The organism is Nocardia amikacinitolerans (genome assembly GCF_900215415.1).
GTDB lineage: Bacteria > Actinomycetota > Actinomycetes > Mycobacteriales > Mycobacteriaceae > Nocardia > Nocardia amikacinitolerans.
In genome coordinates, this window is record NZ_OBEG01000003.1 from 797171 (window position 1) to 854841 (window position 57671).

Sequence of the window (57671 nt, forward strand, 5' to 3'; positions counted from 1 at the left end):
AAGGCGGTAGCTTGCGTGGCCACGGAGGGCGTCCGGGCATGGGCGAAAGGACAGAGCCATGAGTGAACAGGAGCGAGACGACGTGAGTCGCCCGGATGAGGGGACCGAGCTGTCGAAAGGGCCGGTGAACACCCCCGCCGACCCGACCGAAGACGAACTGGACGCGATGTCGCGCGACGAGCTGGTCAAGCTCGGCACCGAGCGCGACGGCGTCGACGTCGCCTACCGGCGCGAGCGCTTCCCGATCCCGGGCACCCGGGCCGAGAAGCGCGCCGAGCGCGAGGTCACCTTCTGGTTCGCCATCTCCGGTCTCGCGGCGGCCGCGCTGGTCGGTGTCTTCCTGTTCTGGCCCTGGGAGTTCAAGGGCACGAACGAGGAAGGCCACAACGCCTACTCGCTGTTCACGCCGCTGGTCGGCCTGACCTTCGGCATCTCGGTGCTGGTCATCGGCATCGCCGTGGTGTTGATCCGCAAGAAGTTCATCCCGGCCGAGATCTCCATCCAGGACCGTCACGACGGTCCGTCGCCGGAGGTCGAGCGGCGCACCCTGGTGGCCGAGCTGTCGGACGCGCTCGACACCTCCACGCTCGGTCGTCGCAAGATGATCACCCGCACCGCGGGCGCCGGCGTCGGCATCCTCGGCATCGGCACGCTGCTGGTCTTCGTCGGCGGCATGATCAAGAACCCGTGGGCCAAGGGCGACAAGTCGCCGCTGTGGGTCTCGGGCTGGACGCCGGACTTCCCCGGCGAGACCATCTACCTGCGCCGCGACACCGGCCGTCCGGAGGACATCGTGCTCGTCCGTCCGGAGGACCTGGACGCGGGCAGCATGGAGACGGTCTTCCCGTGGAAGGAGAAGTGGCGCGGCGACTCGCACGAGATGCTGCAGTCGCTGCGCGGCATCCGCAACGCGGTCATGCTGATCCGTCTGCGCACCGAGGACGCCGAGAGTGCCATCAAGCGCAAGGGCCAGGAGAGCTTCAACTTCGGCGACTACTTCGCCTACTCGAAGATCTGCACCCACCTCGGCTGCCCGACCTCGCTGTACGAGCAGCAGACCAACCGGATCCTCTGCCCCTGCCACCAGTCGCAGTTCTCGGCGACCGAATGGGGTAAGCCGATCTTCGGTCCCGCCGCTCGCGCACTGCCGCAGCTGCCGATCACCGTCAACTCCGAGGGCTTCCTCGTCGCCAACGGCGACTTCATCGAACCGCTCGGACCGGCCTACTGGGAGCGTCGTTCATGAGTCCCTCTGTGGCAGCACAAGCCAACGAAATGGACGAGCGGTATCGCGCCGCCGCGTTCGTGAAGCGGTCGATCAACAAGGTCTTCCCGACCCACTGGTCGTTCCTGCTCGGTGAGATCGCGCTCTACAGCTTCATCATCCTGCTGCTGTCGGGTATCTATCTGACCCTGTACTTCGACCCGTCGATGGCGCACGTCACCTACGACGGCGCCTACCAGCCGCTGCGCGGCGTCGGCATGTCGCGGGCGTACGAGACCGCGCTGAACATCTCCTTCGAGGTGCGCGGCGGTCTGTTCGTGCGCCAGGTGCATCACTGGGCGGCGCTGCTGTTCGCGGCCTCGATCATCGTGCACCTGTTCCGCATCTTCTTCACCGGCGCGTTCCGCAAGCCACGCGAGGCGAACTGGGTGATCGGCTCGCTGCTGCTGATCCTGGCGATGTTCGAGGGCTTCTTCGGCTACTCGCTGCCCGACGACCTGCTGTCGGGCACCGGACTGCGCGCCGCGTTCTCCGGCATCACCATCTCCATTCCGGTCATCGGCACCTGGATGCACTGGCTGATGTTCGGCGGCGACTTCCCCGGCGACATCATCATCCCGCGCCTCTACATCGCGCACGTGCTGCTCTTCCCCGGCATCATCCTGGCGCTGATCGCGGCGCACGTCGCGCTGGTGTGGTACCAGAAGCACACCCAGTTCCCCGGCCCCGGCCGTACCGAGAACAACGTGGTGGGCGCGCGCATCGTCCCGGTGTTCGCCGCGGACCAGGGCGCGTTCTTCGCCTTCACCCTCGGCATCGTCGGCATCATGGGCGGCGTCCTGCAGATCAACCCGATCTGGAACCTCGGCCCGTACAACCCGGCCCAGGTCTCGGCGGGTTCGCAGCCGGACTTCTACATGATGTGGACCGACGGCATGGCACGTCTGATGCCGCCGTGGGAGCTCTACATCGGCAACTACACGGTTCCTGCCGTGTTCTGGGTCGCGCTGATCATGGGTCTGGTGTTCACGCTGCTGATCGCCTACCCGTGGATCGAGAAGCGCCTCACCGGCGACGACGCGCACCACAACCTGCTGCAGCGTCCGCGCGACGTGCCGGTCCGTACCGCGATCGGCGCCATGGCGATCGCCTTCTACGTGGTGCTGACGCTGTCCTGCGTCAACGACATCATCGCGCTGAAGTTCGACATCTCGCTGAACGCGACCACCTGGATCGGTCGTATCGGTCTGCTCGTGGCCCCGCCGTTGGCGTACTTCCTCACCTACCGGTTCTGCATCGGCCTGCAGCGCAGCGACCGGGCGGTGCTGGAGCACGGCATCGAGACCGGTGTGATCAAGCGTCTGCCGCACGGTGAGTACATCGAGGTGCACCAGCCGCTCGGCCCGGTCGACGACCACGGCCACCCGATCCCGCTGGAGTACCAGGGCGCCCCGGTGCCCAAAAAGATGAACAAGCTGGGTTCGGCGGGCAAGCCGGGCACCGGTAGCTTCCTGCGCCCCGACCCCCGCGAGGAGTCGGAGCGGAACTTCGAACTCGAGCACGCCGAGGAACACCGGCAGCTCGCGGTGCTGCAGAAGGCACAGGAGAAGGCCAAGGGCGGCGGCAAGCACAGCCACTGACCCCGGTCGGCGCGAAGGCCCCGAGTCGAGTACGACTCGGGGCCTTCGTCATTTCGTCGAAAGGCGCGCTGCGCCGTGGTCAGCGTCTGCGCGCAGCTTCGATGGCCTCGAACTTGGCGTAGTTGTGGCGGGCGTCGGCGAGCGCGTCGTGCGCGTCCGGCGGGACGGGCGGCAGCGCGGGGCGGCCGTGCGCCTCCCAGTGCTGGCGCAGTTCGTTGGTGTAGCGGGGGAGGGCGGTGGGCAGGTCCACCATCGAACCCCAGAGCTGGCACAGCGCCACGTGGTCGTAGGCGCCGACCCAAGCCCACAGCTCGGGCTGGACGGAAGGACGCGGAATCAGGAACTTGTAGAGGTCGTCGCGGATCTGTTCCCGGCTGCGCCAGCGCGGCGAGGCGGGCGGCGGCAGCTGCGGCAGCACGTACTTGCGCACCCACGGCCCCGCGCGCTCGGCGTCGAATTCGGTGGACACCGCGTAGTATTCGCGGCCGTCCTCGCAGACGACACCGATGGACACCAGGTCGATGACGACCCCGTCCTCGATGAACTCGCAATCATAGAAGTACCTCAGCGAGATCGACCTCTCCTCGATCGGGCGGCGGTGGCATGTGCCGGTCGATGTCACCCTATGCGGCGATGTGGGCGGCGTCTGCGAGGGGCTACTCCGGGTGGGGATCGCTCACACCTCCGGTGAGCGATATCCACCCCCACCTCCGCTGTCTGCACGACCGCGCGGTCCGTATTCTGAACTCGTGAACTGGACCGTCGACGTACCCATCGATCGCCTGCCGGAACTGCCACCGCTGCCCGCCGAGCTGCGCCGCAGACTCGACGAGGCGCTGGGTCGACCCGCGCTACAGCAGCCGTCGTGGGACCCCGAACAGGCGGCGATGATGCGCACGGTGCTGGAGAGCGTGCCGCCGATCTGCGTGCCCGCCGAGGTGGAGGAGCTGCGCGGTCAGCTCGCCGAGGTCGCGCGGGGCGAGGCGTTCCTGATGCAGGGCGGCGACTGCGCGGAGACGTTCGCCGACAACACCGAACCGCACATCCGCGGCAACATCCGCACGCTGTTGCAGATGGCCGTGGTGCTGACCTACGGCGCAAGCCTTCCCGTGGTGAAGGTGGCGCGCATCGCGGGCCAGTACGCGAAGCCGCGCTCCTCCGACACCGACGCGCTCGGCCTGAAGTCCTACCGGGGCGACATGGTCAACTCGCTGGTCGCCGACGAGAAGATGCGCGAGCACGACCCGTCCCGGCTGGTGCGCGCCTACGCCAACGCCAGCGCGGCGATGAACCTGGTCCGCGCGCTGACCAGCGCGGGCATGGCCGACCTGCACAAGGTGCACGACTGGAACCGCGACTTCGTCGCGCAGTCGCCCGCGGGCGCGCGGTACGAGGCGCTGGCCGAGGAGATCGACCGCGGCCTCGCGTTCATGACCGCCTGCCGGGTGAACGACCCCAGCTTGCAGTCGGCCCGCATCTACGCCAGCCACGAGGCGCTCGTTCTCGATTACGAGCGCGCGATGCTGCGTCTGAGCGAGCACCCGGTCTCGGGTGAGCCGGTGCTGTACGACCTGTCGGCGCACTTCCTGTGGATCGGCGAGCGCACCCGTCAGCTCGACGGCGCGCACATCGCGCTCGCGGAACTGCTCGCCAACCCGATCGGCCTGAAGATCGGCCCGAGCACCACGCCGGACCAGGCCGTGGAGTACGTCGAGCGGCTGGACCCGAACAACGAGCCTGGCCGCCTGACCATCGTCTCCCGCATGGGCAACACCAAGGTGCGCGACGTGCTGCCGCCCATCATCGAGAAGGTGCAGGCGACCGGCCACCAGGTGATCTGGCAGTGCGACCCGATGCACGGCAACACCCACGAGGCCTCCACCGGTTTCAAGACCCGCCACTTCGACCGCATCGTCGACGAGGTGCAGGGCTTCTTCGAGGTGCACCGCGCGCTCGGCACCCACCCCGGTGGCCTGCACATCGAGCTGACCGGTGAGGACGTCACCGAATGCCTCGGCGGCGCGCAGGACATCTCCGATCTGGACCTGTCCGGCCGCTACGAGACGGCGTGCGACCCGCGCCTGAACACCCAGCAGTCGCTGGAGTTGGCGTTCCTGGTCGCCGAAATGCTGCGCTGAGCTCCAACCCCTGCGCTCAGCTCGAAGTCGCTGTGCCCGAGCGCGAGACACCGCACAGGTAGGGCGAGTTCGATACATATAGATCCGCACCGTCATGCAGGCGGTGCGGATCTCTTTGTTGCGCTGCTCGTTTCGACACATTCAGACCGATTCGCCTGAAGCGCGGGAACTTTCAGCCCCGCGTCGCGTCGAACCGCCCGCGCAACTGCTCCGAATCGTTCAACTCGCCGAGGATCTCGTGGAGCAGTTCGCGCCGCTCCGTGGGCAGGTCGGCGAACATCTCCTGGTCCACCTCGCGCAGGGCGGTCTGGATGCCCGCGAGCGTTTCGGCGCCCTTGTCGGTGAGGATGACCAGGTAGCGCCTGCGGTCGCCGGGATCGCGTTGCCGTTCGGCGTAGCCGTGCCGCTCCAGGTCGTCGAGGGTGGACACCATGGTGGCCGCGTCGATGCGCAGATAGCTGCCGAGTTCGGCCTGCGCCATGCCGCCGCGGTCGGCGAGCGCTTGGAGCACGCTGTAGTGCCGCACCCGCAGGCCGAGACCGAGCAGACGTTCCTCGGCCAGCCGGAAGGCGACCTGTCCCATCTTCTGTAGCAGGCACACCGTGTGCGCCGCGATGGTCCCAGGAACCAGCGCCGAATCTTCGGACATCGTTCACCTCCCGTCACATCATGCCCAGCGTGCGGGGCGCTTGACAAACCGTTGCGTATATAAAATGGTAGTAGTGCAAACGATTTGTTGATCCAATTATATGCTGCGCTCAACACCCCGGCGTCGGGCGCACCGACCGGCCCTGCGAAGGGGCGGCCGGCGCCGAAACCGAAAGGCACCTCATGACTGCACAGACACTGTCCGGCCGCACCCTGGTGATGTCCGGCGGCAGCCGGGGCATCGGCCTGGCCATCGCCCTTGCGGCCGCTCGGCGCGGCGCGAATATCGTGCTGCTGGCCAAAACCGATGTCCCGCATCCGAAGTTGGACGGCACCGTGCACACCGCGGCGGCGGAGATCGAGGCCGCGGGCGGATCGGCGCTGGCCGTGGTCGGCGACGTGCGCGACGAAGACTCGGTGCAGACCGCCGTCGACCAGGCCATCGACCGCTTCGGCGGCATCGACATCGTGGTCAACAACGCCAGCGCCATCGACCTGCAAGGCACCGAGACGTTGCCGGCGAAGAAGTTCGACTTGATGCAGCAGATCCAGCTGCGCGGCACGTTCCTGCTCACCCGAGCCGCGCTGCCGCACCTGCGCAAGTCGGCGAACCCGCACGTGCTGTCGCTCTCGCCGCCGCTGAACCTGGACCCGAAGTGGCTCGGCGCCCACCCGCCCTACATGCTGGCCAAGTACGGCATGACCCTGCTGACGCTCGGCGTGGCCGCCGAACACCGCGGCTCGGGCATCGCCGCGAACTGCCTGTGGCCGGAGACCCTCATCGCCACCGCCGCGGTGCGCAACCTGCTCGGCGGCGAGCAGGTGGCCGCTACCGCGCGCACCCCGGAGATCGTCGCCGACGCCGCGGTGCTGATCCTGGAGAGCCCGGCCGCGACCACCACCGGCAACACCTACCTGGACGTGGAAGTCCTTGCCGCGCACGGCATCACGGATCTGTCCGGCTACGGCCCGAGCGGCGAGCTCGGCTACGACATCTTCGTCGACCCGCCCGCCTGACCCGATACACACCGGGCCACCCTCCAGCGGCGGCCCGGCGGATGTCTCAGGGCAGCGCGGTCAGCGTGACCGTGCTGCCCGGCTGGACCTTGGCCGACGCGCCGGGGCTCTGGCCGATGACCACGGAGTTGTCCGACGGGGTCAGCTGCTGGACCTGGACACGCAGGCCGAGGGCCTCCAGCTTCTGGCGGGCCTCGCCGACGCTGTCGCCGACCAGCAGGGGCAATTTGACCGCGTTGGAGACGATCAGCGCGACGCCCTCGCCCGAGTTCACCGTGCTGCCCGCGGCCGGGTCGGTGCCGATGACCTCGTCGGCCGCGATGGCCTTGTCGTACTCGGTGCGGGTTTCGCGGACCTGGATGCCCGCCGCGCTGAGCGCCGCGACGGCTTCCTCGGTGGTCTTGCCGCGCACGTCCGGCACCTTCACCGGCTGCGCGCCGTTGCTGCGGAAGACCTTGACCTGCCCGCCCATCGGCAGCACCGTACCCGGCGCGGGCTCGACCTTCGCCAGGGAGCCCTTGGGCGCCTGACTGCCGACCTCGCCCGCGTCGACGGGCTGGAGTCCGGCGTCCTTGATCAGCTGGTTCACCTTGCGCACGTCGTCGCCGGGCTTGATGTCGGGCACCCGTGGCTTGCCGCTGGAGACCAGCACCGACACCGTGGAGCCCTTGGTGATCTTGGATCCGGCCGACGGATCGCTGCCGACCACGCCGCCCACGGGGATGGTGTCCGAGGCTTTCTGCCTGATCTCGGTCTCGAAGCCCGCCTCCTGGAGCTTCGCGGTGGCCTGCTCGCTGCTCAGCCCCGCGATCGGCGGCACCGGCTCGTAGCGGCCAGCGCCGAACCACCAGCCGCCGATACCGACGACCAGCGTGAGGATCGCGACGATCGCCACCCACAGCAGCGTGGTCCGCCGCGACTTCAGCCGATCGGCGTCGTACGGCTGATACGGCGGCTGACGCAGGCCGGTGGTCTGCGGGTCGTAGTCCGAAGGCGGCCCGTACTCCCCTGAGGGTCCGTAGTCGGAAACCCGCGGTCGCGCCGCGGTGACCACCTTGGTGTGCTGCGGTGCGTGCGGGTCCGGCGCGGGTGCGGGACGCGACGGCGCGGGTCGGCCGCCGTGATCGGGCGTCGCGCGGAAGCTCGCGCTCAGGTGCTCGGCCGACTCGCGCGGCGCGGGCACCCGGTACGGCGGCAGGCTCAGTTCCGCGGCGATCGAGCGCAGCTGCGCGGCCATCTCGTTGGCGTCGGCGAAGCGGTGCGCGGGCTCCCGGTTGGTCGCGCGGGCGACCAGCTCGTCGAACTCCGGCGGGACGCCCGAGATGAACTGGCTCGGGCTCGGCACGTCGTTCTCGATCCGCTGATACGCCACCGACAGCGAGGTGTCGCCGGTGAACGGGACGCGGCCGGTGAGCATCTCGAAGATCAATATGCCGAACGAGTACACGTCGCTGCGCGAGTCGGCGGTGCCGCTGGTGACCTGCTCGGGGGAGAGGTAGGCGGCGGTGCCGAGGATGACGCTCGCCGAGGTGGTCGTCGCGGCGGCCACCGCGCGCACCAGACCGAAGTCGGCGATCTTCACCTCGCCGGAATCGGAGATGAGCACGTTCTCCGGCTTGACGTCGCGGTGCACCAAGCCCGCGGAGTGCGCGACGCCGATGGCGGCGAGCACCGGTTCGGCGACGGCGCGCACGGCGTGCGGCGGCATCGGTCCGCGTTCGCGCAGCAGCTCGCGCAGGGTGCCGCCCTCGACCAGTTCCATGATCAGGAACGGGTGGTCGCCGTCCACGCCCTGGTCGTACACGGCCACCAGCGAGGGATGCTTGAGCTTGGCGACGGCGCGGGCCTCGAACTCGAACCGGGAGAGGAACTGCGGGTCAGCGGCGAACTTGGGGTCCATCACCTTGATCGCGACGGGTCGATCCAGGCGAGTGTCCTCGCCGCGGAAGACCATCGACATCCCGCCCCGAGCGATCGGCGCGTCAATCCGGTAGCGCCCTTCCAGCATCTGCCCGATCAAGTGATGTCCTCCGACTTTCACAAAAGTGCTCACCCCTCGCTCGTCACGCGAACAGCGACAGACCGCCCCGTGCGGCCCCCACGATCGTAACCGTGCCGAGCGGCCGAACCGGACTGTCGCCCGGGTGTCACACGACGCGCGCCGCCATACCGTCTACCGTTGTGCGGGTGAGTGCATTTCCCTGCAGCGAGGATGTCCTTCCGGAGTCCGTGGCCGTGCTGCCGCTGCCCGAGGTGGCCGACCGCCTCGGGATCGTGGTGACGCGGGTGCACCAGATGCTGCGTGACCATCAGCTCCTCGCCTTGCGACGCAATGGAGTGGCGAGCGTTCCGGAGGTCTTCTTCGACGACACCGGCGCGGTCGTCAAGCCCCTACCCGGGCTGATCACCGTCATGAAGGACGCCAAGTACACCGACGAGGAGATCCTCGAGTGGATCTTCACCGACGACGCGAGCCTCCCGGGCAAGCCCATCGACGCACTGCACGGCCCGCTCGCCCGCGAGGTGCTCCGCCGCGCCGCCGCCGACCCCTTCTGAACCTCGCAGAGCGCTCGCACGCTTCGCAGGGGGTGGAGACGCTGCGAAGCGTGTGGAAGGGGTGCGAGGGCCCCACGACCGGTGGGTGATCGCCGGTCAACGCCGGGTGAGTAGGCCCGCTACCAGTTCGGTGCTCGCGACAAGCAGGCGTCGGCGGGTCGGTACCACGGCGCGAGCCTGGAACACCGCGTACCCGGAATCCTCGATGCGGTCCAGGATCCCGGCGTACAGCGCGCTCGCCGCGCGGATGGCGGGGCGGACCCGCGGGTTCAGCAGCTCGATGCCCGGATCAGCGGTGCGGTAGACGTCGCGGTTGATCGCGATCAGATGGGCCAGCGCGCGGCGGACCCGCGGATCGGTGCGGCCGGTACGGCGGCACTGGCCCAGCAGGTCGTCGTCCACGCCGAAGGCGGCCAGGTGGTCGGCGGGCAGGTAGACGCGTCCGCGGTCCAGGTCCTCGCCGATATCGCGCAGGAAGTTGGTGAGCTGGAACGCCTCGCCGAGCGCTGCGGCCGCGGGTTCGGCCTCGGCCACCGGCGCGACGGTGCCGAGCACCGGAAGCAGCTGCAAGCCGATGGCGGTCGCCGAACCGCGCATGTACTCGCGCAGCTCGGCCATCGTGGCGTAGCGGTCACGGAAGTGTGGCGTGCCGGGGACGTCCATGCGCATGGAGTCCAGGAAGGTCCAGAAGTGCGCGGGATCGATGGCGTAGCGGTCGACGGTGTCGGCGAGCGCGGCGAGTACCTGGGCGCGCTGCGGCGGGACCGGTTCGGTGAACGTGCTCTTCTCGAGGGCGACGCGCAGCTGTTTCTCGATCAGGTCGAGTTCGTCGGCGGGACCGTGGTCGGGAGTGTGCCGCTGTGCGTCGGCTTGGCTCCGCTGCGGTGTCCGCTCCCAACTCGACGATCCCGCGGAGTTCGGCAGGTGTCCGGGATTCGCGTCCACGTGGTCGACGATGTCGTCCACCATCCGCGCGAACGCGTAGAGCGCGTGCACTGCGGGTCTTCGCGGAGCCGACAGCAGCCTGGTCGCGAGGAAGTATGTGCGACCGTGCTCAGCGGCGATCGCCCGGCACGCGCGGTAGGCGTCGGCCAGGCGCGCGTCCGACTCCGCGTCGGAGACTCCGGCCGGATCGCCGAGGGGCCTTGCGGCTCGGGTCGCGCGCGGCCCATCGAGCGGACCGCGGCCGACACCGGCTAGGTCCCAGTCCTCCCCACCAGATCCAACGGCTCTCATGGTCGCGAAGCGGTGGCCGCGACTTCGCTCCGCGCGGTCTCCGCCTGCGGCGTGGAACGCAGCCGCAGCGGGTCCACCGTGCGCAGCGAGAGCGCGGCGACGACCGCGGCGAAGGTCGCCGCGGCCACGTGCCAGAAGTTGTAGAGACCGATCGATCCGTCCGGCTGGAACACCAGCATCAGCCAGGTGCACAGGCCGACGAGCACCATGAGCGTCGTGGTGGACAGCGCGAACGCGGCGGCCAGCGCCAGCGGCCACGAGTAGTACCAGGGCAGCGCGGCGGGGGAGAGGATGACGATGCCGACGAACGCGATGAGGATGCCGAACACCGCCTCGCGCTCGCTGTGCCGGAACCGCCACCAGGTCCACACCAGCACCGCGACCAGCGCGAGCGCGCACAGCGCGCGGGTCACGGTGAGCACCGATTCCATGCGCAGCGGGGTGATCCAGGTGGTGGTGTGCGCCATGATCGTCGGCAGCGACAGCCAGTTGATGATCTTCTTCGAGCCCGACAGCGCGGTCAGCCAGCCGATGCCGACGCCCGCGATGGCCGAGGCCGCGACGAAGACCGCCGCGAACACGCTGAGTCCCAGCCCAGCGATCTTGGCGAACGTCATGGCCGGGTGCGGCATGTCCGGTCCCGCCTTCGCGGCGTCCGGGGCGCCGTTGGCCGACGTGGAGTTCGGATCGGCCGGTGCGTTCGGGTCGGCGGCCGCGCGTTCGGCGGCGCGACGCTCCCGCTCGTGCAACATCCAGATCCAGACGAGGAACGGCAGCGCGATGCCTGCGGTGGCCTTGATCGCCACGCCGATCGCGACGACGACGATGCCCGCCACGTGGTGGCGCTCCAGCACCAGCGCGATGCCCGCGCACATCAGGCCGACCATCAGCATCTCGTTGTGCACGCCGCCGATGAGGTGGATGAGCACAAGCGGGTTGAGCACCGCGAGCCACAGCGCCACCGTCGGCTTGCCGCCGAGATGTTTGGTCAGGTACGGGACCGCCCACATCATCAGCGCGAGGCCGGGCAGCATCACGAAGCGCAGCGCGATGGTGCCCGCGACCACGTTGTCACCGGTGATCGCGGTGATCGCGCGTCCGAGCAGCAGGAACACCGGGCCGTACGGCGCGGTGGTGGTGGTCCAGACGGGGCTCACATTGTCCAGCAGCACACCGGGATTCGCGACGGGACCCACCTGGTAGGGATCGAAACCGTCGCGCAGCAGCGCGCCCTGGGCGAGGTAGGAGTAGGCGTCGCGGCTGAACATCGGCACCGCGAAGAGCAGCGGGAAGATCCAGATGCCGACGATCGCGCGCAGTTCGTTCAGCGTGACCGCCGCGCCCGCCCGGTTGCCGAGCCCGAGCGTGGTGCGGCCCAACCGAACCCACGCGGTGATCATCAGCAGCACGCCGATCCAGATGAGCATGCTCGACAGCGCGTAACCGTGCCCGAACCGCAGCCAGGACAGGTTCATCGCCTCGAGCAGCGGATCGCGCTGGCGCACGCTGCCCGCGCCGAGCCCGCCGAAGGTGATCAGCACGGCGCCGAAGAAGCCGAGCAGCGCGGCGTGGCCCTCGGGGCTGCGCGCGAAATCGGCGTAGGTCTGCATCCGGTCCCGGAAGCTGTTCCGGTCGGCGCCGTCGCCGAGGGATCGCGGTGTGCTTGATCCGGTGGTGCTCGAGGTGCCGCGACTCGACGCGCGGTGCGCGATGTCGGTCGGCGTTGCGGCTGCGGCGCTCGTCTCGGGGGGATGCATGTCGTGTCGGTCCCCCCGGCAAGGTCGGCGGTCGCAACCGCGAGTGAATAGGTCGGCGATCAGTTTAATGGTTCGCGCGGAACACTATCCCGCTGGTACGCGCGGTTCATCCCGGGTATCGGCCGCGGCGCCGGTGATCCGGTTTGCCGCCAGTTTCCCGGAGAGCAGCGCGGTCGGCACTCCGACGCCCGGCGTGGTGCCGCAACCGGCGATAACCACGTTGTCGCTGAAACTCGGGAAATTCCGCGGCCGGAACGGACCGGTCTGCCGGAACAGGTGCGCGACGGAGAACGGCGTGCCCGCGATCATGCCCTGCGCCAGCCACGTCTTCGGGGTGTCCAGGTGATCGACCGTGAAGTGTTCTGCGATTCCGCGGTAGCCGCGCGTCTCCAGCACCTCGAGCAGTTCGCGCAGGTACGGCCTTGCCAGCCGGTCCCAGTCGAGCGGTGCGCTCGCCAGGTTGGGGCAGGGTGCGAGCAGCGAGAACGGTTCGTGCCTGCCGTCGGGACGGTCGATGTAGAGCCCGGGATCGGTCAGCGCGGGGCGGGTCAGCAGCAGCGACGGGTCGCGCATCAGTCGTCCGCGCGCGGTGAGCCTGCCGCCGCGGCGCGGCGCGACGGCGATCTCGTCGAAGGTGGTGTCCCACGCCGCGCCGAAATCGATGGTGTGGTGCGCCTGCACCGGCCAGTTAGCGGCGACGTCGGCCGGAATCGTGCCGTGCGCGACCACCGCCGACGGCGCGGCCCGTAGTCCGCGCCTGCGGCGCACGCCGAAGCGTTCGATCGAGCCGAGGTCGGCCGTGAGGACCACCGCGTCGCAGTCGATCGTGCGTCCGTCGGCGGTGCGCACCCGGCGGGCGCGTCGTTCTTCGTACTCGATCCCGTCGACCTCGGTGTTCAGGTGCAGCGTCCCGCCCGCGGCGGTGAACGCCTCGGCCATGGTGGCGGCGATGGCGCGCATGCCGCCCTCGGGGAAGTAGACGCCGAGCGAGGTGTCCATGTGCGGGATCGCGCCGTAGACGGCGAGCGCGTCGGCGGGCGCCATGCCCGCGTAGAGCGCCTGGAAGGTGAACAGCCGGGCCAGTCGCCGGTCGGTGAGTATCCGGCCGACGCGCGGTCCTAGCCTGCCGAACCCGCCGAGCCGCACCAGCTCGAGCAGCGCGGCGCGTTTGCGCGGGGAGCGCACCATGTCCAGCGGCGAGTCGAAGTTGGTGTCCATGAACTCGGTGAACTCGGCGCGGTAGATGCGCGCCAGCCAGTCCCGGAGCTGTCGATAGCGGCGCGCCTCGTCCTGGCCGCAGGTGCGGGCGACCTCCTCGGCCATGGCCTCCGGGTCCGCGAACACCCGGATGGTGGAGTCGTCGGCGAAGCGCGCGTGATAACTCGGCGCGAGTCGGTGGATGCGCAGCGGTGTCGAGCCGGACTCGGGTGTCCGGCCGACCGCGGCGAGCGCGTCGGTGATCAGTTCCGGCAGCGTGAGCACCGTCGCGCCGTTGTCGATCTCGTAGTCCGGCCCTCGGTACCTGCCGACCCGGCCGCCGGGATGATCGGCCCTTTCCAACAGCGTGACCGAACGCCCCGCCCCGGTGAGATACAGCGCGGCGGCGAGCCCGGACAGGCCCGCGCCCACGACGACCACCCGATCGGTCGGTCCCGCAACGGTTTTCATCTGACTTCTCCTCGACCGCCGGGCACGGCGGTACTGCGACACGACACTTTGCACGACACTTTGCCTCGGCCCGCGCCGCGTCCGCTCCGGCGGAACGCGGCGGTTCGCACGTCGCGGCGGACCGGTGTGACGTGCGTTTCGCGCGCCGCGGCGACTCTCGTGCCTGCCGGTCGGTAGGCGGATCGCCACGCGGTGCGCTACGCCGGTCGCCTCGCGACATCCGGCGCCGAAGGTGTGGGGACTCAGTCCTCGGCCGACTCGGTGTCCCGCGGCGCCGAGCACGCCCGGGGGACACGGACACCGCGCCGGGTCGGCAGGGCGGCGCCGAGAATCAGTCTCCGTTCGGTCAGCGCTGCGGTGGACTTCCCGCGGCGCTTTCCGGTGCTGCGCGGGGCCGGTCCTGCGCCGACGGCGATGACGCGATCGGCTGGTCCCACAACGGCTTTCATGCGGTCCTCCTGGTTGCGGCCAGAGCCATGCCGCGTAGTTGCTCTTTGGCGGCGGGGGTGGCCGAGCTGGAATCGATGGCGGCGAGGCCGCGGTCGGTGAGGTCGGCGATGCGCTGTTCCACATCGTCGACGGCGCCGAGCTCGGTGAGCACGGCGCGCAGGCGCGTAACGTCCTCGGCGCCGAGATCGGTGCCGATGCTGGTGCGCAGCAGGTGCGCGGCGGACGGATCGGTGGCGTCGGCGCGGCGCAGCGCCTCGGCGAGCAGTACGGTGCGCTTGCCCTCGCGCAGGTCGTCGCCGGAGGGTTTGCCGGTGACCTCCGGATCGCCGAACACGCCGAGCAGGTCGTCGCGCAGCTGGAAGGCGATCCCGATGTCGGTGCCGAAGGTGCGGTAGGCGGCGATCAGGGCCGGGTCGGCGTCGGCGATCGCGGCGCCGAGGTGCAGCGGACGCTCCACGGTGTAGGCGGCGGTCTTGTAGCGGTTGATGCGCAACGCGGCCTCCACCGATTCGTCGCCGACCGCTTCGCCGTTGATGTCGAGCAGCTGCCCGCCGAGCACCTCGGTGCGCATCATCGCCCAGACCGCCGCGAACCGCGCGAGCGCCGCGGAATCGAGCCCTGCGGCGTGCACCAAGTCGTCGGCCCAGGCCAGAGCGAGATCGCCGATCAGGATCGCGACGCTGGCACCGAAGTGCGCGGAGTCGCCCGGCAAGCCGCGCTCGCGGTGGCGCTGCTCGAAATCAACGTGCACCGTGGGGAAACGGCGGCGGGTGCGGGAGGAGTCGATGATGTCGTCGTGGATCAGCGCGCACGCCTGCACCAGTTCGAGCGCCGAGCAGGCGGCGAGCACCGCGTCCGCGTCCGCGCCGTCCGGGTCGCCACCCGCGCCGAGCCAGCCGGTCCAGGCGAACGCGGGCCTGGTGCGCTTGCCGCCGCGAAGCACGAACATCTCCAGCGCGTCGGCGGCGTCGACGAAGACCGGTCCGAGCGGCTCGACGATCGGCCGCCGGGTGGCGAAGAACTCGCTGAGCCGGTCCTGCACGGCGGCGACGAAATCGGACGTGCCGGTGCTCGGCGTCCGTGGCGCGTCGGCCGCGGGCGTTGCCGGGGTTCTTGTCGGAGTACCGGGTCCGGCGGACAGAGGAACCTCCAGGGTCACGGGTGTGGTCGCGCCGGTCGAGCGCGACTGTTCGTTGTGTGGGCGAGCGCGCGTCACCGCCGCCCGGGTCGGCGCGATCGCGGCGCACGTCCGGTCCGGCCGCAGCGATAGTGGTGCCGTATCAGAGAATACGCGGCCATCCGACCGTGGCGTCGACCAACCTCCGCCCCGGGAAATCCCGTGCCGACACGGCCGTACGGCCGTCCCACTACACTGAACCGGTGACTTTCGATTCCGTGCGGGGACGTTCGACCCCAGGACGCCCGTCCCCGACGCCACCGATCGTCTCGGGAACACCTTCGGTCGTGCAGAGCTTGCAGGTGCATTCCGGCCGGATGGTGCCGTTCTCCGTCGAGTTCAACCCGCCGCGCGACGCAGCGGGCGAGGCGCGGCTCTGGCGCGCGGTCCGCGAGTTCGAGCGCATGCATCCGGCGTTCGTATCGATGACCTACGGTGCGGGCGGTTCCACCAAGGATCGCACCGTGCGGGTGACCGGTGAACTCGCGCAGGAGACCACCTTGCTGCCGGTGGCGCACCTGACCGCCGTCGGGCACAGCGTGGCCGAGCTGCGCTCGCTGGTCGGCGCGTACGCCGATTCCGGCATCCGCAACATCCTGGTGCTGCGCGGCGACCCGCCCGGCGACCCGCTCGGCGAGTGGCACAAGCACCCCGACGGCGTGGAGTACGCCGAGGAGCTCGTCCGCATCGTGCGCGATCTCGGCGATTTCCACGTCGGCGTCGCCTCGTTCCCGCAGGGCCACCACCGCTCGCCGGACCTGGAGACCGACACCGCCTTCCTCGCCGCGAAACTGCGTGCGGGCGCGGAGTATTCGATCACCCAGATGTTCTTCGAGGTCGACCACTACCTGCGGCTGCGGGATCGGGTCGTCGCGATGGATCCGGTCGAGGGCGCCAAGCCGATCATCCCGGAGCTGATGCCGATCACCTCGCTGCGCACCGTGACGAGGGCCGAGGAGCTGTGCGGTCGCGAGCTGCCCGCCTCGGTGCTGGAGCGGCTGCGCAAGGCAGCGGGCGACGGTCCGGAGGAGGACCGCGCCGCGGTGCGCGAGGTCGGCATCGAGATCGCCACCGAGATGGCGCAGCGGCTGATCGACGAGGGCGCGCCGTGCCTGCACTTCATCACGCTGAACTTCGCCAAGGCGACGAGTGAGGTGCTGACCAACCTCGGGTACGGCGTCACCGCCGCGCCCATGAGTGCCTGAACTCACGAAGCAGGAATGCCCCGCCGGTCGCCGACCAGCGGGGCATTCGCATGTCAAGCAGCCCGCGCCGCCCGCGCTCCCCACGCCTCGGCCAGCAGCCGATGGGACTCCAGCCGGTCCGCGTGATCGTGCGTGACGCTGGTGACCAGCAGTTCGTCCGCGCCGGTCACCCGTTGTAGCGCGGCGAGCCGTTGCACCACCGTGTCCGGCGACCCGACGAACTGGGTGGCCAGCCGATCGTCGACCAGCCGCAGCTGGTCGGGGGTGAGCGGACCCGCCGCCTCCGGCGCGAGGAATTCGGTCGCCCCCGTCCCGGCGCGGATGCCGTACACCCAGTGCCCGTAGCCCGCGGCCAGTCGCTTGGCTTTCGCGTCGTCGGCGGCGACCACTACGTCGGCCGAGACCACCACGTACGGTTCGGCCAGGTACTCGGACGGACGGAACGCCGCGCGGTAGGCGTCGACGGCGTCCAGCGCGGTTCCCGGCGCCACGTGGTAGGCCGCGGCGAACGGCAGCCCGAGGCGACCGGCGAGTTCGGCGCTCTCGCCGCCGGAGCTGCCGAACAACCACAGCTGCACCCGCGCGTTCTCGCCGGGCACCGCGTGCAGCGGGATACCGTCCGCGCTGGTGTAGGTGCCCGCGAGCAGGGCGCGGACCTCATCGATCTGGTCGGCGAACTCCGGCGCCTGCGCGCCGGGCTGCTGCAACGCCCGCAGCCCTGCCAGGTAGCGGGAGCGGTCGACGATGCGACCGGGATCGAACGGCGGCGGGACCACCACGCCGTCCCGGATCTCGGTGCGTCCGGTCGCGGTGTCGACGCGCGGGTGTCCGCCCTTGGGATGTGCCGGCTCCGAACCGAATTGGGCCCGCCGATGCCCCGAACGCCCGAGCCCGAGGTCCAGCCGTCCGGGGTAGAGGGCGTCGATGGTGCCGAACGCCTCCACGATCGACGCCGAGGTGTGATGGCCGACCTGCACCGCCGCCGAACCCACCCGAATCCGCGAGGTGTTGGCCGCGACCAGCCCGATCAGGGTGATCGAGCTGGAACTGGCCACCGCGACGAAGTGATGTTCGGCCAGCCAATACCGGTGGTAGCCCCACTGTTCGGCGCGCTTGGCCAGTTCGACGGTGTTGCGCAGCGCCTGCTGCGCGGTGGAACCGGCGCTGATCGGGGCAAGGTCGAGGATGGAAAGGGGGACCGTCACGCCGGCCCCCTTCCGAGCCGCGGATCCTGCTCGCCCGCCTCGATGGCCACCCGCAGCCGGTTCTGCGCGGGCGCCACCGGGCAGGTCGCGAAATCGGTGAAGGCGCAGGGCAGATTGGCCGCCCGGTTGAAGTCGAGCAGCACCGCGCCGTCGACGTCGGGCGCGGCGATACTCAGCGACCTGGCCGCGGGGTACGTGGTGACGCCGCTGGTGGCGTCGGTGAACAGGATGCGCAGTCCGGCACCGGCCTGGAACGCGACGACGCGCTCGGTGACCGCGCCGAGGGTGAATTCGATGGTGCCCGTTGCGGTGTGGTGATGTTCGAGCCCGTCGACAACGGCCGCCGTGACGACGTCCCTCGGCTCGGCGAACGCCTCGAAGCGGCCGGGCACGATCCAGCTCGGGTCCGGCTGGTACGCGGGAATCCCGGCGAACGCGGCCAGCGACGGGGCGGCGGGGTCGTGGACACGCACCGCGTGGCGCCCGGTGCGCCGGATGACCTCGAGCACGCGCTGTTCGTGGCGCACCTCGAGTCCCGGCGCGCCTTCGACGGGGGTGAGGATCTGTACGCCCGCGATGCCGGTGCCGTCGAAGACGAGGCGGTCGGCCGGTCGCGCGGTGATGAACACCTTGTCGTCGGTGACCCACCAGGTGCCGGGCAGGTCGGGCAGTCGCTCGGGCCGGTCGGTGAGCCAGTGCAGTGCGGTCAGGCTCAGGAAGCCGAGCCGGTCGCGCAGGTGGTCCTCCCTCGCGCCGTGCCAGGCGGCCCACTCGGAGTCGAAACTTGTTGCGGTGGTCGCGGTCATGACGCTCTTGCTCCTTCGTGGACGGATGTGCGGTGCTGCGGATGGCGCAGGCCGAGGTGGTCGCGCAGGGTGTCGCCGGTGTACTCGGTGCGGAAGCTGCCGCGCTCCTGGAGTTCCGGGACGACGCGGTCGACGAACTCGTCGAGCCCGCCGGGGGTGAGGTGGGGGACGAGAATGAAACCGTCGGCGGCGTCGGTCTGCACGTATTCGTCGATGCGCGCGGCGACCTCGGCCGGTGTGCCGACGAACTGCTGGCGCGCGGTGACCTCGATGATCAGCTCGCGGATGCTGAGGTTCTCGGCCTCGGCCTTGGCGCGCCACGCCTCGGCGACCGCGCGCGGATCCTTCGCGTGGCGCACCCGTCCCCTGGTGATGTTCACGTCGCCGGAGGGGTCGACGTCGGGCAGCGGTCCGTCCGGGTCGTAGCCGGAAAGGTCGCGGCCCCAGACCTGTTCGAGGAACGCGATGGCCGTCTGCGGACCCACCTGCTGGTAGCGGATGTGCCTGGCCCGGTCCTCGGCCTCGGCTGCGGTGTCGCCGAGCACGAAGGTGGCGGCGGGCAGGATCTTCAGTTCGTCGTGCCCGCGGCCGTATTTGGCCAGGCGGCCCTTCATGTCGGCGTAGAACGCGCGTCCGGCCTCGAGGGTGCCGTGGCCGGTGAAGATGGCATCGGCGGTGGCGGCGCCGAATTCGCGGCCGTCGTCGGAATCGCCCGCCTGCAACAGCACCGGATGTCCCTGCGGGCTCGGCGGCAGCACGAAGCGCGCGGCGATGTCGAATTGTGCGCCGCGGTGGCGGGTTTCGGGAATGTTCCTGGCGAAGACGCCCGCGTCGCGATCGACCACCAGCGCGTCGGCGGGCCAGCTGTCCCACAGTGCGCGCGCCACCTCGACCGTCTCGGCCGCGCGGCGGTATCGATCCGCGTGCTCCAGATAGCCACCGCGGCGGAAGTTCTCGCCGGTGAACGCGTCGGAGGAGGTGACGACGTTCCACGCCGCGCGTCCGCCGGACAGGTGATCCAGCGACGCGAACTGCTTGGCCAGCTCGAACGGTTCGTTGTAGGTGGAGTTGATGGTGCCGGCCAGCCCGAGCTTCTCGGTGACACCGGCCAGCGCGTTGAGCACCGTGAAGGTGTCCGGCCTGCCGACCACGTCCAGATCGTGGATGTGCCCGAGGTGTTCGCGCAGCCGCAGTCCTTCGGCGAGGAAGAAGAAGTCGAACAGGCCGCGCTCGGCGGTGCGGGCCAGGTGGACGAAGGACTCGAAGTCGATCTGGCTCTTGGACGCCGGATCGCTCCAGACGGTGGTGTTGTTCACCCCGGGGAAGTGCGCGGCCAGATGAACGGTCTTGCGCGGCTTGGCGGAACTCATGACGGTGTCCCTTCCTGAATCGTGGCGTAGCGGCTCGGCGGGCGTGGCAGCTCGAGCCGCTCGCGCAGGGTGATGGCCGGTCGGGGCGGAGCTGTCGCCAGGTGGCGCAGGGTGGCCCGGACCGCGAGCGGGCGCAGCACCACGCCGTCGGCTGCGTCCGAATCAGCCACGGTTGCAAGGAGTTCGGTCAGCGAGTCGCCCGTGCCGATGTGACGGAGTACCGAGCCGGTGGTCCTGGTGGCGACATGCGGCGCGGTGGCCGACGCCGACCAGCGGTCCAGCTCGGCCAGTTCCGCGTACGCGCTTTCGGCGGTGTCGGCGAGGTGGATATCGATGTCGATGAGCACGCGAACGGCGTCCGGATCGCGTTCGGCGCCCAGCAGTGCACTGCGCAATGCGGCGCGCCTGGCGTGCGCGGCGTCGAGATCCGGTGGGGCGATGCGGATCAGGTCGGCACGGCGGACCGCGACCTGGATGCTGGGCCCGTCGTCGGCGCGGACCGCGACGATCGGTTGGCCCTGCGGCGAGCGCGGCGTGATCGACGGACCCTTCACCGAGAAGTTGTCGCCCGCGTAGTCGATGTAGTGCAGCTTGTCCCTGTCGATGAATCGCCCGGTCGGCAGGTCGCGGATCTCCGCGTCGTCCTCCCAGGAATCCCACAGCCGGGTGACCGCTTCGACGGCTTCGTCCGCCTCGTGCCACAGCGCCGCCGGGTCTTGGGCGCCCTTGCGGCCGAACGCCTTCGCCTGCTCGGCGCCCTCGGACACGGTGACCTCCCAGCCCGCGCGGCCGAGTGTCGCGAAATCGAGGCTCGCGATCGCCTTGGACAGGTGGAACGGTTCGGTGTGGGTGACCGGCGCCTGCGGCAGCAGGCCGATGCGGCGCGTGGCCGCGGCGGCACGCGCCGCGATCGCGACCGCATCGAGTCTGCCCTGCACGGTCGCGGCGCCACCCGGCTGCAATCCGAAGGAGTCGGGCAGGAAAACCGCGTCGGCACCGGCCTTTTCGACGGCGGTGATCGCGTCGACCCAGTACCCGGCGGTGAACAGGTCCTCGGCGCGCGAATCCCGGCGTCGCCACGACGCGGGATGCGCGCCGGTCCCGGCGAGTTCCACCGCGAGGAAGAAGTCCGTCATCATGCCGTCCTTTCCGTTGCGAAATCCACGCTCCCCGTGCGGAAGGTGGGGATCGCGGCGAGCAGTTCTCTGGTGTAGTCGTGGCGCGGATTCGCGAAGATCCGTGCGGTGCGGCCGTATTCGACGATGCGGCCGCGGCGCAGCACCGCAACGTGATCGCTGATCCGCCGCACCACCGCCAGGTCGTGTGAGATGAACAGGTAGCTCAGGTCGAGCTCGGACTGCAGGCGGTCGAGCAGGTCGAGGATCTGCGCCTGCACCGAGGCGTCCAGCGCGGAGACCGGTTCGTCGAGCACCAGCAGGTCGGGGTGCAGCGCGAGCGCGCGGGCGATGGCCACCCGCTGGCGCTGGCCGCCGGACAGTTCGGCGGGGCGGCGCTCGACGAAGCGCTGCGGCAGCGCGACCTGTTCGAGCAGTTCCCGCACCCGGTCGCGGCGGGCGGCGCGGTCGCCGACGCCGTACGCGCGCAGCGGTTCCTCGACGATCGCGCCGACGCGCCAGCGCGGATCCAGTGAGGAGTACGGGTTCTGGTACACCACCTGGAACCGGCGCCGCAGCGCCCGCAGCCTGCCGCGGCGGGCCGCGAGCAGGTCCTCGCCGTCGAACACGACGCTGCCGTGGTCGGCGTCGGTGAGCCGCAACGCGATCCGCGCCGTTGTCGACTTGCCCGAGCCGGATTCGCCGACCAGAGCGAGCGTTTCGCCTCGGCAGAGTTCGAATCCGACGCCGTCGACCGCCGTTACGGCGTCGCCGGAGCGGGCGTGGAACCGTTTGCGTACTTCGCGCAACACCAGCAGCGGTTCCCCGTCGCGCGGCCGTTCCGGGCGCGGCGGGCCGGGTGCGAGGCTAGGCGAGGAGCTCAGCAGGCGTTTGGTGTACGGGTGGCGCGGCGCGGCGAGAAGCCGCGCCGTGGGGCCGGTTTCGACGACCTCGCCGCCGCTGAGCACGACCAGGCGGTCGGCGCGTTCGGCGGCCATCGCCAGGTCGTGGGTGATGAGCAGCACCGCCGTGCCGCGCGCGGCGGTCCGCTCGGCGAGCCGGTCGAGCACCCGCCGCGCCACGGTGGCGTCCAGCGCACTGGTCGGCTCGTCGGCGATGATCAGGTCAGGACCGCAGGCCAGGGCGATGGCGATCAGTACCCGCTGGCGCTGCCCTCCGGACAACTCGTGCGGATACTGGTCGGCCCGCAGCTCCGGGCGGTCAAGGCCGACCTCGGCGAGCAGCTCCAGCACTCGCTTTTGCGCCCCGCGGCGAGCGACGCGCCGATGCACGAGCAGCGCCTCGGCCACCTGATCGCCCACCCGGCGCACCGGATTGAGCGAGAGGCCAGGGTCCTGCGGTACAAACCCGATGCGCGCTCCGCGCAGCCTGCGCAGCGCCCGTTCCGAGCCGGTGTCGACCCGTTCGCCGTCGAAAATGATGGTCCCCGAATCGATCTGCGCGGTCGCGCCGAGCAACCCGATGATGGCGTGTGCCAGTGTCGACTTGCCGGAACCGGACTCGCCGACCAATGCCACCACCTCGCCGCGAGCGACGTGCAGCGAGGCATCGGCCAGCGCCGTGACCGGTCCGCTCGAGGATCGGTAGGCGACCTGGAGCCGATCCACTCGCAACAGAGCGGCTTTCGTTCGCTCCTCGCTCGGATCCGGACGCGCGGTGTGGTGCTCGGTGCTCGACGGGGTCGAGCCAGCCGTCGATCGCCCGGTCGACCCGGGTCGGGCGAATTGTGCGGCGTGACTAGCGTCTGCGGCCGCCCGTCGCTCGATTTCGCGTGCATCGGCGGTCGTCTCGATGTTCGGCCGATGGTTGTCGTCGTTGCCCGGTGGCGCGGAGCGAGGTTCCCGCCGCGCTCCGTGGTCCTCCGAATCAGGAAGCGCTAAGGGGTATTCGCGCTCTCCGCTCGGCGCTGGGTCGTCCTGGCGGCTATCGCTCAGAGCATCGGCGGCAGTCGGACTGCCGGGATCTGGTGGCGCGGTGGCGTCTCGGGCGGAGTGCCGAGCGGTGCGGAGGGTGGTCGGCTTGCTCACGGCTGGTCGGTCCTTCCTGCGGCGCGGCCGAGGCGCTGGGCGGCCAGCACGACGGCGATGATCACCAGCCCGGGGAGGGTGGTGAGCCACCAGGCGGTGGCGAGGTAGTTGCGGCCCTCGGAGATGAGCGAGCCCCACTCGGGGGTGGGCGGTTCGGCGCCATAGCCGAGGAAGCTGAGCGCGGAGACCGCGAGCACCGCCATGCCGAACTCGACCGCTGCCAGCGCGAGCACGGGCTGGTAGGAGTTGGGCAGAACGTGCCTGGCGAGCACCGTGTACCAGCGCACCCCGGCGGCGTGCGCCGCCTCGACGTATACCGCGCGCCGCACCCGCAGCACCTCCGAGCGCATCACCCGCGCGAAGTTGGCGATCAACGAAACACCCACGGCGATGGCCACATTGCGTGTTCCGAAGCCGAGCGCGGTGACCAGCGCCAGCGAAAGCAGCAGCGCCGGAATGGAGAGCAGCACGTCAACCACGCGCATGGCGACCGCGTCGACCACCCCACCGATCGCACCGGCCAGCAGCCCGAGCAGCGCCCCGGCCACCACGGCCAGCGCGACGGCGGACAGTGTGGCGGTGAGCGAGAGCCCGGCGCCGTGCACCATCCGCGTGTACAGATCGCGCCCGAGGTTGTCCGTGCCGAACCAGTGCTGTGCGCTCGGCGGCCGGAACTTCTCGGCGGGGACGCCGGTGAGCGGGTCACCACCGGCGAACAGCGACGGTGCGAGCGCCCATCCGAGCACCAGCAGAGCTACCGCCGCCGAGAGGATCAGTCCGGCATTGCGCCGGAGTCCACGCAAGCTCGGCGCCGATCCGCGCACGCCGGGCAGTGCGATCCGGCGGGGTTTGTCGGCAACGTCAACCACGGACGAGCACCTCCTCCACGATGTCCTCGGCCTCCGTCGTCGCGTCACCGGAACGCGTGCCGCGCACGGTGATCCGCGGGTCGAGCAGCGGATACAGCAGGTCCACCGCCAGATTCACGACCACGAACACCAGCGCCGTCAGCAGCACGATGCCCTGCACCACCGGAATGTCCTGGGCCAGCACGGAGATCTGCGTGAGCCTGCCGACGCCGGTGCGCGCGAACACCGTCTCCACGACGACCGAACCGGCCAGCAGGTTGCCCACCAGCACCCCGGCGATGGTGAACGCGGGCACGCTGGCCAACCTGGCCACGTGCCTGCGTTGCACCCACCAGCGCGAAGCGCCTTTGGCCAGCGCCACTTCGGTGAACGGCTGCCGCCAGGTGGATTCCAGTCCTGCCGCGAGCACCTGGGCGATCACCGCGCCGATCGGGACGGCGAGCGTCAGCGCGGGCAGTACCGTGCCGCGCAGTCCCTGTCCGCCGAACGCGGGCGCGAGGCGCCACTGGAACGAGAACAGCTGGAGCAGCAGCAGTCCCGTCCAGAACGTCGGCACCGCGACGCCCAGTGGCGGAAGCGCGGCCAGCAGGTTACGCAGCCACGGTCTGCGCGCGTAAGTCGCGGCGAAGGCCAGCGCTACTCCGCCGATCGTGGCGAAAAGCAGGGCGAGCGAGGCCAATCCGAGTGTCGAGGGCACGGCGTCGCTGATCGCCTCGGTCACCGGTTGCCCGGTCGCGATGGAGAGTCCGAGATCGCCGCGGACCGCGTTTGCGAGCGCGGTCCAATACTGGTCCCACAGTGGACGATCCAGCCCGTATCGGGCTTGCAACTCCGCGATCGCGGCCTTGTCGACCGGTGTTCCCGCGGCGCCGCCGTCGGCCGCGATGGAGACCGGATCGGCGGGCAGCAGGTAGAGGACAACGAACGAGATGCTGAACGCCGCCCACAGCACCCAGATCGCTTGCAGGACGCGCAGCGCCAGATAGCGGGCCATCTCAGCGCCCACTCAGCCAGGTGTCGAAGAACTGCAACCGGGCCGACGCCTCGAACTTCAGATCCCTGGTGTTCGCGGCGGCGCCGATCGCCTGGGAGAGTTCGATGGTCGGAATCCACAGCCCGGCCTCTAGCACCTGCTCCTGGGCGGTGCGGATGAGCGCGGTGCGCGCGGCGGCGTCGGCCGTGCTGAGCTGGTCGCGGAGAGCGTCGTCCAGCGGCGGAATAGGTTCGCGGGCATTGAGATTGCGGCCGTCGATGCCGAACACCGCGCGCAGGATGTCGCCGTCGGCGCGGGTGGTGTTGTAGTAGGTGGCGTCGAAATCCTTGGCGTTCTGTCGTGCGGTGTACTCCGGCCCGGATACCAGGTCCAGCTTCAGTTCCACACCGACCTGTCGCAGCTGCTGCTGCACCAGCTCGAGGATGGCCTGGTTGCCCGCGAACGCCTGGCTGAACAGCACCGAGAAGGACAGGCGCTCACCGTTCTTCGCGCGGATACCGTCACCGCCGGGCGTCCAGCCCGCCTGATCGAGGATGTACTTCGCCTTGGCGGGGTCGTAGCCTACCCGCGCCGCGAAGTCCTGGTAGCCCGGCGTGGCGCTGGCCAGCGGACCGGAGGCGGGGTTGAACTGCGGGCCGAGCACGGTGTCCACCAGCTGCTTTCGATCGATGGCGGGCAGCAGCGCTTGGCGCACCGCGGGATCGCGTAGCGGACCGCGAGTCACGTTGGGCTGGAAGCCGAACGGCACGCCGGGATTGGCCGTGCTGAGCAGGCGCGCGCCAACGGCTTCCAGCTGCGGCACGTCCTGCGGTAACGCATCGCTGATCGCGTCGAGCTGACCGGAGACGAGACTGCCCGTGCGCACGCCGGATTCCGGCACCACCGTGAACTCGATGCGATCCAGGTAGGCCTCGCCCTGGTGCGCGAACACCGCGGAGCCCCAGCGGTATCCGGCGCGTTTGGCCAGCGTCGCCGACTGGTCCTGCCGCCAGCCCACGTAGGTGAACGGCCCGCTGCCGACGTTGTCGCCGAGGCAGCGCTGCTCGGCCGACTTCGCGGTTGTCGCGTCGGCGAGGATGCCGAGCTGCGCGGTCGACGAAGCCTGCAGGAATTGGGCGTTGGGCCGGCTGAACTCCACGCGCGCGGTGAGCCGGTCGACGGCGGTGGTGCCCACGTAATTGGTGAGGTAGCTCGCGCCCAGCGGCGCCTTCACCCCGCCCAGCCGCAGCACCGAATCGAAGGTGTTGCGTACCGATTCCGCGGTTAGCGGGGTGCCGTCGCTGAAGGTGACGCCGTCGGCGAGATGGAAGGTGAAGGTCTTCGCGTCGGGGCTGATCTCCCAGCTGCGCGCCAGCCAGGGTTTGATCTCGCCGGTCCGCGGATCCTGATCGGTCAGCGAATCGACGATTTGCCGTGCGACGTAGATGGTTTGGTTGGTGCCCGCCTGCGCCGGATCCGAGCAGGTCGGCGGCTGGGACAACCCGTAGCGCAGCGTGCCGCCCGGCCGTGGCGGACCCGCGTCGGTCTCAGGCGCGCTCGAATCGCCGCCGCAGGCGGCCAAGGCGCTCGTCGCGGCGAGGGCGCCGACCAGCGCGAGAATTCGATGGCGGGTTCGGATCACGGTGTCACTCCCATGAGTTCGCTCGGTGTGGTGCTCGCGGCCAACGGCCTGCTGGGGATTCGGCGGCGCGGTTCCGGCGCCACCTCGGCGGAATCGGAACGCGACCGCGCGATGCGCGGGTTACCGCCCCGGCCTGCGACCGGTGCGGTCTGGCGCTGGATCAGCGCGGACAGCCGGCCGGGGTTCGGCGGCGGGTCTCGGCGCGGCGTCGGGTTCGGCGGGCGCGGCCGCGTGGGCAGATCATTCGGTCCTCCATCGTTCCTGGCGGAAGCACCCGCACCCGGTGGTCGGGGGGTTGCTGCGACGTCGGCGAGCCAGGTCTCTCGGTCGCTCTGGATGGTGTTGCGGACCCCGGTCCGCACCGGGCGCGGCAGGGTCGAGCCGAATCATCATGCGGAGCAGGGCATGTGGTGGACAAGGTTAGGAATCAGGGTGAGCGCAGCCCTGGCGGCGGGCGCTGCGGCGGACGATCATTGCGCGGGTCGGCGGGTCGGCGGGTCGGCGGGTCGGCGGGTCGGCGGGTCGGCGGGTCGGTTCCTGCATCCAGCTGGCCGCTCGGGGTAGAACGCGTCCGCTCGTGATGGCGCTCTGAGATGCGGGTGCAAGCCGACGCGCCGAAAACTTGCCGATTGCCGAAACGGCTGCTGAGCGGGTTTGCCGGAGTACCGTGTCCTCACCGTGCCGACGATGAGGAGCACCGCTGTGACCCTGTTGCGCCGCTTCACCACTCTCACCGCCGCCGCGACCGGATCGGTCGCGCTGGCATTCGGCGTCTGCGCCCCCGCCGTGGCGGCGCCCGCCCCCGTCCCCGCCGCACCCTCGGCCGCCACCGAACTGGCGGGCAAACAGCAGGCCGCCGCACCCGGCGATCTGCTCGGCGCCTACCAGTCCACCGTGGAGGCGCTGCGCGGATTCGGGATGGACCCGTTCCTGTACCCGACCGCCGCGGCGTTCTGCGGCAACGGCAGCACCTTCGGTCTGGTGCCCGCCGTCGCGGGCGCCATGCCGGGACCGTGGCCCAAGACCACGGTGTCCATTCCCGGCCTGGATCTGACGGCCGTGAAATCCGGGCAGACCATGTTCACCTTCGTGCCCTACGGCGTCAGCCAGGACAGCCGCAATACGGCGGGTATGCAAGTGGCCTGGCTGAATGTCAGCAACGGTCGCAGCGGCATCACCAAAATGGGCCCGCTCGCCGACATCTTCCGCGCCATGATCCCCGCCGAGGTACCGGCGGACCTGCGCCCGCACGCCGAACGCGCCGTCCAGGAATTTTTCTTCGCCGCCCTCCCCGTCGGCGGCATCCGCGCCGTCCCCGTCGACACCGGCAAGGGCACCGTTCTCGCCGCCGTCTTCGGCACCGTCGAGAACGGCAACCAGTCCTGCTTCTTCCTCCCGACCATCGGCATCACCTCGGTCCCGTAAAACCCCACGAGTACGGCCACCGGCTCGGTCCTTGGACCGGGCCGGTTTCGTCCGTTGCCCGAATAGGGATGCGGTGCAGGCGCATTCGAGCACTGTTCACCGGCAGGACGTTCGAATGGGTGCAGGTCCGGCTTCCACACACCGCACCCGCCCCGTCCCGGGTGCCGAAAATCGACGGTAGTCATATGGCGGTTGCGTCGTCGCTGACAGCGACCATTCGACTACCGTCGAATCCGTTTCTCTATCGACGGGAGAGAAATGGTGATTGCGGGGTTGACGGTGCGGTGCACAATACGCCCGATCAGTCCATGGCGGGCAGTTCGCGACCCTTCCAGCGCAGTGCCCCACGGCTTTTCGCGCGGTGGGAGCGGAGGACCAGGCGCTGGTAGGCGGCGATCGAAAGCGGGTGCGCCAGTGCCGCGACCGCGTCGGCGCGGCGGAGGGGGCCGCCGGATTCGAGGGAGCGGGCGAGGAGGCGGCCGGTGACGGCGGCGGCGTAGCCGAGCGCGCCGGTTCGGCGGTTCGCTCCGCTGCCGAACAGGACGGCCAGCGGGGGGAGCCAATAGCCGAGTGCCAGCACGGTTCCCACGGCGGCGGCCGCCGGACGTGAGCCTCCGTAGGCGGACCAGAGCCAGCGCGTGTACCCGGCTTCGATCTCCGCAGCGTCGCGGTACATGCGGGTGCGGGCGAGTCGTCCGGCGGCGACGAGGTGGGTGGTGTGTCCGGCGCGACGCAGGGCACGGGCGATGTCGAGGTCCTCGGTGGGGCTGTCCGCTACCGAGGCGTGCCCGCCGATGGCGCGGTAGGCGGCGGTGTCGAAGGCGAGGAACTGGCCGCAGGCGACCGCCGTAGACAGGCGGTGGCCGCGGTTGCCAAGCACGATGGGCAGCGTCGACGCCCACGACCAGCAGAGCAGCGGCTGCACCAGCGCCTCGGCGAAGGTCTCGGCCACCTGCGTCGGCCACGGCGAGACCAAGGCCGCGCCCCGATCGCGCACCGCGCGCGCCGCCGCGGCGATGGCCCGCGGGGCCAGGCGCACATCGGCGTCCAGGAAGACGACGATCGGCGTCTCGACGAGTTCGGCGAGGCGCGCGCACGCGGCGGCTTTGCCGGTCCAGCCCGGCGGCGGCTCGAACGCCGAGCGAACGACCTCGAAGCGGGGATCATCCGCGATCGCCTCCCGCGCGGCCGCCGCGGTGCCATCGGTCGAACCGTCGTCGAGAATCAGCACCCGCAGCGCGGACACGCCGGTCTGCGCGCGCAGATCGGCGATCAACGCGGGGAGCCGCTCCGCTTCGTCACGAGCCGGTACACACACGGTAACCGCTTCGGCCACTTCGACATTCGCGTCCAGATGCGGCATAGAGAGCCGATTGATCAGTGCGACACCGCAACCCAGGAGTGCGACGGCCGTGCCGATCCGCACGGACACGGCGGAACCGCGGGCGAGACTGCCCCACGCGCGGTGGGGCTCGCCGACCCGATCGGCCAGTGCGACATCTCGGCTCACGAGCGTGACAGCCGCGCCGATTCGCACCGGCGAGGCGACGCCGCGGGATCATCCATCGCCGAGGGTGGATGTCCGCCCAGCACCCTCGGAGCACCGGCGAGCCCTCGTGGCACTGTTACCCCCCCGCCCCATGGGAATCCGCGGCTCGCTCTACTGTCGGCGCTCATCCGCTCGGGCGATGGGCCACCAGCGCGAGCGACGGGTACGCGCGGTCGGAACGGCCCGCGGGTGACCGAGGGCCGGATCAACGGAACTGCTTGACCGTCCGCCACCAACGCCGCCAGGAGAACTGGTGCTCGGGGACTTCCGGCGCGGCGGGGTTGCGATCCATGTACGCCATGGCGGCGACGATGGCGGCGACCGCGAGGGTGATGCCGCCGACGATGCCCGCCCAGCCCGCGAAGGAGCGGGTGTTCGGGTCGGCGTAGTGGACCTCGGCGAGCACCCTGGACACCTCGCCGGGCGGCAGCTTCCAGGAGACGGTGGAATCGCCCTCGCGGTTGCCGTTGGTCTTGGCCACCCTGGCCGGGAACGCGATGGTGAACTGCACGTCGGAGCCGTGCGGCGGCACCGACTTCAGGTCGACTCGCCCCTCCAGGCTGACCAGATCGCCGGTGCGCTTGAAGTTCAGCTGGAACATCCCCTGCGTCTGCTCGGACAGCGTGCTGAGCTGCTGCACCTCACCGAAGGAAAGATCCTCGAAGAACACCTTGCTGCCCAGGTAACCGTCCTGGTTGTAGGGCTCCACCCGCACCTTCGCCGCCAGCGTTTCGGGCGCCTTCAGCTGCGGACCCTTGTCGTCGGGACTCGCGGGCACCACCGCCGCGATGACCCGCCCGGACACCCGATCGTTGGACGAAACGCCCATCGACACCTGCACCCGCAGGCACCCCGCCAGCACCGGCGCGAACAGCACGGCGAGCAGCACGCCCGCGACTACCCGCACCCTGGTACGTGGTGCGCGCGGCGACGGTCGGACCGGGACATCGGGCATCGTGGTGGCGGGACTCGGTTGCACGGCTCACATCGTGCCAGGCCGAACGTCCGAATCGCCACGCGGCGGGCGCGACACGACGACACACCCCGCCCCGCCTTGCCTTATATACCGTGGTCCCTTCACCCGATGTCGCACGCGCACATCATCGAGCGCACCCCGCCACTCGATGCCGGACCCGATCCCAGCCGCCCGCAACGCCTCACCCATCGATGCGCCGACGCCGCCGGAACACTGGCGCTTTCTCCAGAACAGACGAGCACACTCCACGCCGCGTCGGGTCGCCTCGAAACCGAGCAACAAATCATCGCGGCGGACGTGACACGCCGACACCCTGCCGTATTTATCGTGGCCCCCGGCTCGATGTCGCACGCGCGTTATCGAGCCCCGCGGCCGATCGAGTCGAACTCGATGCCAGCCGCCCGCACCGCCTCGCCCTGCGCGCCGGGCGACTCGCCGATTCCGCTGGATCGCCCGCGGCTTCTTCAGAAAGACCGCGCGCCCTCCACGCCCATCGCGCTCGACCGCCCCCGATCGCCTCGTGAACCGAGCAGCTCATGGCGGCGATCGCACGGGTCACCCCGCGAGCCGTTCCGGAGCGTTGTCGCGCCGAGCGCGCGCAGCGGCGTCAACCGGCGGGGCGCCGAGGGCGAGGCAGCGGTGGGTGAAGTGCGCGCGGCGTCCGGCGCTTCGGCGAAGCCGTGGGCAAAAGTGCACCCGGCTGCCTCGACCGGTGCGGGGCATCTCTGGCGGCGGGTTGGCGGGCGAGGGCCCGCAGTGGGGTCGAACCGGTGTGGGGCGCTTCGGCGGAGCAGCGCCGGGACGGGTCACCCCGCGCGCCGTTCCGGAGCCTTGTCGCGCCGAGTGCGCGGCGGCGTCAACCGGCGGGGCGCCTAGGGCGGAGGGCAGCGGTGGGTGTAGTGCGCTCGGCGTCATCGACCGGCGTGCGGCGCTTCGCGGAGTGGTGGTGGGCGCAGTGCGCGCAATGGTGTCGACCGGAGCGAGCTCCTGTGGCGGAGCGGCGGCGGGCCGAGGGCGCACAGCCGCGTCAATCGGCGGGGCGCACCTCGGCGGAGCGGTGTCGCGCCAAGTGGATCAGCAGGGGTACGCCGAGTGGCGCCATCCCGACCGCCCCGTACAAGGCCGAGTAGGGGAGATCGAGGAAGGCGGCGTGGGCGAGGGTGGAGCCGAGCCAGGTCCAGAGGAAGACCGCGATGGGCACCGCAAACGAGGCGCCGGAGCGGGGTTGGGTGGGGCTGGGCGCGGCGCGGTCCCAGACCGCGAGCAGCAGCGCCATCAGCAGGCCGACGCAGAACCAGCCGAGGTAGTTGGTGAGCGGGATGTGGTCCAGTCCGGGCAACCCGGAATCGGTGTCGCACCAAGTCCATTGACCGTCGGCGACCATCTGCGGATCGAGGAAGAGGTCCCACCCCACCGCACCGATCGTGGTGAGAACGACTCTCCCCGCGGTCCCGCGGGTGACGATCCCGGCCACGATCCACACCGGATACATCCCGCCCGTCCAGGCCAGTGGCACCAGCAGTGGCACGCCCGCGAGCGACGGCCCGATCCGATCCTGCGCGTACTCGTAGCAGCCGAACGGGATTCCGGTCGCCACCCCGAGCATCTCGGCGAGCAGACCGACCCCCGAGACGATCACCAGAAACCCCAGCGCGTACCGAGTTCCCCGGGTGGCGGCGGCATGCGCGAGGGCCGTGCCCGCGGAGAGCAGCACGACCACAACGGTGATCCGGTCCCGCGCCGCACCCTCGGTGAGCGGATAGCAGATCTGGGCGAGCACGAGCAAGACCGCGAGCGACACAGGCACCGGGTGCCGCACCGACCGCAGGCTCGCGCGCCCCGGCATACGCATCACCGGGTCCGTCATCGCTTGCGCGGGAAGGGAAATCGCCTGCGCCGGGCGTCGCGCAGGGCGAGCCGCGCCGCCGTCCGTCCGCTGGCGCCGGAGACGCCACCGCCGGGATGGGTGGACGCCCCCGTCAGATACAGTCCGGGCGCACCTGGCACCCGCTGACCCGAGAGTTCAGGCAGCGGCCGCCACAACATCATCTGATCCAGCGACATCTCCACGTGCATCACATTGCCGCCGCGCAGCCCCATCTCCTGCTCCAGGTCGACCGGCGTCTGCACGAACCGCTCGCGCACAGTCGAGGCGAAACCCGGTGCGTACGAGTCGACCTCGGCGATGATCCGATCGCCCTCGCGATCCGCGTGCGCGGCCCAGTCGCTGCCGTCGGCCAGCCGATAGGGATGCCACTGCGCCCACAGCGAGAGCTGGTGTTCGCCCGGCGGCGCGATGCTCGGGTCGAGCGCGCTGAAACTCATCGCGAGCACCACCGGCCGCGGCGGCAGGTCGCCCGCCAGCGCCGCACCGTGCGCGCGCCGCAGCTGTGCGCGATCCGAGACGAGAAATTGCAGGCCGCGCGCGGATTCCGCGGTGGCGGCACCCGGGTACTCGGGCAGCGCGGTCGTCGCCACCCGCACCACCATGCCGATGCCGGGCCCGACCCGGATGCGGCGCTGCCAGTCGTCCAGCGTCGCGCCGTCGAATCCGCCGGCGCGCAGCAGGTCCAGTGTGGTGAGGACGTGCGCGCCCGCGATCACCGCGTCGGCGCGCAGCTCCCGCCCGGACGCCGTACGCACCACCCAGCCCTCGCCGACGCGCCCGATCGAGGTGACCGCGTCACCCGCCGCCACCGCCGCACCGTCGGCGCGCAGCCGCGCGACCAGCGCCGCGCTCAACGCGCCACTGCCGCCGACCGCCCGACCCGGCGGTAGCGTGTGCATCAGCGCAGCGAAGCCGACCATCGGCGCCGTGCCGGGTTCCGACATCGGCGGACCGGACTGCGCACCGAACCAGGCCAGCGACGCCTTGAGCCGTTCGTCGCGAAACAAGCTGTCCAGCAACGCGTCCCCGGACTGCAAGAACTCCCTGGACAGCGCGCTGCCGCCCGCCTTCGCGTCAAGCCCCCAGAACGAGCGAAGCAGATGACCGGGCCCCGGCGCGCCGCCGAACGCGCGCATCACCCGCGCGCTGCGCGGACCCCACACCGCGACGAACCGCCGGTATGCCTCGGCGTCGGCCGTCCCGCACGCCGCGGCGATGGACGCGCACGTCGCGTCGACGTCGCGGTGGAAGACGATCGGCGGCCTGCCCTCGGCATCGGCAGGGGTGAATCCCCAAGGATCGCAATCGATATAACGCAGTCCGAAGCGCTCCAGCTCGAGCTCCTCGACGATCCCCGTGTGCCGGATCATGATGTGCGCCGACGAGCCGCGGTCCACCAGGTGCCCGGGGAAACGCTCGACCGTGGACACCGCGCCGCCGACCACCTCGTCGCGCTCCAGCACCTCGACCCGGTGCCCCTCGCGCGCCAGATAACAGGCCGCCACCAGGGCGTTGTGGCCGGAACCGACGACCACCACGTTCACAGCGGCAGCCGCCTGCCCAGGATCGCGAAGGGCCGGTTGTCGCCCGCGAACACGAAATGCCGGATGACGTCGGCGAATCCCTCCCTGCGATAGAGCCGCCACGCGCGGTTCTCCTCGCCAGCCACCTCCGGCGTGGACAGCAGCACCGCGCTCTCCGTCCGGTCCTGCAGCAGCCTGCGCAGCAGGGTGGCGCCGATGCCGCGGCCCTGCGCGCTCGGGTGCACGTGCAACTCGGTCAGCTCGAAATAGTCCGAAAGCAGTTCGCGCGCAGAGTTTTCCGGCCAGCCGGAGCGGCGCATACCGCTGTGCACCTGCTGGTGCCACCACTGGTGCGGCGCGCCGCGGTAGCCGTAGGCGATGGCGACGATGGGCGACGTGCGCAGGTCGACGCGGCCGTCGTCGCCGGGAAGCAGCGCGGCGACCGCCTGCCAGCCCGCGCGGGTGGTGTGCTCGGTCCACATCGGCGCGCGATGGTTCTCGGTGCCGCGCGGATAGTCCATCGCGGCGACATAGACCGCCAGCGCGTCGTGCAGCCGGTAACGCAGGTCCGCGACCGAGAGGTCGACGACGACGGGTGCGGGTGCGGGTGAGTGATGTGGCTTGACGGCTGTCATGGCTCTCGTCGGACCGCGCGGACGCGGAAAGTTGTCGGTGGGCGTCTCTATATTCAAGCTCAATTCAAACGTTCGAATACCTGTTCGGTCCGCGCGGTGCACGGGGACCGGAGGTGTGCGAGTGCGGAGGGACGAGCCGATGAGTCGGATCGAGCAGCCGGGCCAGCCCGGCAAGGCGGGGAAACTGCTGAAGAAGGCCGACGGACTGCTGATGCAGGCGGCGGGGGAGACCGATCCGCGGGAACGCTTCCGTACCGCGTACCTCGCCGCGCTGCGCGGCGCGGGTGCGGTGCTCGCGTTCACCGGCGCCGACGCCGCGCCGCGGGCCCGCTCGCGCAACGCATGGGTGCTGTTGCAGCGCGCCGCGCCCGAGTTCGTCATGTGGGCCGACTACTTCAGCGCGCGCTCGGAGCTGCGCGCCGCGCTGGAGGCCGGATTGGACCGCGAAGTGGACGAACGGCAGGCCGACGAGTTCTCTTCGCGGGTGGGGGCATTCCTGCACGACGTGGAAGATCTGCTGAAGTCGGCCGCGCGGTTGCGGCCCGCGCCGGGATGGAGCGGAGGCATGACCGCTTAGTTATCACCGAGAAGGTGGTACGGCCCTGATCGAACTCGTATCATTGGTGACAGATAGCCGCCAAGGTCGGCTATCTGTCGCCTACCCGGAGGCGACAAGCCACGTCCTAGTGCCGGGGGAGGTACCGTGCCACTCTCCGAGCACGAGCAGCGCATGCTCGAACAGATCGAGAGCGCGCTCTATGCTGAGGATCCGAAGTTCGCCTCGTCCGTCCGCGGCGGACGCCTTCGCTCGACCTCGAGTCGTCGCAGACTCCAGGCCGCGGCCTTGTTCGTCCTCGGTCTGTTTCTACTGGTCGCCGGTATCGCCGCTCCGGTGAAGCCCGGTGGCTTTCCGATCATCAGCCTGATCGGATTCATCGTCATGTTCGGCGCCGGCGTGCTGCTGCTGCTCGGCAACTCCAAGGGCGCCGCCCGTGGCGCGCGTTCCGGCGAGGCGCCTTCCAGCGGGCCGGGCGGTGGCGGATCGAGCGGACCTGGGCGTCAGCGCAAGTCCGGTGGTTTCTCCGAACGCATGGAGGATCGCTTCCGGAGACGGTTCGAGCAGGAGTAGCTCGGCTGTAACCCGACATCTTCATCGCGACAGGCGACGCCGCACCACACGATGGTGCGGCGTCGCCTGCTCGCGTTTCGGCCACTCTCCGCGAACCGCTCCCGCGGGGTAGTGGATAGGCGCACCTCCACCTTCGCTCCGGTTGCGCGCGGTATCCGGAGGACTTCGTCCGACGGCCTCCCGAGGCGGTTCCCACTTCTCCCCACGACGTTCTCCACCTTCCCCCAGAACCACCCCGGATCGGCTGAAGGACCTTGCCTACCAGGGCGGTTTGCTGGATGTTTCCGGGCTGTCTCAGGCCGACGCCCGCGTGTCGGCACAACATGCAAAAAGTTCCCCACCCCGGTGATAGCTGGGATGACCTGCGAAATCGTCTCGGCGGGGAGCCAGATCACCTCCACTTTCGATTGAAAGTGGGGGAAAGTGGGGTAATGTGGAGCGCGCACTACAGGAGAGGCCATCCAGAGAGGTGATCCAGTAGGGAGGTATCGAGATGTTTCTCGGTACCTACACACCTCGGCTGGATGACAAAGGGCGACTCACGTTGCCTGCGAAGTTTCGAGACGATCTGGCGGGAGGGTTGATGGTCACGAAGGGTCAGGACCACAGCCTTGCCGTGTACCCCAAGGAAGAGTTCACCGCGCTCGCTCGCCGAGCCGCGGCCGCGTCTCGCAGCAACCCGCAGGCCCGCGCGTTCGTCAGGGCACTCGCGGCCGGAACCGATGAACAGCGTCCGGACGCGCAGGGCCGCATCACGTTGTCGGCGGATCATCGGCGCTACGCGAACCTGGACCGGGATTGCGTGGTGATCGGCTCGGTCGACTTCCTCGAGATTTGGGACAAGCAGGCGTGGGAGTCCTACCTCGCCGAGCACGAGGAGGATTACGCGCAAGCGAGAGACGAGTCGCTGGGCGGAATCTTCTAGCCCGAGCGAACGAGTGCCGCGCGGCCTCTGCCCGGACGCGGACCCTGGCGTACTTCCCCGACGCCAGGTGCCGTTGTTCGGTCAGAGACCACGGGGCATTCGTTCTCGACAGCAGCTTCTTAATCAAAAGCACTGTGGAACAAGGCGACCCGTGTGCGATGGTCGAACGTTCGGCCACCGGCGCTCGCCATCCGGTGCACAGCGACGACGCGAGGCAGGATCCGGGAGGTCTGGGTGAACCGTGAACAGGACGGCCCCCGGCATGTTCCGGTTCTCCTGGGCCGAGCCGATGAACTGCTCGGTCCCGCGCTCACCGAACCCGGCGCCGTCTACGTCGACGCCACCCTTGGTCTCGGCGGTCACGCCGAACATTTCCTGCGCACCTATCCCGGGCTACGACTGGTCGGGCTGGACAGAGACACGAACGCGTTGCGCTTGGCCGAGGACCGGCTGCGCCCGTTCGCGGACCGAATCACTTTGGTGCACACCACCTATGACGGCATCGCCGACGCGCTGACCCAGGCCGGACTCGATCCGCTCGGTTCGGTGAGCGGCATCCTGATGGACCTCGGCGTCTCCTCGATGCAGCTGGACGAGGCCGAGCGCGGCTTCGCCTACTCCGTCGACGCGCCGCTGGACATGCGGATGGATCCGACGAAGGGCATCACCGCCGCCGACGTGCTCAACACCTACAGCCACGGCGATCTCGCCAGGGTGCTGAAGACCTACGGCGAGGAGCGTTTCGCGGGCAAGATCGCCTCGGAGGTGGTGCGCCGCCGCCAGCAGCGGCCGTTCACCACGAGCGCCGAGCTCGTCGAACTGCTCTACGCGACCATCCCGGCCGCGGCGAGGCGGACCGGCGGCCATCCCGCCAAGCGCACCTTCCAGGCGCTGCGGGTGGAGGTGAACGGCGAGCTCGACTCGCTACGCGCCGCGCTACCTGCCGCGCTGGACGCGCTCCGGCTCGGCGGGCGGATCGTGATCATGTCCTACCAGTCGCTGGAGGACAAGCTCGTCAAGCAGGAGCTGGCGCCGCGGATCGTCTCACGCACGCCGGTGGACCTGCCGGTCGAATTGCCCGGCATGGGACCGGAATTCCGGATGCTCACCCGCGGCGCCGAGAAGGCGACCGAGCGGGAGATAGACGAGAACCCGCGGGCCGCGCCCGTGCGCATGCGGGCGGCCGAACGGATTCAGGAAAGGGGATGAACGTGACGACATCGAGCCCGAGCTCGGCCGCCGTCGCGCTCATCGGACGTCGGTTCGCGACCGGAGGCGCCCCGCGCGCGCCGATCGTCGCGGGCCGCACGACGTCGACGGGGTGGGGGTGTTCTTGCGGAACAGAGGAGGCGACGACACCATGAGTATCCGGACGCGCACGGTCGAGTCGCCGGGCCGGGTCGCCCGTCGAGTGCAGGCCGCCGAGCGGGTCAAATCCGGTGCGGCGCAACGCGCTTACGCCAAGCGCAAGATGCGTGCCGAGCAGCGCGCCGACGCGGGGCCGCGGCTGCCGACCCGCAGGTCGGTGATGGCCGCGCGGATACCGTTCGTCGCGGCGATCATCGCGATGCTCGGCTGCGGTCTCGCGCTCACCCTGCTGCTCACCACCAGGGCGGCCGAGGACAGCTACCAACTCAGCGACGCAAGGGAGCTCAACAGGAAGCTCTCCGAGGAGCGCGCCGCCCTGCAGCGCGAGGTCGAGGCCGCCGACTCCGCGCCCGAACTCGCCGCCCGCGCCCGCGAACTCGGCATGATCCCGGCGAAGGATCCGGCCAGGCTGGTGATCGGCCCGGATGGCACGGTGACGGTGATCGGCAAGGAGACCCCGGCGCAGGGCGCGCCCGCGCCGCCGTTGAACGTCACGCCGTCCGCGCGCCCGTCCGCCCAGCCAGGCCACGCGCAGGCGCAGGGTGAGCGCGTCGTGCCGGTGTCGACCACGCCGGCCAGGCCGAGCGCCGCGCAGGCCAACGGCAACACCCCGAGCCCGACACCCGCCGCGCCACCGGTTCCCGGGGCGGTCGGGGGTCAGCCGTCGCCGCTACCGCCGCCGCCCGCAGAGGTGCCGCAGCCCGCTGCGCAGAATCCGGCAGCGGCACAAGACCAGGCAGCGCCGCAGCCCGCGGCCCAGGATCCCGCCCTGGCACCGGATCCCGCCGTGTCGCAGCCGGTGGCGCAAGCCCCGGCCGACCAGTCCGCACCGCCCGGCGCACAGGTCGCGCCGCAAGATCAGCCGGGAGGCACTCGATGACCCAGACCAGACCCGCGCCGCGCAAGCGGCGCGGGTCGGTGGCATCGAGGCCGTCGAGATCCCGCGCCGCCGCCGATCGACCCGTGCGGCTTCGGCTGGGGGTCGGCCGGATCGTCATGCTGGTCGCGCTGGCCGTCGTCGCGCTCCAATTGCTCTGGATCCAGAGCATTTCCGCCCCCGGCCTCTCGGCGCAGGCGGCCAGCCAGCGCACCGTACGACTGACCGACCAGGCCACCCGCGGCCCGATCACCGACCGCAACGGCAAGTCGCTCGCCTTCACCACCGCCGCGGTGGAACTGCACTTCCAACCGGTGCGGGTGCGCAAGGATCTGGAGGACGCGAAGGCCAAGAGCGACAAGGCGCCCGACCCGGACGAGCGTCTGCAAGCCATCGCCAAGACGATCCACGAGAAGCTCGGCAAGAACGCGCCGTCGGAATCGGCGTTGCTCGACAAGCTGCGCAGTGACGAGACGTTCGTCTATCTCGCCCGCAATGTCGATCCGCGGGTCGCGACGGACATCACCGTGCAGTTCCCTGAGGTGGGCGCGGACTCGCAGCCGCGGCGCGAATACCCGGGCGGATCGCTTGCCGCCAACATCCTCGGCGCCACCGGGTGGGACGGGCACGGCCTGATCGGCCTGGAATCCTCGCTGGACTCGGTGCTCGCGGGCACCGACGGCTCGCACACCTACGACCGAGGGTCGGACGGCGCCGTCATTCCCGGCAGCTGGCGCGACAAGCAGCCCGCTGTCAACGGCAACGGGGTCGAACTCACCCTCGACTCCGACCTGCAGTACTACGTGCAGCAGCAGGTGCAGCAGGCCAGGGAGATGTCCGGCGCGCAGGGCGCCTCGGCGGTGGTCCTCGACGCCAAGACGGGCCAAGTGCTCGCCATGGCCAACGACAACACCTTCAATCCCACGCTGGGCCCGCAGAACTGGAGCTCGGCCAAGACGAGCAACCCGTCGGTGAGCGACCCGTTCGAACCCGGCTCGGTGAACAAGATCGTCACGGCGGCCGCGGCCATCGAGTACGGGCTGACCCATCCCGACGAGGTCCACCAGGTCCCCGGCTCGATCCGGATGGCGGGCGTCACCGTCGGCGACGCCTGGGGCCACGGCGTCGCGCCGTACACGACCACCGGCATCTTCGCGAAGTCGTCCAACGTCGGCACCCTGATGCTGGCCCAGCGCGTGGGCGAGGACCGCTACGCGGACATGCTGTATCGGTTCGGTCTCGGCCAGCGCACCGGCGTCGGCCTGCCGGGCGAGACCGGGGGCCAGGTGCCGTCGCGGGATCAGTGGTCCGGCGGCACCTTCGCCAATCTGCCCATCGGACAGGGCCTTTCGATGTCCACGCTGCAGATGACGGGAATGTACCAGGCCATCGCGAACGATGGTATGCGCATCCCGCCGCGCATCGTGAAGGCCAAGATCGCGCCGGACGGCGCTCGCACCGAGGAGCCGCAGCCGGAGGGCGTGCGGGTGGTGAGCCCGCAGACCGCGCAGACGCTGCGGCACATGTTCCAGGCCGTGGTGCAGCGCGATCCGATGAACGCCGACCAGAACGGCACCGGGTGGCCCGCCGCGATCGAGGGCTACCGGATCGCGGGCAAGACCGGCACCGCGCAGAAGATCGATCCCGGCTGCAAGTGCTACTCGAGCTCCAGCTACTGGATCACCTTCGCGGGCATGGCCCCCGCCGACAACCCGCGGTACGTGATCGGCATGATGCTGGACAACCCCGTGCGCAGCTCCGACGGCAGCGGCGGTCAGTCCGCGGCGCCGCTGTTCCACAACATCGCGTCGTGGGCGCTGCAGCGCGACCGGATCCCGCCGTCGACCGCGCCGGCGGAGAAGTTCGTCCTGCAGGCCGGTGTGTGATTCCGGCTTTGTCGAACGTGGTATTTCCCTGTCCCGGCGCGCGCTCGGCGCGGCAACACCGAGGCGCGTTGTTCACCGATGAGTCCGCGTCGGTAACCTGACTCGTCACCAGAGATCCGTGCCGTCTACAGATGCCCTGTCAGAGAGGAGCGAGGTGCCCGCGCAGTCCAGCCAGCCCGTGCTGCGGCCGGTCGACCCGCCGTCGACACCGCTGACCACCGTGCTGGAGCTGACCGGCGCCCGCCCGTCGGCGACGGTCCCCGGCGATCTCGTCGTCACCGGGATCGAGCAGCGTTCGAACGCGGTACAACCCGGCGATCTGTTCGCCGCGCTGCCCGGCTCGCAGTCGCACGGCGCGCGCTTCGCCGCCGACGCCGTCGCGCGCGGCGCGGTGGCCGTGTTCACCGACGCCGAGGGCGCCGCACTGGCCGGGGAACTCGGCGTTCCCCTGCTGGTGCGCGAACGCCCGCGCGAGGTGCTCGGCGAACTCTCCGCGGCCCTGTACGGGAACCCCTCCGAGCGCCTGCGCATCGTCGGCATCACCGGCACCTCCGGCAAGACCACCACCTCGTATCTGGTGGAGGCGGGCTTGGCGGCGGGCGGCCTGTCCACGGCGCTGATCGGCACCATCGAGACCAGGATCGGCGGCCGCCGGGTGCCGAGCGCGCTGACCACCCCCGAGGCGCCGCAGCTGCACGCGATGTTCGCGCTGATGGTCGAGCAGGGCGTCGACGCCGTGGTGATGGAGGTGTCCAGCCACGCGCTGGCGCTCGGCCGGGTCGACGGCGTGCGCTTCACGGTGGGCGCGTTCACCAATCTCTCCCAGGATCACCTCGATTTCCACGCCGATTTCGAGGACTACTTCGGCGCCAAGCGCAGGTTGTTCGAGCCGGGCTCGGCCGTCGCCGCGCGCACCTCGGTGATCTGCGTCGACGACGAGTGGGGCCGCAGGCTGGCCGCGAGCCTGCCCGCGCCGACCACGGTCGCGACCACCGGACCCGCGGATTGGCACGTGGCGGGCGCGGTCGCCGCGCACGGCCCGGAGCAGCGCTTCACCGCCGCCGGTCCGGACGCGAATGTCGATGTGCGCCTTCGTCTTCCCGGCCGCTACAACGTCGCCAACGCGCTGCTCGCGGTGGCCGTGTGCGCCGCTGCGGGTGTCGATCCCGCCGCCGCGGCGCCCGCGCTGGCCACTGTCGACGTGCCGGGCCGGATGCAGCGCGTCGAGCGGGGACAGGACTTCCTCGCCGTGGTGGACTACGCGCACAAGCCCGCGGCGCTGGAGTCGGTGATCGCGACCCTGCGCGTGCACCTTGCCGCCGACAATCCGGCCGCGCCCGGTCGCCTTGCCGTGGTGTTCGGCGCGGGCGGCGACCGCGACGCGGGCAAGCGACCGCTGATGGGCGAGGTCGCGGCCAGGGGCGCCGACTTGGTCGTCATCACCGACGACAACCCGCGCTCGGAGGATCCCGCCTCGATCCGGGCCGCGATCGGCGCGGGCGCGCTGGCCGTGCCCGCCGACGAGCGCGGCGAGGTGCGTGAGATCGGCGACCGCGCCGCGGCCATCGCCGCCGCGGTGGACTGGGCACGGCCCGGCGACGCCGTGCTGATCGCGGGCAAGGGCCACGAGACGGGCCAGGAGATCCGCGGCGTGAAACACCCTTTCGACGATCGCGATGTCGTGGCGGACGCCTTGTCGCGCAGGGTGGCCGCGGAGGCGCGGGCATGAACTTTCAGGCGGCACAGCATGTTCAGCGAGCACAGCGAAGTCCGCACGGGACGGACGCGGAGGACTTGACGGTTTCATGATCGAGATGACACTGCGGGAGATCGCGGAGGTCGTCGGCGGCACGCTGCACGACGTACCCGACCCGGAGGTGCGAGTCACCGGTTCGGTCGAATTCGATTCGCGCCGAATCGGTTCCGGTGATCTCTTCCTCGCCCTGCCGGGCGAGCGAGTCGACGGACACGAGTACGCGGCGGCCGCGGTGGACGCGGGCGCGGTGGCGGTGCTCGCCGCGCGCCCGGTCGGCGTGCCCGCCATCGTGGTGACCCCGAGCCCTGGCACGGTGCCCGCGACTTCCGTTGCGCTGATCCATGATTCGGATGGCTCCGGCGCCGCGGTGCTGGCCGCGCTCGCCGCACTGGCGCGCGCCAGCGTCGAACGGCTCACCGCCGAGGGCACCCTCACCGTCGTCGGGGTCACCGGTTCCTCGGGCAAGACCTCCACCAAGGATCTGCTTGCCGCGGTGCTCGCGCCGCTTGGCCCTGTCGTCGCGCCGCCTGGTTCGTTCAACAACGAGCTCGGCCACCCCTGGACCGCGCTGCGCGCCGACGAGAAGACACGCTTCCTGGTGCTGGAGCTCTCCGCGCGCGGACCTGGCCACATCGCCGCGCTCGCGAAGGTGGCGCCGCCGAGCATTGGCGTGGTGCTCAATGTCGGCACCGCGCACCTCGGCGAGTTCGGCAGTCGCGAGGCCATCGCGCAGACCAAGGGCGAACTCGTCGAGGCGCTCCCGGAGACCGGTCTCGCCGTGCTCAACGCCGACGACCAGCAGGTCGCCGCGATGGCGAGTCGGACGAAGGCCAAGGTGGTCCGGGTCGGCCAGGCCGCGAACGCCGACATCAGGGCCACCGACGTGCGCCTCGATTCCGAGGCCCGCGCCGGGTTCACGCTGCACACCCCGGCGGGCAGCACGCCGATCCAGCTCGCCGTGCACGGCGAGCATCAGGTCGGCAACGCGCTGTCCGCCGTCGCGGTCGCGCTGGCCTGCGGAGCCGACCTGGACACCATCGCGCAGGCGCTGTCCGGCGCCCAGCGGGTGTCGGAGCGCCGGATGGACGTGCGCACCACCGACGACGGCGTCACCGTCGTCAACGACTCCTACAACGCCAACCCCGACTCGGTGCGCGCCGCGCTCAAGGCGCTGGTGACGATGTCGCGCGCGGGCGACAAGCCGCGACGCAGCTGGGCCGTGCTCGGTGAAATGGCCGAACTGGGTGAGGAGTCGGTGCTCGAACACGACGGCATCGGCAGGCTCGCGGTGCGCCTCGACGTGGACCGTCTCGTCGTCGTAGGCACCGGAAGGCCCTCCCGCGCGATGCACCAGGGAGCGGTGATGGAAGGCTCATGGGGCGAGGAGTCGGTCCTCGTGCCCGATATCGGCGCGGCCATCGCGCTGCTCGACGACGAGGTCGAAGCGGGCGATGTGGTGCTGGTCAAGGCGTCCAAGTCGGTCGGCCTCTGGGCGGTCGCCGAACACTTGACCGGCGCGGAACGTGCCACGGGGCGCGGGGGCAGTAGCGCGGAGGCAGGGCAGTGAGCGAGCGGAGCGAGCGAACAATGGGCACAGCGGCCGTCGGGTGTACGGCGACGCCGAGGATCGGTCGTGCGACGGAGCTGAGCGTCAGCGAGGCGTGGTCGTGAGGGAGCGTAGCGAGCGAACCATGGGCACAGCGGCCTTCGGTCGAACGACTGCGCCGAGCGTCAGCGAGGCGTGGTCGTGAGACAGATTCTCTTCGCGGCGGCTATCGCGCTGGCGGTGTCGATCCTGCTGACTCCGCTGCTGATCAAGTTCTTCGCCAAGCAGGGCTTCGGCCAGGAGATTCGGGTCGACGGCCCGGCCAGCCACCAGGCCAAGCGCGGCACGCCCACCATGGGTGGCGTCGCCATCCTGATCGGTATGTGGGCCGGTTACCTCGGCTCGCACCTGATCGGCATCGGCTACGACGCCGAGGGACCGACCGCGTCGGGCATGCTCGTCCTCGGACTGGCCACCGCGCTCGGCGCCGTCGGCTTCACCGACGACTTCATCAAGCTGCGCAAGCAGCGCAACCTCGGCCTCACCGCGGCGGGCAAGTACATCGGCCAGATCACCTCGGCCGTCATCTTCGGTGTGCTCGCGCTCCAGTTCCGCGGCGAGAACGGTCTGACGCCCGCGAGCCGCCACCTGTCCTACGTGCGCGACATCAACACGGTGTCGGCCGGGGTGATCATCTTCCTGGCGTTCGTGTGCTTCGTGGTGGTCGCCTGGTCCAACGTCGTGAACCTCACCGACGGCCTGGACGGGCTCGCTGCAGGCTCGATGAGCCTGGTGCTCGGCGGCTACGTGATCATCACGTTCTGGCAGTACTACCACGCGTGCGCGACCAAGCCCGAGACCGGTTGCTACAACGTGCGCGACCCGCTGGACCTGGCGCTGGTCTGCGCGGCGGGCGCCGCGGCGTGCATCGGCTTCCTGTGGTGGAACGCCGCGCCCGCCAAGATCTTCATGGGCGACACCGGGTCGCTGGCGCTCGGCGGTCTGCTCGCGGGCATCTCCATCACGACCAGGACCGAGCTGCTGATGATCGTGATGGGCGCGCTGTTCGTCGCCGAGGGCGTGTCGGTGGTGTTGCAGGTGGCGGTCTTCCGCACCACCCGCAACCGGCTGTTCAAGATGGCGCCGTTCCATCATCACTTCGAGCTCAGCAAATGGGCCGAGACGACTGTGATCATTCGATTCTGGCTCTTGGCCGCCATGGCCTCCGCAGTCGGCCTCGGCTTGTTCTACAGCGAATACCTCTCCGCGGTCGGGTGATCTAACGATGGTCGAACATTCTCCGCGGGCCCTGCGCTCTCCCGGGCCCATGCTCGAATTCCTCAAGGGCCGTGACGTGCTCGTCGCGGGCTGGGGCGTCTCCGGCCGCTCGCTGGTGGAACCGCTGCGCGATATCGGCGCGCATCCGGTGGTCACCGACGCGGGCGCGAAAGCGCTCGCCGAGGCGGCCGAACTCGGCCTGGAAGTGGCCACCGGCGTCGAACTCGAGTCGGCCGATCTGAGCCGCTTCGCGCTGGTGATCACCAGCCCGGGCTGGCGACCCGACTCGCCGGTGCTGGTCTCGGCGGTCACCGAGGGCATCCCCGTGTGGGGCGACGTCGAATTCGCCTGGTGGGTCGATCAAGCCAGGATCTACGGCCCGGTCCGCAAATGGCTGGTGGTGACCGGAACCAACGGCAAGACCACCACCACCCAGATGACCCACGCCATCCTGCGCGCCGCCGGCATCGCCAGCGTGGCCTGCGGCAATATCGGCACCCCGATTCTGGACGCGTTGCGCCGCAATCCCGGCCCGCAGGTGCTCGCGGTGGAACTGTCCTCGTTCCAGCTGCACTGGGCGCCGTCGGTGCGGCCGGAGGCGGGCGTCGTGCTGAATGTGGCCGAGGATCACCTGGATTGGCACGGCGGCCTGGACGCCTACGCGGCCGCCAAGGCGCGGGCGCTGGTCGGGCGGGTCGGCGTGGTCGGCCTGGACGACCCGGTGGCGGCTTCGCTGGCCCGTCGCTCCAAGGCCCGCCGCACCGTCGGCTTCCGCATCGGCGTGCCCGCCGACGGCGAACTCGGCGTGGTGGACGGCAAACTGCTCGACCGCGCGTTCACCAAGGCCGCGATTCTGGCCGAGGTCGGCGACATCAGCCCGCAGGGACCCGCTGGCGTCGCCGACGCGCTGGCCGCCGCCGCGTTGACCAGGGCCATCGACGTGGCGCCGCAGTTCGTCAAGGAGGGGCTGCAGGAGCACAAGGTCGGCCCGCACCGGGCGGCCTTCGTGCGCGAGCTGGCGGGCGTCGATTTCATCGATGACTCCAAGGCCACGAATCCGCACGCTGCGCGGTCCTCGATCCTCGCGCACCCGCACGTCATCTGGATCGCGGGCGGCCAGCTCAAGGGCGCCAACGTGGAGGATCTGATCGAGGAGGTCGCCGACCGGCTCGTCGCCGCGGTGCTCATCGGGTCCGACGCGCCGGTGATCGCGGCCGCGTTGGCGCGACACGCGCCCCAGGTCCCGGTCGTCGAGGTGCGCGCGGGGGACGATGCTGTGATGGCTGACGACCCGTCGAGATCCGACAAGGCCGACGCCGTCATGGCGCAAGCCGTCCGCGAGGCCGCCGGATTCGCCCGCTCGGGCGACACCGTGCTGCTGGCTCCCGCGGCCGCCTCCCTCGACATGTTCGCCGATTACACCCACCGCGGACGCAGTTTCGCCACCGCGGTGCACACGCTGGAAGACGGTGACATCGGGCGGCGGCTATGACGGAGACGACGCGAGCACCCGCCGCCAGGTTCATGGCTTGGCTGGCGCGCCCGCTCGCGTCGTTCCATCTGATCGTCACCATCGCCACCCTGCTGACCGTGCTCGGGCTGGTGATGGTGCTGTCCGCCTCCAGCGTCGAGGCGTATGCCGAGCGCGGGTCGGCGTATTCGCTGTTCGTCCAGCAGGCCATGTTCGCGGCCGTCGGCTGCGTGCTGTTCTATGTCGCGCTGCGCATTCCGATGCGCAGGTTGCGGCAGTGGTCGTTCCCGCTGTTCGCGCTGTCGGTGCTCGCGCTGGTGCTGGTGCTGATTCCCGGTATCGGCAGCGAGGTGCAGGGCTCGCGGCGCTGGATCGACCTCGGCCCGGTGTCGGTGCAGCCCTCCGAGATCGTCAAGGTGACGCTGGTGGTGTGGGGCGCGCACCTGCTCGCCTCGCGCCGGTCGGAGCAGGCCGCGCTGAAAGACATTCTGGTGCCGCTGGTTCCGGCGGGCATGCTGGTGTGTCTGCTCGTGGTGCTCGAGCCCAACCTGTCCACCACCATCGCGCTCGGCATCGTGCTCGCCGCGCTGCTGTGGTTCGGCGGGCTGCCGGTGCGGCTGTTCGTCACCATCGCGGTGTCCGGCGTCGTGGCCGCGGCGGTGCTCGCCCTCTCCGCCGGCTATCGCTCGGACCGCATGCGCGCCTTCTTCAATCCCGGCGAGGACCCGCAGGGCATCGGTTACCAGGCGCGGCAGGCGCAGTACTCGCTGGCCGACGGTGGCATCTGGGGCCGCGGACTCGGGCAGAGCCGGGCCAAGTGGAGCTACCTGCCCAACTCGCACAACGACTTCATCTTCGCCATCATCGGCGAGGAGCTCGGTTTCCTCGGCTGCGCGCTGGTGCTCGGGTTGTTCGCGCTGTTCGTCTACACCGGCCTGCGCATCGCCAGCCGCTCGGTGGACCCGTTCCTGCGGCTGCTCACCGCGACCGCGACCACCTGGATCACCGCGCAGGCGCTGATCAATGTCGGTTACGTGGTCGGCTTGCTTCCGGTGACCGGTCTGCAGCTGCCGTTGGTCTCGGCGGGCGGTTCCTCGCTGGCCATCACGTTGTTCATGTTCGGCGTCATCGCCAACGCCGCACGGCACGAGCCGGAGGCGGTGGCGGCGCTACAGGCCGGGCAGGACGGGCGGTTCAGCCGTCTGCTTCGACTACCCAAGCCCGAGGTGTACTCGCCCGCCAAGGCGGAGGCCGCCAGGGCGCGCAACGCCGCCAAGGCCGCCGCGCAGCGGGCCAGGCAAGCCGACCGGTCGCGCCAAGCGCCGCCGCGCCGTGGACAATCCGGCGGGCAGCCGCGACGCCGCTCGCCGGAGAGCAGGGGCACCAGTTCGCTGCGTGCCACCAGGGCTTGGGAGCCGAACTATCCGATGCCACACGCTAGAGAACGGGGAAGATCCAGGTGAATGCGGGACCCGGGAGTACCGCCGACGCAACACAGCGGTCCGCGAAGGGATCCGGGCTTTCGGTGATCGTGGCGGGCGGTGGCACGGCGGGACATGTCGAACCGGCCCTCGCCGTGGCGGATGCGCTGCGGCGCCTCGATGATTCGATCCGAGTGACGGCACTGGGCACCGAGCGCGGTCTGGAGACCCGGCTGGTGCCCGAGCGCGGCTATCCGCTCGAGCTGATCCCACCGGTGCCGTTGCCGCGCAAGCCCACCGCGGACCTGCTGCGGCTGCCCGGCCGGGTGCGCGCCGCGGTGGCCGAGACGAGGGCCGTCATCGACGCGGTGCAGGCCGACGTGATCATCGGCTTCGGTGGTTATGTCGCGCTGCCCGCCTACCTGGCCGCGGGCAAGGGAGTGCTGCGGCGCAGGCGCGCGGTGCCGGTCGTCGTGCACGAGGCCAACGCGAAGGCGGGCATCGCGAACAAGGTGGGCGCCCGCCGCGCCGCGCGGGTGCTCGCCGCGGTGCCGGATTCCGGCCTGCCGCGCGCCGAGGTCGTCGGCATCCCGGTCCGCGAGGCCATCACTTCTTTGGATCGCGCGGCGCTGCGCGCCGAGGCCCGCGCGCACTTCGGCCTGCCCGCCGAGGGGCCGGTGCTGCTGGTGTTCGGCGGATCGCAGGGCGCGCGCAGCCTGAACGAGGCGGTGTCGGGGGCCGCGCCGCAGCTGGCGGCGGCGGGCGTCTCGGTGCTGCACGCGCACGGCCCGAAGAACACGCTCGAGGTCGCCGAGGGCGACGACACCGCGCGCTACGTGGCGGTGCCGTATCTGTCCAGGATGGATCTGGCCTACGCCGCCGCCGACGCGGTGGTGTGCCGGTCCGGCGCGATGACGGTCGCCGAGGTGTCCGCCGTCGGCCTTCCCGCGTTCTACGTGCCGCTGCCGCACGGCAACGGCGAACAGGAATTCAATGCCCGTCCCGTGGTCGCACAGGGCGGTGGCAGAATTGTGCCCGATGCCGAACTGTCCCCGAAGTACGTGATCGACGAGGTGATACCGCTGCTCATGGACTCCGACCGGTTGACCGAGATGGGCCGCGCCGCGGCAGGCGCGGGGCACCGCGACGCCGCCGACGAAGTGGCGCGCATCGTGGTGGAATTGGGGCGCGGCCGATGAGCGACGAGCGTTCGGCACTGCCGCCCGAGCTGGAGCGGGTGCACATGGTTGGCATCGGCGGCGCCGGGATGTCCGGCATCGCCCGCATCCTGCTCTCCCGCGGCGGCGCGGTGTCGGGTTCGGACGCCAAGGAGAGCCGCGGTGTGCTCGCGCTGCGTGCGCGCGGCGCGCAGGTCAACATCGGTCACGACGCGGGCGCGCTCGATCTGCTGCCCGGCGGCCCGACCGCGGTGGTGACCACCTACGCGGCCATCCCGAAGACCAATCCCGAACTGGTGGAAGCGAATCGGCGCGACATCCCGGTGCTGCTGCGCCCGGCGGTGCTTGCCTCGCTGATGCGCGGACACCGCACCCTGCTGGTCTCGGGCACCCACGGCAAGACGTCGACGACCTCGATGCTGATCGTCTCGCTGCAGCACTGCGGCCTCGACCCGTCCTTCGCGGTCGGCGGCGAGCTCAACGAGGCGGGCACCAACGCCCATCACGGCACCGGCGAGGTCTTCGTTGCCGAGGCCGACGAGAGCGACGGCTCGCTGCTGCAGTACGACCCCGACGTCGCGGTGGTCACCAACATCGAGTCCGATCACCTCGACTTCTTCGGAACCGACGCCGCCTACGTGCAGGTCTTCGACGATTTCGCGGACCGGCTCGCCGCGGGCGGCCTGCTGGTGGTGTGCCTGGATGATCCTGGCTCGCGCGCGCTGGCCGAGCGGGTCGGAACCCGTTTGGCGGACAAGGGCGTTCGGGTACTCGGCTACGGCTCCGGCGAACTCGCCGACGCCCCGGTCCCCGTCGGCGTCCGGCTGCACAGCTGGGAGCCGCGCGACGTGGGCGGGCTCGCCCAATTCCAGCTGGCCGACGAACCGGCGCCGCGCACGCTGCGACTCTCGGTGCCGGGGCGGCACATGGCGCTCAACGCGCTCGCCGCGCTGCTCGCCGCGCGGGCGGCGGGTGCCGACGTGGACGAGATCATCCAGGGCCTGGAGGGTTTCGGCGGTGTGCACCGGCGGTTCCAGTTCGTCGGCAGGGAGAACGGCGTGCGGGTCTTCGACGACTACGCGCACCATCCCACCGAGGTGCGCGCGGTGCTCGGCGCCGCGGCCGAACTGGTGCAGCAGGAGGCGCGCGACGGCGCGCGGTCGCGTCAGGGCCGGGTGATCGTGGTGTTCCAGCCGCACCTGTACAGCCGCACCGCTACCTTCGCCGAGGACTTCGGCGTCGCGCTGAGCCTGGCCGACGAGGTCGTCGTGCTGGACGTCTACGGCGCGCGGGAGAAGCCGCTGCCCGGCGTCAACGGCGCGCTCGTCGCCCAGTCGGTCACCAAACCCGTGCACTACCAACCGGATATGTCCCGGGTCGGTCGCCAGGTCGCCGGGCTCACGCTGCCCGGCGATGTGGTGATCACCATGGGCGCGGGCGACGTCACGATGCTCGGCAGCCAGATACTCGACGGGCTACGGGCGCGTCCCCAGTACGGGCGGTGAGCCGCGATGCGGCAGGGGGGTGAGCGGCGGGCGGCCGTCGGCTGGCTCGATCGGTTCGACCTGCTGCGCCGCCCCGGCGGTCCGGCCCGGCTGCGCCGCATGCGGCTGTGGGGATTGCTGGGCGTGTGCGTTCTTACCGTCGTCCTGTTGGTCTCTTGGTTCACGCCGGTGCTCTCGGTGCGCACCGTCGAAATCGAAGGGCTCGTCGCGGTGCAGGAAGCGCAAGTGCGCGAGCGACTCGAAATACCTTCGGGCCGCTCGATGCTGCGCATCGATACCGACGCCATGGCGCGGCGGGTGGCGAGTATTCCGAAAGTGAGTTCGGCGCGGGTGCAGCGGGTGTATCCGTCGACCGTCAAGGTGACGATTGTCGAGCGGGCGCCGGTGTTGTTCTTCGAGAGTCCGGAAGGCGCGCATCTTCTGGATGCCGAAAGCGTCGAATTCGCCATCGAAGCCGCGCCCATCGGGGTACCGAAGTTGATCACCGAACAACCCGGCGGCGCCGATCCGGTGACCCGCGCCGCGGTGGCGGTGCTCGCGGTATTGCCGCCCGCCCTGAATATCCAGGTGGGCGAGGTTGTCGCACGGTCGATTTCGGATATCTCCTTGAGTCTGCACGACGGGCGCACGGTACTCTGGGGCGGTGCGAACGATGCCGAACGCAAGGCGGCCGTGGTGTTGCCGCTGTTGACGCGGGAGGGAACGGTGTTCGACGTGTCGAGCCCGAATCTGGTCACGGTAAAGTGATCGATACCCATTGTGCCCAGGGAATTTTCGGGGGCGCTCTGCCGCGAGGCGCAGGGCCGTCGCCGGGATGGGGCTCGGGGGGCAACCGTCCAACCATACGGTGTGTGGAGTGGCGAACGAGAGGGATCACACAAGATTCTGTCACTCGTGTCGGCGCGCCTGCGCCCGTATCGCGGCGGCTGCGAATAGCGTTCCGCACCAGTCGGATACTTGACATAACGCTAACCCTGTGGTTGAGGTTTAGGGTTTGCCCGGGCCGCGGATCGTGGAGTGAACGGTCCCGGGCGAACAACCGAGGGTGGCCCATAGCGAAATGTCCCGAATCCGAAAATGACAGGCTTTAGATCGAAGGAAGGCGAGAGCCCATGACGCCCCCGCACAACTACCTTGCGGTGATCAAGGTCGTCGGTATCGGCGGCGGCGGCGTGAATGCCGTCAACCGGATGATCGAACAGGGACTCAAGGGAGTCGAGTTCATCGCGGTCAACACCGACGCGCAGGCGCTGCTGATGAGCGATGCCGACGTCAAGCTCGACGTCGGCCGTGAACTCACCCGCGGTCTCGGCGCGGGCGCCGACCCGGAGGTCGGCCGCAAGGCCGCCGAGGACCACAAGGACGAGATCGAAGAGGTGCTCAAGGGCGCCGACATGGTCTTCGTCACCGCGGGCGAGGGCGGCGGCACCGGCACCGGTGGCGCGCCGGTCGTCGCGAGCATCGCGCGCAAACTCGGCGCGCTCACCATCGGTGTGGTCACCCGGCCGTTCTCGTTCGAGGGCAAGCGCCGGGGCAACCAGGCCGAGGTGGGCATCAACCTGCTGCGCGAGTCCTGCGACACCCTCATCGTCATCCCGAACGACCGACTCCTGCAGCTCGGCGACGCCGCGGTCAGCCTGATGGACGCCTTCCGCTCCGCCGACGAGGTACTGCTCAACGGTGTTCAGGGCATCACCGACCTGATCACCACCCCCGGCCTGATCAACGTCGACTTCGCCGACGTCAAGAGCGTCATGTCCGGCGCGGGCAGCGCGCTCATGGGCATCGGCTCGGCGCGCGGCGAGGGCCGGTCGGTGAAGGCGGCCGAGGCGGCGATCAACTCGCCGCTGCTCGAGGCATCGATGGACGGCGCGCACGGCGTGCTGCTGTCCATCGCGGGCGGGTCCGACCTCGGTCTGTTCGAGATCAACGAGGCGGCCTCGCTGGTGCAGGAGGCCGCGCACATCGAGGCCAACATCATCTTCGGTACCGTCATCGACGATTCGCTCGGCGACGAAGTGCGGGTCACCGTGATCGCGGCCGGATTCGACGGCGGCGGACCGGCCCGGCGCACCTTCGACCCCGCGACCACCCGCGGCTCGATCGGTTCGGGGCGGGCGGGCGAAATCGGTCAGAGCAGCAGGCCGAGCGAGATCGCCGCGTCCACCCGCAGCGCCGAGACCACCTCGGCGGGCACGTCGAGCAGCGTGACCCGCGGCGCCGTGCCGAGCTACCGGGACAGCGAGCGCGCCCGGCTCGCCGAGCCGACGGTCTCGCACAACAGCCGCTCGCACATTCAACCCCCCGACGGCGGCGACGACGATGACGACGTCGACGTGCCGTCCTTCATGCGCCGCTGACCCGATCGTCCCGGAGTGCCGGGACGACGGCCGCGCGACGCGAGAGTGTCGCGCGAGGTGAGGTTCGCCGCACGGCGTGCCGCGCCGCGACGCGCCGCACACGCGAATCCGTCGACCGAGCACGGGGATTCGCCGCGCGCGTGGTTCGATGCCCGCTTCGCGAGCCGCCGCGGCACCGTCCGAAGCCACTAGGCTCGGAGGCATGACTGCTGCCCACACACTCACCGTCCGACGGGTCACGACGACCAGGGCGGGCGGCTTCTCTGCCCCGCCCTACGACTCGTTCAACCTCGGCGACCACGTGGGCGACGATCCGGAGGCCGTGCGCCGCAACCGCGAGCGCCTCGCCGCGGGCATCGGCCTGACCCCGGACCGGCTGGTCTGGATGGAGCAGATCCACGGGCGCGCCGTCGAAATCGTCGACGGCCCGCGCCCCGAACCGGTACCTGCCACCGACGCGCTCGTCACGACCGTGCCGAACCTGGCGCTGGTCACGCTCAGCGCCGACTGCGTTCCCATCCTGCTCTCCGACGACGAGGCGGGCGTCATCGCCGCCGTGCACGCAGGCCGCATCGGCGCGCGCATCGGCATCGTGCCGCGCGTGCTGGACGCGATGGTGTCGGTGGGCGCCAGGCTCGACCGGGTCGGCGCGTTCCTCGGACCGGCTGCCTCGGGCAGGCAGTACGAGGTGCCCGCCGCGATGCGCGACGACGTCGAGAAGCACCTGCCGGGCAGCGCGACGACCACCGTGCGCGGCACGCCCGCGCTCGACCTGCGCGCCGGAATCCGCAGGCAGCTCACCGAGGCCGGGATCGCCGCGGTCGCCGAGGACCCGCGCTGCACCATCGAGGACAAGACGCTGTTCAGCCACCGTCGCGGCGCGCCGACCGGACGCATCGCGGGCGTGATCTGGATCGAGGGGCCGCGATGACCTGGCGCGGTGAGGCGACGGAAACCGTTGTGGCGCAGGCCGACGCGCGCACCGCGGCGCTGGCGGACCGGCTAGACGGTCTGCTCGCGCGGATCGACGCCGCGTGCCGTGCGGCGGGGCGCGAGCCGGGCTCGGTGCGGCTGCTGCCGGTGACGAAGTTCTTTCCGGCCGCCGACGTGGCGATTCTGTACGGCCTCGGCCGCAGGGAGTTCGGCGAATCGCGCGAACAGGAAGCCACCGCGAAGGTCGCCGAACTGGGTGACCGCCCGGATATCCGCTGGCACATGATCGGTCGGCTGCAGCGCAACAAGGCGAAAGTGGTCGCGCGCTGGGCACACACCGTGCACTCGGTGGACAGCGAACGCTTGGCAACGGCTCTTGACAGGGGCGCGGTCGCCGCGCTGGAGGCGGGCGAGCGCACCGAGCCGCTGCGGGTGTTGCTCCAGGTGAGCCTGGACGAGGACCCGGAGCGCGGCGGCGTCGCCGAAGATGATCTTGATCGTCTCGCGGATCACGTCGCGGCCGCCGAAGGCCTGCAGCTCGGGGGCCTGATGGCGATTCCGCCACTCGACGCGGAGCCTCATAGCGCATTCGCCAGGCTTGCGACTTTGCACACGCGGTTACTCGCCGGTCACCCCGCGGCAACCGAACTTTCCGCAGGTATGTCGGGGGATCTGGAATCGGCGATCGAACACGGCTCGACGGTTGTGCGTGTCGGTACCGCCCTGATGGGCACTCGACCGATAACCTCGGGCTAGCAAAGAAACCTCATCAGTCACATTCGACACATAAGATTGAGACAGACGAGGGCTGAGCAAGACTTCAACACCCGGCCGCCACCGGGGCCGAAGGAAGGTCGACCAGAATGAGCGAGCGCAGCGAGCATGGACTCGACGCAGCCACCATCGTGGTCATCACCGAGTCGAGCGACGGGGAGGGGTAAGTCATGGGCGAGCGTTCAATCGACGCAGCCACCGGTGTCGTCATGACCGGGGCGAGCGACAGCGAGGTGCGGGCATGAGTACGCTGCACAAGTTCAAGGCGTACTTCGGCATGGTGCCGCTCGAGGATTACGAAGACGATTACGTCGACGATCGCGCTCCGCGCGCGAACGAGCGCGGTGGCGCGCGCCCGCGCAACTACTCCGACCGCGGCGGCTACGGCGCCGACCGGTACGCCGAAGATCGTTACGGCGCAGACCGTTTCGGCCAGGACCGGTTCGACGAGGACGTCGACTACCCCGAGCCCGCCTACAAGTCGCCCTACCAGGCCGGCTACCCGGCGGCCCGCCGCGACGAGTACGCCGACGAGCCCTACGGCGACGATCGCTACGAGTCGCCGCGGCGTCCCACCCGTATCGATGCGGCCGCGTCGTCCGGCCGGTTCCGCGCGGGCGGCGGCGCAGGCATGTTGCGGGGAGCCACCAGGGGTGCGCTCGCCGTCGATCCCGAGGCCGAGGAGCGGCGGCTGGAGGAGCGCGTGCGCCCCGAGCCCGCGCCAGCTCGCAGGCCGGGGATCTTCGAGGACGGAGGCCCCTTGTCCAAGATCACGACGCTGCGCCCGCGCGATTACAGCGAGGCCCGCATCATCGGCGAGCGTTTCCGCGAGGGAAACCCGGTGATCATGGACCTGGTCGATCTGAGCAATGCCGACGCCAAGCGGCTCGTCGACTTCGCGGCCGGACTGGCGTTCGCCCTGCGTGGCTCGTTCGACAAGGTCGCGACCAAAGTGTTCCTGCTCTCACCTGCCGATGTCGACGTATCGGCCGAGGAGCGGCGCAGGATCGCCGAAACCGGGTTCTACAACCAGAAATAGCGGTCTGATCCGGGGGGTTCGTCGGTCTTGTCGCGCGCGGGGCGGTGTGGTCATTTTGCGCAACGCCGATTTTCGGGCAGAGTGAAGTCGTGGCCTTGTTCGCGGTGCTGTACTTCGTACTGTTCATCTTCTGGCTGTTGCTGATCAGCCGGGTGATCGTCGAGTTCGTTCGTAGCTTCGCCCGTGACTGGCGACCGACCGGTGTCGTTGTCGTCATCCTGGAGGTGATCTTCACGATCACGGACCCTCCGGTGAAACTACTGAGACGGCTGATACCACCGGTGTCCCTGGGGGGAATTCGCCTGGATCTGTCGATTATGGTCCTGCTATTCATCGTCTTCATCCTGATGTCGATCGTGAGCAGGCTCGGCCAACCGGTAGCTCCGGTGTGACAGAATGGGCCAAGATACCTTGCTAGATCTGCTCGATCTCCAAAAGACGCGTGAAGGGATCCTTCCATGCCGCTGACCCCAGCCGATGTGCACAACGTCGCGTTCAGCAAACCGCCGATCGGGAAGCGCGGCTACAACGAGGATGAAGTCGATGCCTTCTTGGATCTCGTGGAGCAGGAGCTCTCGCGTCTGATCGAGGAGAACGCCGACCTGCGTCAGCGGGTCGCCGAACTCGATGCGGAACTGGCCGACGCCAAGAAGAATCGGCAGGCGGCCCCGGCAACCGTCAAGGCCCCGGTACAGCAGGCTCCGCCGCCAGAACCGATCAAACCCCCGGTGCCCGCACCGCCGCCGGCTCCGATGCCCGCGGCCGCGCCCGCGCCGAAGGACGCCCCGGGCGCCGACGCGAACCTGCAGGCGGCCAAGGTGCTCAGCCTCGCCCAGGAGATGGCGGACCGGCTGACCAGCGACGCGAAGACCGAGGCGGAGAACCTGCTCTCCAACGCGCGGGCGAACTCCGAGCGACTGGTCGGCGACGCCAGGACCCGTTCCGAGGCGATGATCGCCGACGCCCGCCAGAAGTCGGACGCGATGCTGTCGGACGCGCAGACCCGCTCGGACAACCAGCTGCGCCAGGCCAAGGAGAAGGCCGACGCGCTGCAGGCCGACGCCGAGCGCAAGCACACCGAGATCATGGCGACCATCACCCAGCAGCGCAGCGTGCTGGAGAGCCGGATCGAGCAGCTCAAGACCTTCGAGCGCGAGTACCGCGTGCGGCTGAAGTCGTACCTGGAGTCGCAGCTCGAGGAGCTGGAGAACCGCGGCTCGGCGGTCCCGGTGGACGGCGGCGAGGCCTTCGCGGACACGAACACCGCGAGCAACCTCGCGCCCGCGTCGTTCGCCAAGGGCGCCAAGTAATCTCGCCCTCGGCGTTCCCCGCGCCGTCGGTCGCGAAAGCAGTTGTTCGAGTAGTCACTAGAGGTAAAGTCGAATCGCCTGGCATGCCCGACGGACCAGCCGGACGACGCGTGTCACAGCCCGTGCATGGCCGTAGCGAAGGCGGAGGTACGCCGAGGGGGTCATCATGCTCGT

General features: G+C 70.2%; 49 protein-coding genes and 1 riboswitch (1 of these 50 cut by a window edge). Of the genes, 28 read left to right on the plus strand and 21 right to left on the minus strand.

The features are described 5' to 3' along the window. Positions 1-58: 58 nt before the first annotated feature. Positions 59-1246: a cytochrome bc1 complex Rieske iron-sulfur subunit gene (gene qcrA, locus CRP45_RS17935; protein ID WP_179830907.1), complete on the plus strand. Its 1188-nt coding sequence runs from the start codon at positions 59-61 to the stop codon at positions 1244-1246. Further along, a complete protein-coding gene (gene qcrB / locus CRP45_RS17940; RefSeq protein WP_067785809.1) occupies positions 1243-2865 on the plus strand; it encodes a cytochrome bc1 complex cytochrome b subunit in 1623 nt (540 codons plus the stop codon). Before qcrA ends, qcrB begins: the two co-directional genes overlap by 4 nt. 79 nt (positions 2866-2944) lie before the next feature. Here qcrB and CRP45_RS17945 read toward each other — a convergent pair whose 3' ends face one another. Continuing rightward, entirely contained in the window at positions 2945-3433 is a 489-nt protein-coding gene (locus CRP45_RS17945) for a polyadenylate-specific 3'-exoribonuclease AS (protein WP_097246139.1), read from the minus strand. A gap of 181 nt (positions 3434-3614) precedes the next feature. On the opposite strand from CRP45_RS17945, the gene CRP45_RS17950 reads away from it, so the two are divergent. After that, positions 3615-5003 (plus strand): class II 3-deoxy-7-phosphoheptulonate synthase, encoded by a 1389-nt coding sequence (locus CRP45_RS17950; RefSeq protein WP_097246011.1) that lies wholly within the window; start codon positions 3615-3617, stop codon positions 5001-5003. Between the two features lie 172 nt (positions 5004-5175). Here the strand turns inward: CRP45_RS17950 and CRP45_RS17955 are convergent, their stop codons facing one another. Then, positions 5176-5652: a MarR family winged helix-turn-helix transcriptional regulator gene (locus CRP45_RS17955; RefSeq protein WP_084482975.1), complete on the minus strand. Its 477-nt coding sequence runs from the start codon at positions 5650-5652 to the stop codon at positions 5176-5178. A gap of 182 nt (positions 5653-5834) precedes the next feature. Between CRP45_RS17955 and CRP45_RS17960 the strand changes: the two genes are divergently transcribed. Beyond that, on the plus strand, positions 5835-6668 hold the full coding sequence (locus tag CRP45_RS17960; RefSeq protein WP_097246012.1) for an SDR family oxidoreductase: 834 nt from the start codon (positions 5835-5837) through the stop codon (positions 6666-6668). A 46-nt stretch (positions 6669-6714) separates the two neighbouring features. Here CRP45_RS17960 and pknB read toward each other — a convergent pair whose 3' ends face one another. Next, positions 6715-8688: a Stk1 family PASTA domain-containing Ser/Thr kinase gene (pknB, locus tag CRP45_RS17965; protein WP_245910195.1), complete on the minus strand. Its 1974-nt coding sequence runs from the start codon at positions 8686-8688 to the stop codon at positions 6715-6717. Between the two features lie 167 nt (positions 8689-8855). Between pknB and CRP45_RS17970 the strand changes: the two genes are divergently transcribed. Then, entirely contained in the window at positions 8856-9224 is a 369-nt protein-coding gene (locus CRP45_RS17970) for an Rv2175c family DNA-binding protein (protein WP_067786170.1), read from the plus strand. A gap of 96 nt (positions 9225-9320) precedes the next feature. Here the strand turns inward: CRP45_RS17970 and CRP45_RS17975 are convergent, their stop codons facing one another. The 5 genes from CRP45_RS17975 to CRP45_RS17995 all read right to left on the minus strand — a co-directional run bounded on the left by CRP45_RS17975 (position 9321) and on the right by CRP45_RS17995 (position 15488). Continuing rightward, positions 9321-10460 (minus strand): phytoene/squalene synthase family protein, encoded by a 1140-nt coding sequence (locus tag CRP45_RS17975; protein WP_097246013.1) that lies wholly within the window; start codon positions 10458-10460, stop codon positions 9321-9323. Then, the gene (locus CRP45_RS17980; RefSeq protein WP_097246014.1) at positions 10457-12217 is read right to left on the minus strand and encodes an alpha-(1->6)-mannopyranosyltransferase A; all 1761 of its coding nucleotides are present in this window, start codon (positions 12215-12217) and stop codon (positions 10457-10459) included. The genes CRP45_RS17975 and CRP45_RS17980 overlap by 4 nt, the downstream gene beginning before the upstream one ends. Positions 12218-12301: 84 nt before the next feature. Continuing rightward, positions 12302-13885 (minus strand): phytoene desaturase family protein, encoded by a 1584-nt coding sequence (crtI, locus tag CRP45_RS17985; protein WP_097246015.1) that lies wholly within the window; start codon positions 13883-13885, stop codon positions 12302-12304. 242 nt (positions 13886-14127) lie between these two features. Then, a complete protein-coding gene (locus CRP45_RS17990) occupies positions 14128-14334 on the minus strand; it encodes a hypothetical protein (protein WP_143861479.1) in 207 nt (68 codons plus the stop codon). Continuing rightward, positions 14331-15488: a polyprenyl synthetase family protein gene (locus CRP45_RS17995; RefSeq protein WP_067786166.1), complete on the minus strand. Its 1158-nt coding sequence runs from the start codon at positions 15486-15488 to the stop codon at positions 14331-14333. Before CRP45_RS17995 ends, CRP45_RS17990 begins: the two co-directional genes overlap by 4 nt. Before the next feature lie 227 nt (positions 15489-15715). On the opposite strand from CRP45_RS17995, the gene CRP45_RS18000 reads away from it, so the two are divergent. Continuing rightward, positions 15716-16717, plus strand: coding sequence for a methylenetetrahydrofolate reductase (locus CRP45_RS18000; protein ID WP_084482973.1), 1002 nt, complete (start codon positions 15716-15718; stop codon positions 16715-16717). A gap of 53 nt (positions 16718-16770) precedes the next feature. On the opposite strand, the gene CRP45_RS18005 is transcribed toward CRP45_RS18000, so the two are convergent. The 8 genes from CRP45_RS18005 to CRP45_RS18040 form a co-directional block, all read right to left on the minus strand. Then, complete coding sequence (locus CRP45_RS18005; RefSeq protein WP_097246016.1) at positions 16771-17922, minus strand: LLM class flavin-dependent oxidoreductase; 1152 nt, start codon at positions 17920-17922, stop codon at positions 16771-16773. Beyond that, positions 17919-18728 carry a DUF1684 domain-containing protein gene (locus CRP45_RS18010; protein WP_097246017.1) on the minus strand — a complete coding sequence of 270 codons (810 nt, stop codon included), beginning with the start codon at positions 18726-18728 and terminating at the stop codon, positions 17919-17921. The genes CRP45_RS18005 and CRP45_RS18010 overlap by 4 nt, the downstream gene beginning before the upstream one ends. Next, the gene (locus tag CRP45_RS18015; protein ID WP_097246018.1) at positions 18725-20098 is read right to left on the minus strand and encodes an NtaA/DmoA family FMN-dependent monooxygenase; all 1374 of its coding nucleotides are present in this window, start codon (positions 20096-20098) and stop codon (positions 18725-18727) included. Before CRP45_RS18015 ends, CRP45_RS18010 begins: the two co-directional genes overlap by 4 nt. After that, positions 20095-21237: an LLM class flavin-dependent oxidoreductase gene (locus tag CRP45_RS18020; RefSeq protein ID WP_097246019.1), complete on the minus strand. Its 1143-nt coding sequence runs from the start codon at positions 21235-21237 to the stop codon at positions 20095-20097. The genes CRP45_RS18015 and CRP45_RS18020 overlap by 4 nt, the downstream gene beginning before the upstream one ends. Continuing rightward, positions 21234-22850, minus strand: a complete 1617-nt coding sequence (locus tag CRP45_RS18025; protein WP_097246141.1) for a dipeptide ABC transporter ATP-binding protein — start codon at positions 22848-22850, stop codon at positions 21234-21236. Before CRP45_RS18025 ends, CRP45_RS18020 begins: the two co-directional genes overlap by 4 nt. 407 nt (positions 22851-23257) lie before the next feature. Further along, entirely contained in the window at positions 23258-24100 is an 843-nt protein-coding gene (locus tag CRP45_RS18030) for an ABC transporter permease (protein ID WP_245910216.1), read from the minus strand. 22 nt (positions 24101-24122) lie between these two features. Then, positions 24123-25124 (minus strand): ABC transporter permease, encoded by a 1002-nt coding sequence (locus CRP45_RS18035; protein ID WP_097246021.1) that lies wholly within the window; start codon positions 25122-25124, stop codon positions 24123-24125. A gap of 1 nt (position 25125) precedes the next feature. Then, a complete protein-coding gene (locus tag CRP45_RS18040; protein WP_097246022.1) occupies positions 25126-26745 on the minus strand; it encodes an ABC transporter substrate-binding protein in 1620 nt (539 codons plus the stop codon). Positions 26746-26994: 249 nt separating this feature from the next. Then, a riboswitch (SAM riboswitch) is annotated at positions 26995-27088 on the minus strand. A gap of 344 nt (positions 27089-27432) precedes the next feature. Here CRP45_RS18040 and CRP45_RS18045 point away from each other — a divergent pair. After that, complete coding sequence (locus CRP45_RS18045; protein ID WP_097246142.1) at positions 27433-28170, plus strand: hypothetical protein; 738 nt, start codon at positions 27433-27435, stop codon at positions 28168-28170. 301 nt (positions 28171-28471) lie between these two features. On the opposite strand, the gene CRP45_RS18050 is transcribed toward CRP45_RS18045, so the two are convergent. The 5 genes from CRP45_RS18050 to CRP45_RS18070 form a co-directional block, all read right to left on the minus strand. After that, positions 28472-29680, minus strand: a complete 1209-nt coding sequence (locus CRP45_RS18050; RefSeq protein ID WP_425436942.1) for a glycosyltransferase family 2 protein — start codon at positions 29678-29680, stop codon at positions 28472-28474. 244 nt (positions 29681-29924) lie between these two features. Beyond that, positions 29925-30674: an LppM family (lipo)protein gene (locus tag CRP45_RS18055; protein WP_084482999.1), complete on the minus strand. Its 750-nt coding sequence runs from the start codon at positions 30672-30674 to the stop codon at positions 29925-29927. A 1048-nt stretch (positions 30675-31722) separates the two neighbouring features. Next, on the minus strand, positions 31723-32547 hold the full coding sequence (locus CRP45_RS18060; protein ID WP_245910196.1) for a carotenoid biosynthesis protein: 825 nt from the start codon (positions 32545-32547) through the stop codon (positions 31723-31725). 11 nt (positions 32548-32558) lie between these two features. Further along, complete coding sequence (locus CRP45_RS18065; protein WP_097246023.1) at positions 32559-34127, minus strand: phytoene desaturase family protein; 1569 nt, start codon at positions 34125-34127, stop codon at positions 32559-32561. Further along, positions 34124-34741, minus strand: coding sequence for a GNAT family N-acetyltransferase (locus CRP45_RS18070; protein WP_097246024.1), 618 nt, complete (start codon positions 34739-34741; stop codon positions 34124-34126). Before CRP45_RS18070 ends, CRP45_RS18065 begins: the two co-directional genes overlap by 4 nt. A 139-nt stretch (positions 34742-34880) precedes the next feature. Here CRP45_RS18070 and CRP45_RS18075 point away from each other — a divergent pair, with 139 nt between their 5' ends. The 21 genes from CRP45_RS18075 to CRP45_RS18175 form a co-directional block, all read left to right on the plus strand. Continuing rightward, positions 34881-35318 carry an SAV_6107 family HEPN domain-containing protein gene (locus CRP45_RS18075; RefSeq protein WP_067785773.1) on the plus strand — a complete coding sequence of 146 codons (438 nt, stop codon included), beginning with the start codon at positions 34881-34883 and terminating at the stop codon, positions 35316-35318. A gap of 126 nt (positions 35319-35444) precedes the next feature. Next, entirely contained in the window at positions 35445-35870 is a 426-nt protein-coding gene (locus CRP45_RS18080) for a DUF3040 domain-containing protein (RefSeq protein WP_067785770.1), read from the plus strand. A 493-nt stretch (positions 35871-36363) separates the two neighbouring features. Beyond that, entirely contained in the window at positions 36364-36795 is a 432-nt protein-coding gene (mraZ, locus tag CRP45_RS18085; protein WP_067785767.1) for a division/cell wall cluster transcriptional repressor MraZ, read from the plus strand. 219 nt (positions 36796-37014) lie between these two features. Next, entirely contained in the window at positions 37015-38004 is a 990-nt protein-coding gene (gene rsmH, locus CRP45_RS18090; RefSeq protein ID WP_308209537.1) for a 16S rRNA (cytosine(1402)-N(4))-methyltransferase RsmH, read from the plus strand. Between the two features lie 151 nt (positions 38005-38155). Then, entirely contained in the window at positions 38156-39043 is an 888-nt protein-coding gene (gene ftsL, locus CRP45_RS34660) for a cell division protein FtsL (protein WP_245910197.1), read from the plus strand. Then, on the plus strand, positions 39040-40926 hold the full coding sequence (locus CRP45_RS18100; protein WP_097246026.1) for a peptidoglycan D,D-transpeptidase FtsI family protein: 1887 nt from the start codon (positions 39040-39042) through the stop codon (positions 40924-40926). The genes ftsL and CRP45_RS18100 overlap by 4 nt, the downstream gene beginning before the upstream one ends. A 154-nt stretch (positions 40927-41080) precedes the next feature. Further along, entirely contained in the window at positions 41081-42655 is a 1575-nt protein-coding gene (locus CRP45_RS18105) for a UDP-N-acetylmuramoyl-L-alanyl-D-glutamate--2,6-diaminopimelate ligase (protein ID WP_097246027.1), read from the plus strand. Between the two features lie 76 nt (positions 42656-42731). After that, on the plus strand, positions 42732-44249 hold the full coding sequence (locus CRP45_RS18110; RefSeq protein ID WP_097246028.1) for a UDP-N-acetylmuramoyl-tripeptide--D-alanyl-D-alanine ligase: 1518 nt from the start codon (positions 42732-42734) through the stop codon (positions 44247-44249). A gap of 180 nt (positions 44250-44429) precedes the next feature. After that, the gene (gene mraY / locus CRP45_RS18115) at positions 44430-45506 is read left to right on the plus strand and encodes a phospho-N-acetylmuramoyl-pentapeptide-transferase (RefSeq protein ID WP_067786151.1); all 1077 of its coding nucleotides are present in this window, start codon (positions 44430-44432) and stop codon (positions 45504-45506) included. Between the two features lie 49 nt (positions 45507-45555). Next, positions 45556-46998, plus strand: coding sequence for a UDP-N-acetylmuramoyl-L-alanine--D-glutamate ligase (gene murD / locus CRP45_RS18120; protein WP_097246029.1), 1443 nt, complete (start codon positions 45556-45558; stop codon positions 46996-46998). After that, positions 46995-48440, plus strand: coding sequence for a putative lipid II flippase FtsW (gene ftsW, locus CRP45_RS18125; protein WP_097246030.1), 1446 nt, complete (start codon positions 46995-46997; stop codon positions 48438-48440). Before murD ends, ftsW begins: the two co-directional genes overlap by 4 nt. After that, positions 48437-49597 carry an undecaprenyldiphospho-muramoylpentapeptide beta-N-acetylglucosaminyltransferase gene (gene murG, locus CRP45_RS18130; RefSeq protein ID WP_067785749.1) on the plus strand — a complete coding sequence of 387 codons (1161 nt, stop codon included), beginning with the start codon at positions 48437-48439 and terminating at the stop codon, positions 49595-49597. Before ftsW ends, murG begins: the two co-directional genes overlap by 4 nt. After that, complete coding sequence (gene murC, locus CRP45_RS18135) at positions 49594-51081, plus strand: UDP-N-acetylmuramate--L-alanine ligase (RefSeq protein WP_097246031.1); 1488 nt, start codon at positions 49594-49596, stop codon at positions 51079-51081. The genes murG and murC overlap by 4 nt, the downstream gene beginning before the upstream one ends. A 99-nt stretch (positions 51082-51180) precedes the next feature. Continuing rightward, on the plus strand, positions 51181-51828 hold the full coding sequence (locus tag CRP45_RS18140; RefSeq protein ID WP_245910198.1) for a cell division protein FtsQ/DivIB: 648 nt from the start codon (positions 51181-51183) through the stop codon (positions 51826-51828). A gap of 365 nt (positions 51829-52193) precedes the next feature. Beyond that, positions 52194-53441 carry a cell division protein FtsZ gene (gene ftsZ / locus CRP45_RS18145; RefSeq protein WP_067785743.1) on the plus strand — a complete coding sequence of 416 codons (1248 nt, stop codon included), beginning with the start codon at positions 52194-52196 and terminating at the stop codon, positions 53439-53441. A 202-nt stretch (positions 53442-53643) separates the two neighbouring features. Continuing rightward, positions 53644-54372, plus strand: coding sequence for a peptidoglycan editing factor PgeF (pgeF, locus tag CRP45_RS18150; protein WP_097246033.1), 729 nt, complete (start codon positions 53644-53646; stop codon positions 54370-54372). Continuing rightward, a complete protein-coding gene (locus CRP45_RS18155; RefSeq protein WP_097246034.1) occupies positions 54369-55130 on the plus strand; it encodes a YggS family pyridoxal phosphate-dependent enzyme in 762 nt (253 codons plus the stop codon). Before pgeF ends, CRP45_RS18155 begins: the two co-directional genes overlap by 4 nt. A gap of 259 nt (positions 55131-55389) precedes the next feature. After that, on the plus strand, positions 55390-56187 hold the full coding sequence (locus CRP45_RS18160; RefSeq protein WP_067785734.1) for a cell division protein SepF: 798 nt from the start codon (positions 55390-55392) through the stop codon (positions 56185-56187). Positions 56188-56276: 89 nt separating this feature from the next. After that, positions 56277-56579 (plus strand): YggT family protein, encoded by a 303-nt coding sequence (locus CRP45_RS18165; protein WP_067785731.1) that lies wholly within the window; start codon positions 56277-56279, stop codon positions 56577-56579. 66 nt (positions 56580-56645) lie between these two features. Beyond that, entirely contained in the window at positions 56646-57497 is an 852-nt protein-coding gene (wag31, locus tag CRP45_RS18170) for a DivIVA-like cell division protein Wag31 (protein WP_067785728.1), read from the plus strand. Positions 57498-57663: 166 nt separating this feature from the next. Continuing rightward, on the plus strand, positions 57664-57671 hold the 5' end (the start) of the coding sequence (locus CRP45_RS18175) for a hypothetical protein (RefSeq protein WP_067785725.1). Its footprint extends 193 nt past the window's final position; 8 of the gene's 201 nt are visible here — the first part of the coding sequence; the start codon lies at positions 57664-57666; the stop codon falls past the right edge of the window.

What these genes read in the sequence shown, in the direction of transcription:
- CRP45_RS17990 (WP_143861479.1), bottom strand. Translation starts at nt 14,334, where the DNA reads ATGAAAGCCGTTGTGGGACCAGCCGATCGCGTCATCGCCGTCGGCGCA.
- CRP45_RS17975 (WP_097246013.1), bottom strand. Translation starts at nt 10,460, where the DNA reads ATGAGAGCCGTTGGATCTGGTGGGGAGGACTGGGACCTAGCCGGTGTC.
- qcrA (WP_179830907.1), top strand. Translation starts at nt 59, where the DNA reads ATGAGTGAACAGGAGCGAGACGACGTGAGTCGCCCGGATGAGGGGACC.
- qcrB (WP_067785809.1), top strand. Translation starts at nt 1,243, where the DNA reads ATGAGTCCCTCTGTGGCAGCACAAGCCAACGAAATGGACGAGCGGTAT.
- murD (WP_097246029.1), top strand. Translation starts at nt 45,556, where the DNA reads ATGCTCGAATTCCTCAAGGGCCGTGACGTGCTCGTCGCGGGCTGGGGC.
- CRP45_RS17960 (WP_097246012.1), top strand. Translation starts at nt 5,835, where the DNA reads ATGACTGCACAGACACTGTCCGGCCGCACCCTGGTGATGTCCGGCGGC.
- CRP45_RS18160 (WP_067785734.1), top strand. Translation starts at nt 55,390, where the DNA reads ATGAGTACGCTGCACAAGTTCAAGGCGTACTTCGGCATGGTGCCGCTC.
- CRP45_RS18060 (WP_245910196.1), bottom strand. Translation starts at nt 32,547, where the DNA reads ATGCGTATGCCGGGGCGCGCGAGCCTGCGGTCGGTGCGGCACCCGGTG.
- crtI (WP_097246015.1), bottom strand. Translation starts at nt 13,885, where the DNA reads ATGAAAACCGTTGCGGGACCGACCGATCGGGTGGTCGTCGTGGGCGCG.
- CRP45_RS18070 (WP_097246024.1), bottom strand. Translation starts at nt 34,741, where the DNA reads ATGACAGCCGTCAAGCCACATCACTCACCCGCACCCGCACCCGTCGTC.
- wag31 (WP_067785728.1), top strand. Translation starts at nt 56,646, where the DNA reads ATGCCGCTGACCCCAGCCGATGTGCACAACGTCGCGTTCAGCAAACCG.
- CRP45_RS18055 (WP_084482999.1), bottom strand. Translation starts at nt 30,674, where the DNA reads ATGCCCGATGTCCCGGTCCGACCGTCGCCGCGCGCACCACGTACCAGG.
- CRP45_RS18100 (WP_097246026.1), top strand. Translation starts at nt 39,040, where the DNA reads ATGACCCAGACCAGACCCGCGCCGCGCAAGCGGCGCGGGTCGGTGGCA.
- CRP45_RS18075 (WP_067785773.1), top strand. Translation starts at nt 34,881, where the DNA reads ATGAGTCGGATCGAGCAGCCGGGCCAGCCCGGCAAGGCGGGGAAACTG.
- murC (WP_097246031.1), top strand. Translation starts at nt 49,594, where the DNA reads ATGAGCGACGAGCGTTCGGCACTGCCGCCCGAGCTGGAGCGGGTGCAC.
- ftsZ (WP_067785743.1), top strand. Translation starts at nt 52,194, where the DNA reads ATGACGCCCCCGCACAACTACCTTGCGGTGATCAAGGTCGTCGGTATC.
- CRP45_RS17980 (WP_097246014.1), bottom strand. Translation starts at nt 12,217, where the DNA reads ATGCATCCCCCCGAGACGAGCGCCGCAGCCGCAACGCCGACCGACATC.
- CRP45_RS18045 (WP_097246142.1), top strand. Translation starts at nt 27,433, where the DNA reads ATGAGGAGCACCGCTGTGACCCTGTTGCGCCGCTTCACCACTCTCACC.
- CRP45_RS18035 (WP_097246021.1), bottom strand. Translation starts at nt 25,124, where the DNA reads ATGGCCCGCTATCTGGCGCTGCGCGTCCTGCAAGCGATCTGGGTGCTG.
- CRP45_RS18015 (WP_097246018.1), bottom strand. Translation starts at nt 20,098, where the DNA reads ATGAGTTCCGCCAAGCCGCGCAAGACCGTTCATCTGGCCGCGCACTTC.
- pgeF (WP_097246033.1), top strand. Translation starts at nt 53,644, where the DNA reads ATGACTGCTGCCCACACACTCACCGTCCGACGGGTCACGACGACCAGG.
- CRP45_RS18110 (WP_097246028.1), top strand. Translation starts at nt 42,732, where the DNA reads ATGATCGAGATGACACTGCGGGAGATCGCGGAGGTCGTCGGCGGCACG.
- mraZ (WP_067785767.1), top strand. Translation starts at nt 36,364, where the DNA reads ATGTTTCTCGGTACCTACACACCTCGGCTGGATGACAAAGGGCGACTC.
- CRP45_RS18140 (WP_245910198.1), top strand. Translation starts at nt 51,181, where the DNA reads ATGCGGCTGTGGGGATTGCTGGGCGTGTGCGTTCTTACCGTCGTCCTG.
- CRP45_RS18010 (WP_097246017.1), bottom strand. Translation starts at nt 18,728, where the DNA reads ATGACCGCGACCACCGCAACAAGTTTCGACTCCGAGTGGGCCGCCTGG.
- CRP45_RS18155 (WP_097246034.1), top strand. Translation starts at nt 54,369, where the DNA reads ATGACCTGGCGCGGTGAGGCGACGGAAACCGTTGTGGCGCAGGCCGAC.
- ftsW (WP_097246030.1), top strand. Translation starts at nt 46,995, where the DNA reads ATGACGGAGACGACGCGAGCACCCGCCGCCAGGTTCATGGCTTGGCTG.
- CRP45_RS17955 (WP_084482975.1), bottom strand. Translation starts at nt 5,652, where the DNA reads ATGTCCGAAGATTCGGCGCTGGTTCCTGGGACCATCGCGGCGCACACG.
- ftsL (WP_245910197.1), top strand. Translation starts at nt 38,156, where the DNA reads ATGAGTATCCGGACGCGCACGGTCGAGTCGCCGGGCCGGGTCGCCCGT.
- CRP45_RS18020 (WP_097246019.1), bottom strand. Translation starts at nt 21,237, where the DNA reads ATGATGACGGACTTCTTCCTCGCGGTGGAACTCGCCGGGACCGGCGCG.